The organism is Streptomyces sp. NPDC030165 (assembly GCF_055573595.1).
In genome coordinates, this window is sequence record NZ_JBVIBD010000017.1 from 81,816 (window position 1) to 139,094 (window position 57,279).

The 57,279-nt window shown below is 73.0% G+C and carries 46 protein-coding genes and 1 pseudogene (1 of these 47 cut by a window edge); 22 read left to right on the top strand and 25 right to left on the bottom strand.

The genetic code is table 11. The features are described 5' to 3' along the window. Window positions 1-135 precede the first annotated feature (135 nt). On the bottom strand, window positions 136-1,791 hold the full coding sequence (locus ACZ4Z1_RS28695) for a sigma-70 family RNA polymerase sigma factor (protein ID WP_468489536.1): 1,656 nt from the start codon (window positions 1,789-1,791) through the stop codon (window positions 136-138). Window positions 1,792-2,142: 351 nt separating this feature from the next. Between ACZ4Z1_RS28695 and ACZ4Z1_RS28700 the strand changes: the two genes are divergently transcribed. From ACZ4Z1_RS28700 to ACZ4Z1_RS28735, 8 genes are all read left to right on the top strand, one after another. After that, window positions 2,143-3,078, top strand: coding sequence for a D-alanyl-D-alanine carboxypeptidase family protein (locus ACZ4Z1_RS28700; RefSeq protein WP_468489537.1), 936 nt, complete (start codon window positions 2,143-2,145; stop codon window positions 3,076-3,078). Between the two features lie 187 nt (window positions 3,079-3,265). Continuing rightward, entirely contained in the window at window positions 3,266-4,396 is a 1,131-nt protein-coding gene (locus tag ACZ4Z1_RS28705; protein ID WP_468489538.1) for a CPBP family glutamic-type intramembrane protease, read from the top strand. Beyond that, on the top strand, window positions 4,348-5,262 hold the full coding sequence (locus ACZ4Z1_RS28710) for a LysR family transcriptional regulator (RefSeq protein WP_468489539.1): 915 nt from the start codon (window positions 4,348-4,350) through the stop codon (window positions 5,260-5,262). Before ACZ4Z1_RS28705 ends, ACZ4Z1_RS28710 begins: the two co-directional genes overlap by 49 nt. Before the next feature lie 232 nt (window positions 5,263-5,494). Further along, complete coding sequence (locus ACZ4Z1_RS28715) at window positions 5,495-6,790, top strand: CaiB/BaiF CoA transferase family protein (protein ID WP_468489540.1); 1,296 nt, start codon at window positions 5,495-5,497, stop codon at window positions 6,788-6,790. Next, a complete protein-coding gene (locus ACZ4Z1_RS28720; protein ID WP_468489541.1) occupies window positions 6,787-7,683 on the top strand; it encodes a crotonase/enoyl-CoA hydratase family protein in 897 nt (298 codons plus the stop codon). The genes ACZ4Z1_RS28715 and ACZ4Z1_RS28720 overlap by 4 nt, the downstream gene beginning before the upstream one ends. Further along, entirely contained in the window at window positions 7,680-8,420 is a 741-nt protein-coding gene (locus ACZ4Z1_RS28725; RefSeq protein ID WP_468489542.1) for an acetoacetate decarboxylase, read from the top strand. Before ACZ4Z1_RS28720 ends, ACZ4Z1_RS28725 begins: the two co-directional genes overlap by 4 nt. An 11-nt stretch (window positions 8,421-8,431) precedes the next feature. Then, window positions 8,432-9,397, top strand: a complete 966-nt coding sequence (locus ACZ4Z1_RS28730) for a 3-hydroxyacyl-CoA dehydrogenase NAD-binding domain-containing protein (RefSeq protein ID WP_468489543.1) — start codon at window positions 8,432-8,434, stop codon at window positions 9,395-9,397. Between the two features lie 71 nt (window positions 9,398-9,468). Next, the gene (locus ACZ4Z1_RS28735; RefSeq protein ID WP_468489544.1) at window positions 9,469-10,653 is read left to right on the top strand and encodes an acyl-CoA dehydrogenase family protein; all 1,185 of its coding nucleotides are present in this window, start codon (window positions 9,469-9,471) and stop codon (window positions 10,651-10,653) included. A gap of 79 nt (window positions 10,654-10,732) precedes the next feature. Here the strand turns inward: ACZ4Z1_RS28735 and ACZ4Z1_RS28740 are convergent, their stop codons facing one another. Beyond that, window positions 10,733-11,350: a hypothetical protein gene (locus ACZ4Z1_RS28740; protein ID WP_468489545.1), complete on the bottom strand. Its 618-nt coding sequence runs from the start codon at window positions 11,348-11,350 to the stop codon at window positions 10,733-10,735. 128 nt (window positions 11,351-11,478) lie between these two features. Further along, window positions 11,479-12,414, bottom strand: coding sequence for a hydroxymethylbilane synthase (hemC, locus tag ACZ4Z1_RS28745; protein WP_468489546.1), 936 nt, complete (start codon window positions 12,412-12,414; stop codon window positions 11,479-11,481). A gap of 88 nt (window positions 12,415-12,502) precedes the next feature. Between hemC and ACZ4Z1_RS28750 the strand changes: the two genes are divergently transcribed. The 3 genes from ACZ4Z1_RS28750 (at window position 12,503) to ACZ4Z1_RS28760 (ending at window position 13,421) form a co-directional block, all read left to right on the top strand. Beyond that, complete coding sequence (locus ACZ4Z1_RS28750; protein ID WP_468489547.1) at window positions 12,503-12,793, top strand: hypothetical protein; 291 nt, start codon at window positions 12,503-12,505, stop codon at window positions 12,791-12,793. Beyond that, entirely contained in the window at window positions 12,786-12,935 is a 150-nt protein-coding gene (locus ACZ4Z1_RS28755; RefSeq protein WP_468489548.1) for a hypothetical protein, read from the top strand. The genes ACZ4Z1_RS28750 and ACZ4Z1_RS28755 overlap by 8 nt, the downstream gene beginning before the upstream one ends. 216 nt (window positions 12,936-13,151) lie before the next feature. After that, window positions 13,152-13,421, top strand: coding sequence for a hypothetical protein (locus tag ACZ4Z1_RS28760; RefSeq protein ID WP_468489549.1), 270 nt, complete (start codon window positions 13,152-13,154; stop codon window positions 13,419-13,421). A 362-nt stretch (window positions 13,422-13,783) separates the two neighbouring features. Here the strand turns inward: ACZ4Z1_RS28760 and ACZ4Z1_RS28765 are convergent, their stop codons facing one another. The 6 genes from ACZ4Z1_RS28765 to yczR form a co-directional block, all read right to left on the bottom strand. After that, on the bottom strand, window positions 13,784-14,233 hold the full coding sequence (locus ACZ4Z1_RS28765; protein ID WP_468489550.1) for a nitroreductase family deazaflavin-dependent oxidoreductase: 450 nt from the start codon (window positions 14,231-14,233) through the stop codon (window positions 13,784-13,786). Window positions 14,234-14,486: 253 nt separating this feature from the next. Continuing rightward, entirely contained in the window at window positions 14,487-15,359 is an 873-nt protein-coding gene (locus ACZ4Z1_RS28770) for an ABC transporter permease (RefSeq protein WP_468489551.1), read from the bottom strand. Next, on the bottom strand, window positions 15,356-16,255 hold the full coding sequence (locus ACZ4Z1_RS28775; RefSeq protein ID WP_468489552.1) for an ABC transporter ATP-binding protein: 900 nt from the start codon (window positions 16,253-16,255) through the stop codon (window positions 15,356-15,358). Before ACZ4Z1_RS28775 ends, ACZ4Z1_RS28770 begins: the two co-directional genes overlap by 4 nt. After that, entirely contained in the window at window positions 16,252-16,680 is a 429-nt protein-coding gene (locus ACZ4Z1_RS28780) for a transcriptional regulator (RefSeq protein WP_468489553.1), read from the bottom strand. Before ACZ4Z1_RS28780 ends, ACZ4Z1_RS28775 begins: the two co-directional genes overlap by 4 nt. Next, entirely contained in the window at window positions 16,677-17,165 is a 489-nt protein-coding gene (locus tag ACZ4Z1_RS28785; protein WP_468489554.1) for a hypothetical protein, read from the bottom strand. The genes ACZ4Z1_RS28780 and ACZ4Z1_RS28785 overlap by 4 nt, the downstream gene beginning before the upstream one ends. Before the next feature lie 317 nt (window positions 17,166-17,482). After that, window positions 17,483-18,970 (bottom strand): MocR-like transcription factor YczR, encoded by a 1,488-nt coding sequence (gene yczR, locus ACZ4Z1_RS28790; RefSeq protein ID WP_468489555.1) that lies wholly within the window; start codon window positions 18,968-18,970, stop codon window positions 17,483-17,485. A 324-nt stretch (window positions 18,971-19,294) separates the two neighbouring features. Here yczR and ACZ4Z1_RS28795 point away from each other — a divergent pair, with 324 nt between their 5' ends. Further along, on the top strand, window positions 19,295-20,266 hold the full coding sequence (locus ACZ4Z1_RS28795; RefSeq protein WP_468489556.1) for an NADP-dependent oxidoreductase: 972 nt from the start codon (window positions 19,295-19,297) through the stop codon (window positions 20,264-20,266). A gap of 206 nt (window positions 20,267-20,472) precedes the next feature. Here the strand turns inward: ACZ4Z1_RS28795 and ACZ4Z1_RS28800 are convergent, their stop codons facing one another. From ACZ4Z1_RS28800 to ACZ4Z1_RS28815, 4 genes are all read right to left on the bottom strand, one after another. Next, the gene (locus tag ACZ4Z1_RS28800) at window positions 20,473-20,898 is read right to left on the bottom strand and encodes a cold-shock protein (RefSeq protein ID WP_030021573.1); all 426 of its coding nucleotides are present in this window, start codon (window positions 20,896-20,898) and stop codon (window positions 20,473-20,475) included. Window positions 20,899-21,329: 431 nt separating this feature from the next. Next, window positions 21,330-29,243, bottom strand: coding sequence for a MupA/Atu3671 family FMN-dependent luciferase-like monooxygenase (locus ACZ4Z1_RS28805; protein ID WP_468489557.1), 7,914 nt, complete (start codon window positions 29,241-29,243; stop codon window positions 21,330-21,332). Then, window positions 29,240-32,590 carry a type I polyketide synthase gene (locus ACZ4Z1_RS28810; protein ID WP_468489558.1) on the bottom strand — a complete coding sequence of 1,117 codons (3,351 nt, stop codon included), beginning with the start codon at window positions 32,588-32,590 and terminating at the stop codon, window positions 29,240-29,242. The genes ACZ4Z1_RS28805 and ACZ4Z1_RS28810 overlap by 4 nt, the downstream gene beginning before the upstream one ends. Then, a complete protein-coding gene (locus ACZ4Z1_RS28815; protein ID WP_468489559.1) occupies window positions 32,587-33,873 on the bottom strand; it encodes an MFS transporter in 1,287 nt (428 codons plus the stop codon). Before ACZ4Z1_RS28815 ends, ACZ4Z1_RS28810 begins: the two co-directional genes overlap by 4 nt. 487 nt (window positions 33,874-34,360) lie before the next feature. Between ACZ4Z1_RS28815 and ACZ4Z1_RS28820 the strand changes: the two genes are divergently transcribed. From ACZ4Z1_RS28820 to ACZ4Z1_RS28845, 6 genes and pseudogenes are all read left to right on the top strand, one after another. After that, window positions 34,361-34,549, top strand: a complete 189-nt coding sequence (locus tag ACZ4Z1_RS28820) for a helix-turn-helix domain-containing protein (RefSeq protein WP_468489560.1) — start codon at window positions 34,361-34,363, stop codon at window positions 34,547-34,549. Window positions 34,550-34,996: 447 nt separating this feature from the next. Beyond that, window positions 34,997-36,250 carry a polyprenyl synthetase family protein gene (locus ACZ4Z1_RS28825; RefSeq protein WP_468489561.1) on the top strand — a complete coding sequence of 418 codons (1,254 nt, stop codon included), beginning with the start codon at window positions 34,997-34,999 and terminating at the stop codon, window positions 36,248-36,250. After that, window positions 36,247-37,800, top strand: a complete 1,554-nt coding sequence (gene crtI, locus ACZ4Z1_RS28830; RefSeq protein WP_468489562.1) for a phytoene desaturase family protein — start codon at window positions 36,247-36,249, stop codon at window positions 37,798-37,800. Before ACZ4Z1_RS28825 ends, crtI begins: the two co-directional genes overlap by 4 nt. Further along, a pseudogene (locus ACZ4Z1_RS28835) lies at window positions 37,797-38,786 on the top strand (phytoene/squalene synthase family protein); the annotation flags it as partial. The gene crtI and the pseudogene ACZ4Z1_RS28835, both read left to right, overlap by 4 nt. Next, on the top strand, window positions 38,772-39,779 hold the full coding sequence (locus ACZ4Z1_RS28840; RefSeq protein WP_468489644.1) for a DUF5914 domain-containing protein: 1,008 nt from the start codon (window positions 38,772-38,774) through the stop codon (window positions 39,777-39,779). The pseudogene ACZ4Z1_RS28835 and the gene ACZ4Z1_RS28840, both read left to right, overlap by 15 nt. 72 nt (window positions 39,780-39,851) lie before the next feature. Next, the gene (locus ACZ4Z1_RS28845; protein ID WP_468489563.1) at window positions 39,852-40,238 is read left to right on the top strand and encodes a GNAT family N-acetyltransferase; all 387 of its coding nucleotides are present in this window, start codon (window positions 39,852-39,854) and stop codon (window positions 40,236-40,238) included. Between the two features lie 59 nt (window positions 40,239-40,297). Here the strand turns inward: ACZ4Z1_RS28845 and ACZ4Z1_RS28850 are convergent, their stop codons facing one another. The 6 genes from ACZ4Z1_RS28850 to ligD form a co-directional block, all read right to left on the bottom strand. After that, a complete protein-coding gene (locus ACZ4Z1_RS28850; RefSeq protein ID WP_468489564.1) occupies window positions 40,298-40,777 on the bottom strand; it encodes a MarR family winged helix-turn-helix transcriptional regulator in 480 nt (159 codons plus the stop codon). A gap of 94 nt (window positions 40,778-40,871) precedes the next feature. Next, window positions 40,872-41,105 carry a branched-chain amino acid ABC transporter gene (locus tag ACZ4Z1_RS28855; protein WP_468489565.1) on the bottom strand — a complete coding sequence of 78 codons (234 nt, stop codon included), beginning with the start codon at window positions 41,103-41,105 and terminating at the stop codon, window positions 40,872-40,874. Between the two features lie 89 nt (window positions 41,106-41,194). Next, window positions 41,195-42,787, bottom strand: a complete 1,593-nt coding sequence (locus ACZ4Z1_RS28860; protein WP_468489566.1) for an FAD-dependent oxidoreductase — start codon at window positions 42,785-42,787, stop codon at window positions 41,195-41,197. Beyond that, window positions 42,768-44,054: a lycopene cyclase family protein gene (locus ACZ4Z1_RS28865; RefSeq protein ID WP_468489567.1), complete on the bottom strand. Its 1,287-nt coding sequence runs from the start codon at window positions 44,052-44,054 to the stop codon at window positions 42,768-42,770. Before ACZ4Z1_RS28865 ends, ACZ4Z1_RS28860 begins: the two co-directional genes overlap by 20 nt. 486 nt (window positions 44,055-44,540) lie before the next feature. Further along, window positions 44,541-45,200: a snapalysin gene (gene snpA, locus ACZ4Z1_RS28870; protein WP_468489568.1), complete on the bottom strand. Its 660-nt coding sequence runs from the start codon at window positions 45,198-45,200 to the stop codon at window positions 44,541-44,543. Window positions 45,201-45,541: 341 nt separating this feature from the next. Further along, entirely contained in the window at window positions 45,542-46,429 is an 888-nt protein-coding gene (ligD, locus tag ACZ4Z1_RS28875) for a non-homologous end-joining DNA ligase (RefSeq protein WP_468489569.1), read from the bottom strand. A gap of 41 nt (window positions 46,430-46,470) precedes the next feature. Here ligD and ku point away from each other — a divergent pair, with 41 nt between their 5' ends. Beyond that, a complete protein-coding gene (gene ku, locus ACZ4Z1_RS28880) occupies window positions 46,471-47,586 on the top strand; it encodes a non-homologous end joining protein Ku (RefSeq protein ID WP_468489570.1) in 1,116 nt (371 codons plus the stop codon). Window positions 47,587-47,647: 61 nt separating this feature from the next. Beyond that, window positions 47,648-48,025: an RNA-binding S4 domain-containing protein gene (locus ACZ4Z1_RS28885; protein ID WP_468489571.1), complete on the top strand. Its 378-nt coding sequence runs from the start codon at window positions 47,648-47,650 to the stop codon at window positions 48,023-48,025. Window positions 48,026-48,096: 71 nt separating this feature from the next. On the opposite strand, the gene ACZ4Z1_RS28890 is transcribed toward ACZ4Z1_RS28885, so the two are convergent. The 3 genes from ACZ4Z1_RS28890 to ACZ4Z1_RS28900 form a co-directional block, all read right to left on the bottom strand. Further along, window positions 48,097-48,510, bottom strand: coding sequence for a YchJ family protein (locus ACZ4Z1_RS28890; RefSeq protein WP_468489572.1), 414 nt, complete (start codon window positions 48,508-48,510; stop codon window positions 48,097-48,099). A 70-nt stretch (window positions 48,511-48,580) separates the two neighbouring features. Continuing rightward, window positions 48,581-49,549: an SGNH/GDSL hydrolase family protein gene (locus ACZ4Z1_RS28895; protein ID WP_468489645.1), complete on the bottom strand. Its 969-nt coding sequence runs from the start codon at window positions 49,547-49,549 to the stop codon at window positions 48,581-48,583. A gap of 104 nt (window positions 49,550-49,653) precedes the next feature. Then, entirely contained in the window at window positions 49,654-50,970 is a 1,317-nt protein-coding gene (locus tag ACZ4Z1_RS28900; RefSeq protein WP_468489573.1) for a serine hydrolase domain-containing protein, read from the bottom strand. Between the two features lie 445 nt (window positions 50,971-51,415). Here ACZ4Z1_RS28900 and ACZ4Z1_RS28905 point away from each other — a divergent pair, with 445 nt between their 5' ends. Next, window positions 51,416-51,616: a hypothetical protein gene (locus tag ACZ4Z1_RS28905; RefSeq protein WP_468489574.1), complete on the top strand. Its 201-nt coding sequence runs from the start codon at window positions 51,416-51,418 to the stop codon at window positions 51,614-51,616. A gap of 23 nt (window positions 51,617-51,639) precedes the next feature. Here the strand turns inward: ACZ4Z1_RS28905 and ACZ4Z1_RS28910 are convergent, their stop codons facing one another. Next, window positions 51,640-51,960, bottom strand: a complete 321-nt coding sequence (locus ACZ4Z1_RS28910; RefSeq protein WP_468489575.1) for a hypothetical protein — start codon at window positions 51,958-51,960, stop codon at window positions 51,640-51,642. Window positions 51,961-52,153: 193 nt separating this feature from the next. Here ACZ4Z1_RS28910 and ACZ4Z1_RS28915 point away from each other — a divergent pair, with 193 nt between their 5' ends. Then, window positions 52,154-52,342 (top strand): hypothetical protein, encoded by a 189-nt coding sequence (locus ACZ4Z1_RS28915; RefSeq protein WP_468489576.1) that lies wholly within the window; start codon window positions 52,154-52,156, stop codon window positions 52,340-52,342. Window positions 52,343-52,372: 30 nt separating this feature from the next. Here ACZ4Z1_RS28915 and ACZ4Z1_RS28920 read toward each other — a convergent pair whose 3' ends face one another. After that, entirely contained in the window at window positions 52,373-52,594 is a 222-nt protein-coding gene (locus tag ACZ4Z1_RS28920) for an MbtH family protein (RefSeq protein WP_468489577.1), read from the bottom strand. Continuing rightward, window positions 52,591-57,279 carry the end of a non-ribosomal peptide synthase/polyketide synthase gene (locus ACZ4Z1_RS28925; RefSeq protein WP_468489578.1) on the bottom strand. It continues 17,025 nt past the right edge of the window, so 4,689 of the gene's 21,714 nt are visible here — the last part of the coding sequence; its start codon lies beyond the right edge, outside the window; its stop codon occupies window positions 52,591-52,593. The genes ACZ4Z1_RS28920 and ACZ4Z1_RS28925 overlap by 4 nt, the downstream gene beginning before the upstream one ends.

Consider the following 57,279-nt stretch of genomic DNA (forward strand, 5'->3'; position numbering starts at 1 on the left):
GGGGGGGGGGGGTTCTCTCTTGTGGCGGGGCGGGTGGGGGGGGTTGGGGGGGGGGGGGGGTGTTTGGGTCTGGGGCGGGGTGGGGGGGGCTTCCCCCCCCCCCCCCCCCCACGCCCGTACGCGTTCTTCCGCCGGTCAGTTCCGCGCGCCGAACACCTGCGTCCACGTCGGGCCGCCGGACGTGTCGTGGGTGCCTATGCCTATTTCCTTGAAGTCGCAGTTGAGGATGTTCGCCCGGTGGCCGGGGCTGTTCATCCAGCTCTTCATCACCTCGTCGGCGGACCGCTGTCCCCTGGCGATGTTTTCGCCATAGGTGCTCCACCGGTATCCGGCGGCCGTGATGCGGTCACCCGGGTCCGTACCGTCCGGACTGGTGTGGTCGAAATAGTTCCGGGCGTCCATGTCCTGGGAATGGCGCCGGGCCGCGGTGACGAGCTGGTCGTTGGCGCGGACGGGGGAACAGCCCTGTCTGGCGCGCTCGGCATTGACCAGTGCGGTGACCCGCTGGGCGAAGCCCGACCCGCCGCCCGCGGCCCCGGAGGCCGGTGCGGGGGCGGCGGAGGACGGGCGCGGTGCGGGGGCGGCGGGCTCGGAGGGGGCCCGCTTCTTCCGCGGAATGTGCGGCTCCTTGGAGGGGGACGCGGAGGACGGGGCGGGGCTCGGGCTGTGGCTGGTCCCGGAGGGGGAAGGGGCGGGTTTCGTCGCCGGGGGCGTGGCCAGGGGCGCCGACTCGGGTTCCGTCGCGGCCCGTGAGGCGCCGGGCTCGTCGTCCGGGCCGGAGGTGATCAGCGGCAGCGCGCCGCCGACCGTGGCGAGGGCGGCGGCGGCCACGGCCGCCGCGGTGACGGCGCGACGGCGGCGGACACGGCGGCTCTCGCGCAGCGCGTCGCGGAGCTGGGCGCGTCCGCCTCCCGTGGCCGGACCGGCGGCCGGGGAAGGAGCCGCTCCGCCTGCCGCCGCGGACACGGCGGGCTGCTGGGTGGTGGTGGCGGCCGCGAGGACCGGGTCCTCCATGGTGTCCGGTGCGAGGGCGGCGGCCAGCGGCACCAGCGCCAGGCCGACGAGCAGCCGGTCGGCGGGCACCAGCCCGGACGAGAAGGAGGAGCAGACGGTGCACTCGCGGGCGTGCCGTGCGATGCGCTTGCGCCACAGCGCGGAGGGCGCCCCGTCCCACTGCTCGGTCACCGTGTCCAGCAGGACGCACCGCGGCGTGGCGGACAGCGCGCGCACCACGACGCGGGACGCTTCGAGCTGGGACTTCATCCGCTGGACCCGTACGGCCGTGTGCTGGGGCGTCAGCTCCATCGCGGCGGCGACCTCCGTCCGGGTCAGCTCGCCGGCTGCCTCCAGCCACCACAGGGACAGCAGTGCGCGGTCGCCCTCGTCGAGCCAGCGGGTGGCTTCGGCGACCTCCCGGCGCTGTCCGGACAGGCCGAGGCGGACGATGGTCAGTCCGACGAAGTCGGCACGGGGGTCGGGGACGTCGTACGCGTCGTCCAGGCCGCCGTTCACGGGTGCGGCCTGGTCCTGCCGCCAGTGCGCCCGTATCTGGTTCATCGTGATGGCCACCAGCCAGGGCCGGAAGCTGCCCGGGTCGCGGAGGTCGCCGAGGCTGCCGAGGGCCCGGAGCATGGTCTCCTGCGCCACGTCGTCCACGTCCGCGTGGCCGTGCAGCGCGCGTCCCACGATGTTGTACACCAGGGGCATGGACGCGGCGACGAGCTGGTCCCTGGCCTGCCCGTCCCCCGCCTGCGCGGCCGCAATCACCGCAGGGTCGAGTTCGCTGCTCACGCTCTGTCCACTCTCTTTCGGTTCGGGCTTGTTCCGTCCCACACACAGGAGATGCTGCGGGGGCGGGGCCGATAACAGAAATCGAGCAATTGTCCGCCGGATTCGTACGGACAGCCGACGGTATGCGTACCCACGGGCTCACCGAGGGCCGGTGACGAGGGCGTACACGAGCTGGCGGAAGGCAGGTCACGGAGGGCTGGGGGCGCGGTCCCCGGGTGGGCTCGGCCTGCCCGCACCCGAAATATCGGCGGAAATTTCCCGCTGGGTGCATCCTTCGGCGTGACTTGTGCGTCTCACGAGAAAGCCACCCTCTCATGTGGCCGTACTTCAGCGGCATTTGGAGAAAACACGTTGAAAACTGGCATCAAGGGCGTACGTCGCCTGTCCGCGACGGCCGTCACCGCCGCGGGGGCCGTCCTGCTGACCGGGGCGTTCGCCGCCCCGGCCCAGGCCGCGGCGGCCCCGGCCGCCCCGGCGAAAGCCGCGGCGAAGGCCGCGGCGCCCAAGGCCCCCGCGATCACCGCGGCGGGCGGTTTCGTGATGAACAACGGCAACGGCAGGACCGCCTTCGCCAAGGCGGCGGACAGCCGCCGTTCCATGGGCTCCACCACCAAGATCATGACGGCTCAGGTGGTGCTGTCCCAGAAGAAGCTCAACCTGGACACCAAGGTCACGGTCGACAAGGCGTACAGCGACTACATCGTCGCCAAGACCGCTTCGTCGGCCCGGCTCATCGTCGGGGACAAGGTCACCGTCCGCCAGCTGCTGTACGGGCTGATGCTCCCGTCCGGCTGTGACGCGGCGTACGCGCTGGCCGACAAGTTCGGCAGCGGGTCCACGCGGGCGGCGCGGGTGAAGTCGTTCATCGGCCAGATGAACACCGCGGCCAAGAACCTCGGTCTGAAGAACACGCACTTCGACTCGTTCGACGGCATCGGCAACGGTGCGAACTACTCGACGCCGCGTGATCTGACGAAGCTGGCCTCCAGCGCGATGAAGAACGCCACCTTCCGTGCGGTGGTGGGCACCAAGTCGACCAAGCAGAAGGTCACGACGAAGAGCGGTGGCTACCGCTACATGTCGTGGACCAACACCAACAACCTGCTCGGCAGCTACCAGGGCACCATCGGCGTCAAGACGGGCTCGGGCCCGGAGGCCAAGTACTGCCTGGTCTTCGCCGCCACCCGGAACGGCAAGACGGTCATCGGTACCGTCCTCGCCTCCTCCTCGGCGGCCAACCGCACCGCCGACGCGAAGAAGCTGCTGGACTACGGCTTCAAGGTCTGACGAGCGGAGAGGGCCTGCCCGCGGCATCCGGCCGCCGGCAGGCCCTTTTTCCTTGCCGTCCGCCGGGACGGTACGGAGCCGATACCCCCTGGCCCTCCGGTGTCCTCCCCTGGTGGGGCCAGCCCCATGCGGAGACGGGGGACGGCCGCATTCTGCGCGCCGCGGCGCACTTCTAGCGTCCTTGTCCATGACCAACTCCTCACGGACGCTTTCCCTGCCGCCTCCGGCTCCGCGCCACCGCGGACTCCTGGTCTTCCTCTCGGTGGCATACCTGGGCATGTGGGCGGCCATGACGCCCCTTCTGGTCACCGGGTTCCAGCGGGAGAGTGCCCGGTCGGGGACCAAGACGCTGGAGGAAATCTGCATCTCGGCCGCGATGTTCGCGCCGGCGCTCGCCGCGCTCCTCGTGGTCCGGTACGTGGAACGCACCGGCCGGGTACGGGACGTCCTCGCCCTGCGGTGGCCCCGGCCGCACGGCCGCACCGCCCGCTCCTGTCTCCTGGCCCTCGCGGTCCCGGCGGCGCTGACCGCCGTCGCACTCGGCGTCGGCGCGGCGACCGGCCACTACCCCTTCGGTGTGCGCTGGGACGGCCTCGTGCCCTGGGCGGCCGCCATGCTGCTCCAGATGCTTATCTCCCTGCCGCTGTTCTTCGGCGAGGAGCTCGGCTGGCAGGGCTATCTCTTCCCCCGCCTGGCGCGGAACGGCAAGGGCGCGCGCCTGGTGGGGGCGTACGCGGGCACCGGCGCCGCCTTCGCGCTGTGGCACCTGCCCACGCTGCTGATGGGCGGGCAGTATCCCGGCCGCCCCTGGTACGTGTCCGTACCCGCCATGGTGATCAGCTGCACGCTCATCCTGCCGGTCTTCACCTGGCTGCGGCTGCGCTCCGGATCGGTGGTGCCCGCGGTCCTCGGCCACACCTTCGTGAGTACGGCGGGCGTGGGCACGGTCAAGGCGTTCGCCGCGCCGGACGCTCCCCTGGATCCTCTGTACATGGGGCTGACCGGCTGGCCCGGCTGGATCGTCACGGCCGCCTTCGTCGCCTTCCTGGCGCTGACCGGGCGGCTCCGGCCGTCGGCGTACGGGCGGAGAGCCGGAGAGCCGGAGAGGGACACGGGTGCGGTGGAAGACGTCGGCCCGGGGGAGACGGGGGCCCGGGGAGAGACGGGGGGCCGGAAAGCGACGGGGCCCGGGGAGAGACGGAGCCCGCCACGGCGCCGCCCGTACCCGGGTGCCGGGGCCGCCGTACCCCGGCGAGTAGGCTCCGTGCGATGGAGATCTTCCACCTGCGCTACTTCGTGGCGGTCGCCGAACACCTGAGTTTCTCCCAGGCCGCCCGCCACCTGCACATGGCGACCTCGCCCCTGAGCCAGCGGGTGCGGGATCTCGAACGCGAACTCGGCCAGAAACTCTTCGACCGGGACTCCCACCATGTGGCCCTCTCCCCCGCCGGCCGGACGCTGCTGCCGATCGCGAAGGACGTACTGGGCCGGTTCGACGACATCCCCTGGCGGTTGCGCCGGGAGATAGGGCCCGAGCGGCGTGCCGTCTACGTGGGCGTGCCGCCCGCGCTGCATCCGCGGATGCGGGAGCGTCTGACGCGGCTGGAGGAACGCTGCGCCGAGGAGTTCGACGTCAAGCGCTGGCCCGGCAAGAGCGGCAACCTCCTGAACGCGGTGCAGCGCGGCGACCTGGCCATGGCCCTGGTCCACCTGCCCGTGCACGCCGAGGGCATCGAGGTGGTGGAGCTGCTGCACGAGCCGCTGGGCGCGGTACTGCCGGCCGCCGATTTCCACGGGCGTACCTCGGTGTCCCTGAGCGAACTGACCGATTACACGTATGTGTGTTCCGCGCCCGGCACCCTGCCGACCTATTTCGAGCAGATCAAAGTACGGCTGAAAGCCGCGGGGATTCACAAGGAAATCACCCTCAATATCGGTGACTATGCGAGCGTCGCGGAAATGGTGGCGAACGGCTCGACCTTCGGCATCACCTTGCTGGAACGCGAGAACAACGCGAACACCTACGGAAACGACGCGAATGTCGTGCTGCCGTTCGCGGATTTCTCCCCGTCGCTGGCGACCGGGCTGATCTGGCGGCGCGACCGGGGCGAGCCGGACGGTGACCTGCATGTCCTGGTACGGGAAGCGCGGTGCGCGCTGCCGGATCCGGCCGGTACGGACTGAGCGGGCGGCCGGGACGGCGGCAGCCCCGTAAAACCCCGTGAACAGCGCTCCACCCCCTCAAGAAATGACGCGAAGAACGGCGTGACCGCTGTGGTCACGCCGTTCTTCGCGTATCGGTGTCACCCATGGATTGAGTGCACCCCCGCCACAGGTCTAGCGTTTTCGGTGGACGAAGGAACGCGGCACCGGCCGCATTCCCCTTTCCCGTCCCGGAGCTTTCCCGACTGGAGTGGTGATGGCACCCGCAACACCCACGGAAGAAACCACGGCCGAAGACGGCAGCGACAACGGCAGCGGCGGCCGGTCCGCCGGTCCGCTCGCAGGGGTCCGCGTCATCGACATGGCCACGGTCGTGATGGGCCCGTACGCCGCCCAGATCCTCGGCGACCTCGGCGCCGACGTCATCAAGATCGAGTCGCCGAACGACACCGTACGCGTCGGCGCCCTGCACCGTACGCCCGGTATGACGCCGCTGAACCTCAACGTCAACCGCAACAAGCGCAGCGTCACGCTCAACCTCAAGGACGACGCCGAGCGGGACCGCGCCCTGGAGCTGATCGGCACGGCCGACATCCTCGTCACCAACATGCGCATCGGCGCGCTGCGCCGGCTGGGCATGGACTACGACAGCCTCGCCGCCACCCACCCCCACCTGATCTACGCCCACGCCCAGGGCTTCCGGCCGGACTCCGACCGGGCGCAGCTGGCCGCGTACGACGAGACGGTGCAGGCGGCCTCCGGACTGCTGGACCTGGCGCAGCGCGCGGGTGACGTGGGCGCGCCGGTGGTGCTGCCGAGCATCTTCGCCGACAAGGTCGCCGCGCTGTCCATCGTGTACGCGACGCTGGCCGCCCTCGTCCACCAGCGGGCGACCGGCCAGGGGCAGCACGTCGAGGTGCCGATGGTGGACACACTGCTGGCGTTCAACCTGGTCGAACACTTGCAGGGCGCCATCTACGAACCGCCGATGGGGCCGACCGGCTTCCCGCTGTCCATGAACAAGGGACACCGGGCGCGGCCCACCAAGGACGGCCTCGCGATGATCATCCCGTACGGCCCGCAGAACTTCCGCGACCTGTTCGCGGCCGCCGGACGGGCCGATCTGGCCGAGGACCCGCGCGTCAACGGCGAGTTCATCGACTCCGTACGGGACGGGGAGGCACTGGCCGAACTGCTGGAGACGGTGACGCCGGCGCTGACCACGGCCGAGTGGATGGAGGTGTGCACCAAGCACAGCATCCCCGTCGGGCCGGTGCTGCGGCTCGACGAGGCGCCCGACGACCCGTATGTCCGCGAGGGTCACCTGATGGATGTGGCCGAGCACCCGAGCGAGGGCGCCTACCGCGTGGTCGGCGTGCCGCTGGCCTTCTCCGCCACGCCCGCCTCCGTGCGCCGGCACGCGCCGCTGCCCGGCCAGCACACGGAGGAAGTCCTCGCCGAGCTGGCCGCCCGCGCCGCGGACGCACCGGCCGTGCCGGCGGCCCGGTCGGCGCAGTCCGACGACGCCGAGAAGGAGGAGCAGCGATGAGCACCCCTGATTCCCGGAATTCCCCGGTTACTCCGGACTCCCCGGTTTCCCAGGACACCCCGGTTTCCCAGGACACCCCGGTTTCTCAGGACGCCGCAGCGGGCGACGGGCCGGTGCAGGTCCGGTACGAGCCGCTGGGCGCAGGCGGGGAAGACGCCGGCAGCGCGCTCGTCATCACGATCAACCGGCCCCGGGCCCGTAACGCCGTGGACGCGGCGGTCGCCGAGGGCATCGCGGCCGCCGTGGACACCCTGGAGTCCGATCCCGCCCTCCGGGTGGGCGTGCTCACCGGTGCGGGCAGCACGTTCAGCGCCGGGATGGACCTCAAGGCGGCGGCCCGCGGCGAGCGCGTCAACGTACCCGGCAAGGGTTTCGCCGGGCTCGTCGAAGCCCGTACCACCAAGCCGTTGATCGCGGCGGTCGAAGGCTTCGCCATGGGCGGCGGCTTCGAACTGGCCCTCGCCTGCGATCTGGTGGTCGCGGCGGACGGTGCGCGCTTCGCGCTTCCCGAGGTCAGGCGCGGCCTGATCGCCGGAGGCGGCGGCGTGCTGCGACTGCCCCGGCGCGTCCCGTACCACCTGGCGATGGAGCTGCTGCTGACCGGCCGGACGGTCACCGCCGAACGCGCCCACGCGCTCGGCGTCGTCAACCAGATCACCGACGACGGCCAGGCTCTGGCCACCGCGTTGGAACTCGCCGCGGAGGTGGCGCAGAACGCGCCCTTGGCGCTTGCCGCCGTGAAGGAGGTCGTCCGCCGGGCGGACGGCGTCCCGGAGCCCGAAGCCTTCGCCGCGCAGGCCGAGGCTATGGGCGGGCTGATCCGTTCGGAGGACTTCGCCGAAGGGGTACGGGCCTTCGGCGAGAAGCGGGCGCCCCGCTGGAGCGCGCGATGAACCGCGAACAGCTCCTCGGCAGCCTGAACACACCGCTCACCGCCCCGGCCTACCCGCCCGCCGCTGCCCGCTTCACCGACCGCGAGTACCTCAACATCGTCTACCGCACCGACGCCGAGGCACTGCGTGCGGTGGTGCCGGAGCCCCTGAGCATCGACGAGCCGCTGGTGCGGTTCGAGATCATGAAGATGGGCGACGTGACCGCCTACGGCCCGTACGTCGAGGCCGGTCAGGCCATCCCGGTCCGCCACGGGGACGAGCGCGGCGAATACCTGCACGCGATGTACCTCGACAGCTTCCCCGCCACCGCGGCGGGCCGCGAGGTGAGCGCCTACCCGAAGGTGATGGGCTCCCCCGCGCTGTACGCCGACCACGCGGCGCTGGTGGGGACGCTGGACTACGGGAGCGTACGGGTGGCCACCGCGACGATGGGCTACAAGCACCGTCCGCTGGACCTGGGCGCGGCCCGCGAGCAGATCACCGTGCCCACCTACATGCTGAAGATCGTGCCGGACTACGACGGCGCTCCGCGCGTCTGCGAACTGGTACGCACCGAGATCACCGACCTGGTGGTCAAGGAGGCGTACACCGGCCCCGCCCGGCTCCAGCTGTTCGAACACGTCCTGGCCCCGCTGGCCGACCTGCCCGTACGCGAGGTCGTCTCGGCCAGCCACATCGTCACCGACCTCACGCTGGCCGGCGCCGAACCCGTCCACGACTACCTGGCCCGCGCCTGAGGAGCACCACCATGTCCCCCACCCACCACGACACCACCTCCCCCATCAGCACCGTGGCCATCGTCGGAGCCGGAACCATCGGCCTGTCCTGGGCGGCCCTGTTCGCCGCACACGGCCTGCGCGTGACCGTCACCGACCCGCGCGAGGACCTGGACGAAGCCGTGGCCGAGGCGCTGCCGATGCTCGCCGACGGGCTGCCCGGCACGACGCCCGAAGAGCTGCTCGGCCGGATCCGTACGACGCACGACCTGGCCGAAGCCGTCGCCGACGCGGACCTCGTACAGGAGAACGGCCCGGAGAACCTGGAGTTCAAGCAGCGGCTGTTCGCCGACATCGCACGGCACGCCCCCGCCGCAGCCGTGCTGGCCACGTCCAGCTCCGGCATCGTCGCCAGCGCCATCGCCGCGCCACTGCCCGACGGAACCGCCGCCCGGCTGCTGGTCGCGCACCCCTTCAACCCGCCGCACCTCGTCCCGCTGGTGGAGATCGTGCCCGGCGAACGCACCTCCGAGGAAGCCGTCGGGACCGTCACCGACTTCTACCGGGCACTGGGCAAGACACCGGTGCGGCTGCACAAGGAACTGCCCGGGTTCGCGGCCAACCGGCTGCAGGGCGCCGTCCTCCAGGAGGCGATGCACCTCGTACTCAGCGGCGTGCTCGACGCCGGCGAGGTGGACACCGTGATGAAGGCGTCGCTGGGCGGCCGGTACGCCACCGTCGGGCCGTTCGAGAGCTTCCACCTCGGCGGCGGCCCCGGCGGCATCCGGCACATGATGGAACACCTCGGCCCCGGCCTCGTCGAGGGCTGGCAGCGCCTCGGCCACCCGGAGCTGGACGCCGACGCCACCACCACGGTCGTCTCCCAGACCGAAGCCGCGTACGGGCACGGCCCCGAGGCCTACCGCGAGCGCGCCGCGCTGCGCGACCGCAAGCAGCTCGCCCTCAACGACGTGCTCAGCCGGGCCGACCGCACCTGATCCGGGTGACCAGTCCCGGATCCGTACCCCTCACACCCCACAGCGAAAACCAGCACAGCCAGGAGCACCCCATGCCCAAGCCCGCCAACCCCACCCCCGACTTCTTCGGCTTCGCCGACCTCCTCGACGACGGTGAGCGCGCCGAACTCGCCGCGATACGCGACTACCTGGAGGCCGAGATCAAGCCGCTGGCCAACGACGCCTGGGACCGGGCGGAGTTCCCCTTCGAGGCGGTCGAGAAGTTCGCCAAGCTGGGACTGGCCGGTTACCACTACCCCGAGTACGGTGACGGCCGCCCGCGCAGCGAGCTGTTCGCCGGCTTCCTCAACCTGGAACTCAACCGCATCGACCCGTCCCTGGCAGTGTTCGCCGGTGTACACAACGGCCTGGCGATGGGCAGCATCCACGGCGGCGGCGACCAGGAGCAGCGCGACCGCTGGCTGCCGGACATGGCCGCGATGCGGACCATCGGCGCCTTCGCCCTGACCGAGCCGGAAGGCGGCTCGGACGTCGCCGGCGGGATGCGCACCACGGCCCGGCGCGACGGCGACACGTGGGTCCTCAACGGCGCCAAGCGGTGGATCGGCAACGGCACCTTCGCCGACGTGGTCGTGGTGTGGGCGCGCGACACCGCCGACGGCAACGTCAAGGGATTCGTCGTGGAGAAGGGCACCCCCGGCTTCACCGCCACGAAGATCGAGGGCAAGATCGCGCTGCGGACCGTACAGAACGCGGACATCACGCTGGACGAGGTCCGGGTCCCCGAGGCGAACCGCCTCCAGCGGATCAACAGCTTCCGCGACACCGCCGCCGTCCTGGCGCGCACCCGCGGCGGAGTGGCCTGGCAGGCCCTGGGCGTGGCCGTACGCGCCTATGAACTCGCCCGCCAGTACGCCGTCGACCGCGTGCAGTTCGGCAAGCCCATCGGCGCCTTCCAGATGATCCAGGACCTGCTGGTCAAGATGCTCGGCAACATCACCGCCATGTTCGGCATGGTCGTACGCCTGAACCAGCTCACCGCCGCCGGGCAGGCCGGCGCGGAACAGGCCGCGCTGGCCAAGGCGTTCACCACGACCCGGATGCGTGAGTGCGTCGCCTGGGCGCGTGAGCTGTTCGGCGGCAACGGCATCGTCCTCGACCACGAGATCGCGAAGTTCTTCGCCGACGCGGAGGCGGTCTACTCCTTCGAGGGCTCCCGCGAGATGAACACCCTCATCGTCGGCAAGTCCATCACCGGCCTCAGCGCCTTCGTGTAGCCGCCGGACCGCACACCGCCCCACGCCGCTGTGCGGGGGCGGTGTCGGCGTGTCTGCGGGTGCCCTTTCGGGGCGACCGTCACTGGTCGGTGGCGGCTGTCACAGGGCGGTGCCGGTCGTCGCCAGGCAGGAAGGGCGAGGCTGGGGACGACGCGGGGGCCGGGGGTGAGAGGGAAGGCACGGGGTGGGCGGTGCCGGCCCTTCCGGAGGCGACGGAAGCGGCGGATTTCATGCGTTCCTCGTCGTACTGCTTCCAGTCCGCCGGCGGCCAGGTCGCCTCGGGGGCCGCGAGCGACCGGTCGATGTGCTCCCGCAGCCCTTCCCCGAAGAAGTCGGACACCTGTCGTACAAGCTTCAGCGCCTCGATGGTGCCCGAGCTGAGGGGCCTGGCCATGCGGTCCGTACCGCCCGGCACACTGCGCGGGGCCGCATGCGCATGGTGCGCCGCCCGCAGCGCGTGGCTGTGCAGACCGGCACACGCATAACCGATCGCCAGGGCGATCCGCCGCACCGCGTCGTCGACCCCGTGCGTCAGCTCGCCGGCGCCGAGGAGCGTCTGATGGGGGCTGCCGGGCCCTTCGAGACCGTCCGCCGTGCGCGGCGGGAGCTTCTTCTCCTCGGCGTCGAGCAGCCGGTGCGCCCGTTCCATGACGGACGCGACGAAGGCCAGTTCTTCCAGGTCGATGGAGTGGGTCATGGCGGTCCTCCCGTGCCGAGTACGTACAACGGCACCGTAGGGACGGCCGGTCCCATACATGACCCGATCCGCCGAAAGCAGACCCATTGGAGTTACGGACGGGTCTGCCTCCGGTGCGCCGGGGACTGTCAGTGCGCGATGGAGTCGATGAGGTCGCGCGCGCCCTGGCGCAGCAGCGCGACGGCGACGGACGTGCCCAGGGTGGCCGGGTCGAGCGGCCCGGCCCACTCGTGGGCGTTGAGCACGGTCTTGCCGTCCGGGGTGAAGACGCAGGCCCGCAGCGACAGTTCGCCGTTGCGCTCGGTCCGCGCGTACCCGGCGATCGGTGAATTGCAGTGGCCCTGGAGGACGTGCAGGAACATCCGTTCGGCGGTCGCCTCCCGGAAGGCGTCGCGGTCACCGAGCGCGCTGACCGCGTCAATGGTGCGGGTGTCGTCCTCGCGGCACTGCAGGGCCAGGATCCCGGCGCCGATGGGCGGACACATCGTCTCGGCCGGCAGGATCTCGGTGATGACGTCACGGCGGCCGATGCGGTCCAGCCCGGACACGGCCAGCAGCAGGGCGTCGGCGTCCCCCGCGTGGAGCTTCTCCAGACGGCGGTTGGCGTTGCCGCGCATCGGCACGCACTCCAGGTGCGGGTACGAGGCGGCGAGCTGGGCGATACGGCGTACGGAGGACGTGCCGACGCGCGTCCCGGCGGGCAGCTGGTCGAGGGCGAGCCCGCCGGGATGGATCAGGGCGTCCCGGATGTCGTCACGTTCAAGGAAGGCCGCGAAGGTCGTGCCGGCGGGCAGCGGGCGGTCCGCCGGGACGTCCTTGACGCAGTGCACGGCGAGGTCCGCCTCCCCCGCCAGCAGCGCGGCGTCCACCTCCTTGGTGAAGGCGCCCTTCCCGCCGAGTTCGGACAGATCGCCCATCCAGCGGTCACCGGACGTCGTGACCGGCACGACCTCCGTACGGATCCCGGGGTGCAGGGCGGCCAGCTCGGTCCGTACGCGCTCCACCTGGGCGAGCGCCATGGGAGAGGAACGCGAGACGATACGGATCAGTTCAGGGGCGGACATGGCGTACACCCTAGGCCGTCGGACCTCGGCTCCGGCTCTTCAGGCACTTGGACATGGGTGGGGTTTTCGCGCGCCCAGGGTGACGATCATGGACGCTTTCCCCGATCCGTACATCGATTCCCGCCTCGTTCCGTACGCGGACATCAACGGTCACGGGGCGGGGGGCCGGGACACCGCTGCTGTTCGCGCTGCTCAGCGGGTACGAGCATGCACGACCACGCCGGTCAGGGACGGTCGGGTGCGCGGGCTGGGCTTCCGTCTCGCCCGCTTGGACGCGGCCACCCACGAGTTCTTCGGCGAGCGGCCGGACGGCGAGCTGGTCCGCCGGCGGATCCGGCACGCGCTGGGGCTGGGGAGGGGAGCTGGAGGCCGTGCGTGACGCTTGCGTCCGGGTGTACGTCTACCGCCCGGAGGCGGGCGACGGTCAGGTCACGCTGGTGATCCGTCAGGAGGCGGGTGCCGGTCCGGGCACTCTGGTGACCCGTCAGGAGCTGGAGTCCGCCGGAGTGCCCTGGCACTGACAGCCCGCGTGCCTGGACGACCTGTGACGAGATCTGAGTTCTGACGGCCGGTGAGGCGGGGCTGCGGGGAGAGGCTGTGGAGAGCGGGGAACGGGCCGTGAAGAGCGGACCGCGGGGGCGCCGTCACCCCGTTCGCCCATCCCGGCGTGCGGACCGGCGAGGGCTGGGTCAAGGTCATCTCGTCAGGTCCACCCACCTCACCCTCAGGAGAAACACATGCTTCGTAACGTCGCGATCACCCTCGCCGGTGTCACGGCGGCCGGTTTCCTGGCCGCCGGGCCCGCTGCCGCCGACTCGGGCGGCGGCGCCGCCGCGGGCGGCGCGTACGGCTCCGGCGGCTACTCGTCGGAGAACACGCTCGGCGGATACCGTCACTACAACGTCGGCGGCCCCACGGGCGTGACCTCCACCGGCGCCGCGTACGCCCACAGCAAGGCGAGCGGCGAGTTCGACTACGGCCGCTACTTCAAGGCCGTCTGGCGCTGACCCGACGTCGCGCCGGCACGCCGACGGCCGCGCCCCGCGTCCGTTTCCGCGACGCGGGGGCGCACCGTCCGGGTACACGCCGACGGCTCCGTGGCACCGGCCGCTACCTCCCCTTCACGCACGCGTTCGCATGCCCTGCGCCGGGCATCGCGACGGCGGTCGCTGCCACGCACCAAGCCTGCCCCACGGCCTCAGCACTCCGTGGCGGATGACAGAACGCAGACAGAGCGGCCCCCCGCCGGGAGCTTTCGGCGGGGGGCCGCTCTGTGTGCGCTGGTGCCGGCCGCCACGGTGTCAGCCGGGACTCCGTCGCGCCGGCATCAGCCATGACACTTGTCGTATCGCGTTGCTTCGCGTCGTCGTCAGCTGTGGCTCCGGTCGGGTGTCTCCAGGACGAGGACGGGAATTTCCCGGTCGGTCTTCTGCTGGTAGTCCGCGTAATCGGGGTACGCCTCGACCGCACGCGCCCACCACAGCGCCTTCTCCTCGCCCGTCACCTCACGGGCCACCAGGTCCATGCGTACGGGCCCGTCCTGCAGCTCCACGCGGGGATCCGCCATGACGTTGTGATACCAGACCGGATGCTTGGGAGCACCGCCCAGAGAAGCGACGACGGCGTAGGTGCCCTCGTGCTCCACCCGCATCAGCGGAGACTTGCGGATCTTGCCCGACTTGGCACCCCGGGTCGTCAGGACGATGACGGGCAGGCCCCGGATCGTCGTCCCCTTGGTGCCGCCGCTGCTCTCGTACAGCTCGACCTGATCACGTACCCACTTCTCCGGGCTCGGCTCGTACTCGCCCTCAAGTGGCATGGCATCCGTCCCATCGTCGTATCGTCGTCCGCCCGTGCGGGCGTCATGTCGTACGGCCCCGTCCGCGGCTCTCCGGCCGCCGCAACCGACCTGACCCTTCCTCAACAAGGGGGGCGCACGCAATCATCCCGACAGGTGTCGTGGCTGGTGGCGGACGTACGAACCGGGCGTCGCAGAACATGGCGCGGGCGTAGGGCGGCGGGCGTACGGAAAACTGTCTCCTTGACGGCGCTGTCCCCGCCGCTGCCCCGTGCTACCGCGCCGGTGCTCCCGCTCCGTTCATGGCTGCCTTGTGCTGGCGGCCTGCCAGGCGGGAGCCGGATTCGCGGCGGGTGGTCCTGCGCAGGAGGGGTACGGCGAGGAGGAAGCCGACGACGGCCCAGGCGGTGAGGACCAGGGCGATCGTGGGCAGTTGCCAGGACCCCGACGCCTCGGCGGCGAGTGCGCTGTCCGGCAGCAACGCCGACCGCACGCCCTGGGCCATCCATTTGAGCGGGAAGACCGCGGCTATCTGCTGCACGACCTGGGGCAGCCGGGTGACCGGGAACATCGTCCCGGAGATCACCAGCAGCGCCATGGAGGGCAGCATGATCAGGGCGAGCGCCTCACGCGGGTTGGGCAGGACGGCGCCTATCGCGGCGCCGAGCGGAACGACGGCGAGCAGCCCGAGGCCGGTGACCCAGAGCAGGGTGAACCACTGGGCGGGACTGGCCGGCAGCGGGCCGTCGGCCAGCACCGCGCCCGCCACGAGCAGGAGAACGAGGTTGCCGACGGCCATGCCCAGGATCAGCAGCGCCTTGGCCACGAGGTACGCCGGTATGCCGCCCGGTGTGGCCCGCAGCCGCAGCAACGCCCCCTCTTCGCGTTCGGTGACGAGCATCTGGGGGATGTTCACCACGCCGAGCTGGAAGAGCAGGTAGGCGGAGAACCCGGCCATCATCAGGTGGCCCATCGGCAGCTGCGTGCCGGGCACGGAATCGTTGACGGTCACGGCGAGCACGACGGCCACCACGACGTTCGCCAGGTAGCCGCCCAGCTCCTTCTTGCTGCGCAGGAGCTGGCGCAGCTCGATGCCTCCGCGCCGGATCCCCGCCCGCAGGATGCGCTGCGGTCCCGTCCCCCTCATGCGGCACTGTCCTCTCGGTCCCCGGAGCCGACCGGGTGTCGGTACTCGGTGTTCACCATGTGCAGGTAGGTGTCCTCCAGCGTCGGGCGGCGCACCTCCAGGTCGGCTATCGGTCCCCCGGTGTCACGGTGCAGTTCCCACACCAGCTGGGAGGGGTTCTCGGTCCGTTCCCTGCGCGAGGTCCCGTCCTGGGCCGTCCAGCGCACCTCGGCGCGCGCCGCGGCCTGCCGGGCCAGTTCGGCCGGGGTACCGCAGACGCGTATGCGTCCGTCGACCAGCACGGCGATACGGTCGGCGAGGCGCTCGGCCTCGGTGAGGTCGTGGGTGGTGAGCAGGACCGTGACTCCCTCGTCTGCGGCGAGCTTCTCGACCAGGATGTGGAAGTCGTACCGCGCCTCCGGGTCGAAGCCGGTGGTGGGTTCGTCGAGGAAGAGCAGCTCGGGGCGGCCGACGATGCCGAGGGCGACGTCGAGGCGGCGGCGCTGGCCGCCGGAGAGCCTGCCCACCTGCCGGCCCGCGTGCGCGGTCAGGCCGACGAGTTCGAGCAGCTCCCTCGGGTCGCGCGGGTCGGGGTAGTACTCGGCGAAGTGGCCCAGCAGCTCGCCCACCCGCCACCTGGCGTGGTCGCGCCAGGACTGCAGGACGAGGCCGAGCCGTCCGCGCCAGACGTCGTCGCCGCGCACCGGGTCCGTACCGAGGACGTGGACGTCACCGGACGAGCGTCGGCGGAAGCCTTCGAGTATCTCGACGGTGGTGGTCTTCCCGGCGCCGTTCGGGCCGAGCAGGGCGAAGATCTCGCCGCGGTGGATATCCAGGTCGAAGCCTTGCAGCACTTCTCTGGAGCCGTAGGACATGCGCAGGTCACGGACCCGTACGACGGGCTCGGGCGCGGTCATCGGCGGGCCTCCGCACGCATCGTCCGGGTGCCCGTCGAACCCGTACGGGCCGAGTCCGTACGCGCTGAGCCGGTGCGGGCCGGCTCGGTTTCGGCCGAGGGTGTCGCGGTGCCTCCGGGAGACGGTCCCGTGCCGGCTCCTTCGACGATCTCGCGCAGCGCCGCCACGTGCCCCTCGAACGCGCTCCGGCCCCGGTCGGTGAGCCGCACCTTCGTACGGCGCTTGCGCCCGCCGCCCTCCTTCTGGATCTCCAGATACTGAGCCTCCTCCAGCGTGTGCAGCTGTTTGGAGAGCGCCGAGTCACTGAGCGAGAGACTGTCCCGGATGAAGGGGAAGTCCGCCCATTCGGTGGCGGCGAGCAGGGCGACCACCGAAAGCCGGGTGGAAGGGTGGATCAGTTCGTCGAATCCGCTGGGGGTGCTCATCGGCGGCTCCCGTCGTAGCTGCGCATCGGTGCGAAGGCCCATCGGTTGGCGGGCGCGGTGACGAGCAGGAAGAGGCCGGCACACAGCGTGGCCTCTATCAGGCTTCCGTACGGCAGTTCGGCCCACTCGACCAGCCAGGAACTGAGTCCTATGCTCGCCCCGCCCAGGGCGGCGCCCGCGAAGAACACGACGTACACACGCCAGGTGTAGCGCGAACGGTGCAGCCGCATGCGTGACTTGCGGCTCGCGCGCACTCCCATGGCGGCCAGCACACCCACGTACGCCGCCAGGAACACCCAGAGGCACCATTTGGGGAGGTCGAGCCCGCTGACGGCCAGATAGACCCACATCGCCGCCGCGATCGGCAGATACGCCCGTCGCCCCGTCACGGAGCAGCGCTCCAACTCGTCGTAGACCCGCTCCTGCGGGACGCGGATTCTCTGCAGATCCGCCCATGCCTGCTCGGCGTCCACCGGTGTGCTCATGCACATCGCCCCCTAATACCTTGACGCTCTGAATCTCCGGCGACCGGTCCCCGACCACCAGCTTTCCCACTAGGAAAGTTAGCGCAGACTTTCCCGCCAGGCAAGTCAGAACGGCGATCTCGGCGAAGAGGGCAAGGAAGGGAGGGGGAGAAGGCAGGGAAGGAGCCGCGCGCGTCAAGTTCCACCAGCGGCAACGAAGTTCACGCGGCCCGGCTCGCCGGGAGAGGCGCGCGTACGGTCGGACTACGGACTGACGGGCAGAATCCCCGCCCGCCCCACCCGCCCCGTACGGCGTCCGCCCACCCGAAAGACCGGGCTCAGGCGACCCAATGCGGTCGGCGCGTGGTGGACGAGGGTGTGAGGCCGTCCGCGAGGGCGGCGGCCATGCGGTGGACGGCTTCGCGGAGGATGTCGGGAGGCGCGGTGTAGGGGATGCGGAGGCGTTGTTCGAAGACGCCCGGGTCGGTGGCGAAGCAGGCGCCGCCCTCGATCCGTACGCCGTGGTCCCGTGCCCGGTCGGCCAGCGCAGCGGCGAGGGGTTCGCCCAGGTCGGCCCACAGGGAGAGGCCGCCGGGCGGCAGTTGCCAGGTCCAGTGCGGGAGGTGCTCGGTCAGGGCGGCGGTGAGGGCGGCGCGCTGGGTACGCAGGTGTTCCAGGCGCGCCGGCAGCAGTTGCTCGGACCGTTGCAGCAGGTCAAGGGCGAGGAGTTGGTCCAGTACCGAGCCGCCCATGTCGGTGGCGACCCGTTGCCCGGCGAGTTCGGTGACGAGCCGGGCGGGGGCACGCAGCCAGCCGATGCGCAGGCCCGCCCAGTGGGTCTTGCTCATCGAACCCGTGGTGATGACCTGGCCTGCCCCGCCCGGTGGGGCGAGGGAAGCGAAGGGCGGCGGGGTGGAGACGTCGAGGGCGAGGTCGGTCAGGGTCTCGTCGATGACCAGCCAGGTGTGGGAACGCTGCACGGCGCGCAGGATGCGGGCGCGCGCCCCCGCGGGCATGAGGCGGCCGGTCGGGTTGTGGAAGTCGGGGATCAGGTAGGCCAGTCGGGGCGCGGACTGGCGCAGGGACGATTCGACGGTCCCGGTGTCCCAGCCGGCGTCGGTCACGGGGACCGGCACGGTACGCAGCCGGGCGCGCCGCAGGGCCTCCAGGGCGTTCGGGTAGGACGGGTTCTCGACCAGGACCCGGTCGCCGGGGCGGCACAGCAGGCCGAGGACGAGCGTGAGGGCGTGCTGGGCCCCGGAGGTGACCAGAATCTGTTCAGGCACGGTGGCCAGGCCCCGACGGGTGAAGCGTTCCGCGATGGCGGCGCGCAGTTCCGGCAGGCCGTACGGGTGGTAGCCGGGTGTGTCGACGTGCTCGGCCAACTGCGGTGACACCCGGGCGAGGGCGTCGGCGAGGAGCCGGTGCGGCAGGGCGGGGGCGGCTCTCGCCAGGTCGATCGCGGTACCCCGGGAGCCGAGGAGCCGTGTGACGCTCCGGGGAGTACGGCCTTCGGGCAGGGCCGTCCAGGTGCCGGCGCCCTGGCGGCTGTGCGCGTAACCGCTCTCGCGCAGCAGGTCGTAGACGGCGGTGACGGTGGCCCGGCTGATGCCGAGGGCCGTGGCGAGTTCGCGCTCGGCGGGGAGCCTGACGTGCAGGGCGACGCGGCCGTCCAGGATCAGCTCGCTGATCGCCTGTGCCAGGTGGCGGTAGGCGGGTCCGGCTCCGGACGGATCGGGCAGCAGCGCGGCCAGCTTTCGGCCTCGCAGCGTGCGGTCCGTGGGCCCCGCGCCGTCCACGGGCCGGGGCGGCCTGGTGTCCGCCATGCCACTCCCCCGGTATCGGCCGCACTGGCTCTCTGGGCCGTGCCGGCGGCCACTGACTGTTCTGACCGCAACGGCCGTGTCGTCCGCATTGACGGTCTTGACGGTTTTGACGGGGTTGCCCGTACTGGCTGCATCGGCCACGTCGCGCCGGCCCCTCACTGTACAGAGCCGCCTGGATCACATCCGGGCAGCGGCCTGAGGAGACGGACACGGAGGCGCGGAAGTGTGTCACCGCCCATTGGCGGCTACTCCGGTAGTTTCCGTACGACGATGATCAATGACCCGGCCGTGCCCGCACGGTCCGGCCCCTTCAGGAGACACGGCATGAGCAGCGAACCGACCATGCGCACGATCACCCAGGACTCCGTCGGCGGCCCCGAGGTGCTGTACCTGGCCCGGGCACCCCGGCCCGCGCCGCTGCCCACCGAGGTGCTCGTACGGGTGCACTCCGCCGGGGTGAACCCGATCGACTGGAAGACCCGGCAGGGCGGCGGTATGGCCGGGGTCCTCGGTGACCCGCCGTTCTCGGTGGGCTGGGACGTCAGCGGCGTCGTGGAGGAGGTCGGCTTCGGCGTGCACACGCTCCAGGTGGGCGACGAGGTGTACGGGATGCCGTGGTTCCCGCGGCAGGCCGGCGCGTACGGCGAGTACGTGACCGCGCCCTCGCGGCACTTCGCCCGCAAGCCGGCCACGCTCGACCACGACCACGCGGCCGCCGTGCCGCTGGCCGCGCTCACCGCATGGCAGTGCCTGGTGGACGCGGCGCACGTCGAGGCGGGCCGGCGGGTGCTGATCCACGCGGCGGCGGGTGGCGTCGGCCACTTCGCGGTGCAGTTCGCCAAGCATCTGGGCGCGCACGTCATCGGTACGGCCCGGGCGGCCAAGCACGACTGGCTGCGCTCGCTCGGGGCGGATGAGCTGGTCGACTACACGCGGGAGCGCTTCGAGGAGGTGGTGCGCGACGTGGACGTCGTCATCGATCTCGTGGGCGACGAGCACGACGCGACCAGTACCCGTTCGCTGCGTACGCTGCGGTCCGGCGGCATGCTGATCGCGGTCCCCTCCGGGGCCGCACCCGAGCTGGTGGAGGCCGCCCGCGCCCAGGGAGTGCGGGCGAGCGGTTTCCTGGTGGAGCCGGACGGCGCGGCGCTCACCCGTATCGGGGGCCTCATCGACGCGGGGGTGGTCTCGGTGGAGGTCGAGGACGTACTGCCGCTGGCCGAGGCCGCCGAGGCGCACCGCCGGGGCGAGGAGGGCCGCACACGCGGGAAGCTGGTGCTGCGCGTGGCGTCCTGAGGCCGCTCGTTACCAGGTCCCTTGTTGCCGCGGCCGCCGAACGGGCGACCGGCATTCCGAGACCGGGATTTGCCGGAAACTCCGGCGCCGGAACTCGGGGCCGGGCCTCCGGCGCCGTCAACTCCGTTCGCAGCAATGCCGGTAATCGCGGCTGCGGGGAGTCAGCGGGCAAAGCCCGGCGGCCCGGAGCCGACGCCGGGAAAGCCCTACGCGTCGACCCATTCGTGGGACTGGGCCTGCTTCAGAAGGCGCTGACGGGCCTGGAGGATCTGCTCGCCGGTCATGCTCGGCACACCGGTCACCAGCAGTTCGGTCACCTCGTCGAGGAACTCCTGGGCGGAGAGGGTGTCGCACAGGACACCGTCCTCGAAATTGCCGTCGTGCGCCGCGCTCTGGGCACGGTGCGCGCCGCCGGAGCGGCCGGGAGCGCCTTCCAGGAAACGTACTTCGGACGCCTTGGGTCCCCGGTCGCCCTCGTCCACCAGGAATTCGACCTTGACGCCGGGCGCCATCAGGCCCTTGTCGAATTCCAGGTCGTTCACATGCACGAAGACGTCTTCTCCGCCGTCGTCCGGGACGACGAATCCGTAGCCGCGCACCTCGTCGAACCGAATGACCTTACCCGAAACCATCACTGTGCCCCAGACCCCAATTCCACAACTGCCCGCAAATTCCGCATCCCGTCACCGTTGTCCCGACGGCGCCGTTCCCGCCGGCTGCGCCGGCAGAGGCTATCGCCGAAGGCGGAGACGATTCGGTGGATGTCCCGCCCATACTATTGCCGAGCGGCGGCGGAACGTCCAGCCCGGTACCCGCCCCCGCGTGGCACCGGCGTACGCGGGCGGTCGACGGAGCGGCGCCGGCCCGTCGATACGGTGCAGACCCGTCGATACAGTGCTGGCTCGTCGGTACGTACCGGTCCGTCGATACGGCGCCGGCCCGTCGGTACGGCGCTGGCTCGTCGCTACGGCGCTGGCTCGTCGCTACATACCGGTCCGCCGCTACGGCACCGCCCCGACGGAACGGCGCCGTAGCGGCGTGACGGATCAACCGGCGTGACGGATCAACCGGCCAGGGCGGTCCGCACCTCCTCGGCGAGCAGGTCCACGTAGTCGCCGGTCCAGCCTTCGATCGTGGTGTGTTCCCACAGGTCGGTGGAGTACTCGACGTACCCGGTCAGCGTGTCGCCCGCCGGGACCAGCCCGAAGTTGAAGTCCGTACGGGAGGCCGGAACGGCCAGGTCGTCGACCGCGGCGGTCACGCCGGGCAGCTCGATGTCCGTCCGCAGCGAGTTCTGGAACTGGAACCCGAACGGGACGTGGTCCGGCACCTCGACCCCCATCTCCGTCCGCAGCGGCCCGGCGAGCCTGCGCAGCGGCATGATGTGGTCGATGCCCTCGGTCGAGGTGTGCGCGACCTGGCGGACGAGGGCGGTGAAGCTCCCGGCCTCGTCGAGTCGGATACGCAGCGGCAGCCCCACGGCCGTGCAGGCCACCAGCGCCTCGAAGGCGCGGCGCTCACGGTTGGCGTAGGAGACGTTGACGACGACTTCGGACCGCCCGGAGAGCTTGCCGGCGAGCCGGCCCAGCGCGGCGACGGTGACCGCGTACGGCGTCGTGCCGCACTTCCTGGCCAGCCGTTCCACGTCGGCGCGTAGGTCGGCGTCCACGGAGAAGAGCGCGACGCGGCCCTGTCCGCTCAGGGTTTCCGGGCGCGGCCGGTCCAGGGGCAGCGCGTGCTGGAAGGGCGCTCCTTCGAGCTCCCTGGCCCAGTACTTCAGAATCCGCTGGTCGGTACGGTCCGTGGCGGTCTCCTGCTGCCAGCGCGCGTACTCGGTCGGCTGCGGCACCGTCTGGCCCAAGGTGTGCGGCCTCCCGGTCACCGCGGCCCTGTAGAGGGCGGCGAAGTCGCTCAGCAGGATGCTGACGGCCCAGCCGTCGCAGGTGGAGTGGTGCACCAGGAGGAACAGCACCCAGGCCGACGGACCGGTGCGCACCAGGCGGAATTTGGGCGCCACTCCTTCGGTGAGGTCGAACCGGGTGGCGGCGACCTGTGCGCTGATCCGCTCGATCTCGTCGCCGCCCGTGTCGCCGTCCACGTCGGCCGCGCCCGCCGTTCCGGCGGGCCCCGGCGTGGCGCCCTTCCGGGTGGTCAGATCCTCCACCCGGAGGTCGACCGGTCGCGGCCGGAGGATCTCCTGCCACCACTGCTCGCCCTCCTTGACGAACCGGGTCCGCAGCGACTCGTGGCGGGCGGTGAGCTGCGTCAGCGCGGTACGCAGTGCCGCCAGGTCCAGGTCGCCGGTGAGCGTGATGCGCAGGGCGACGTTGTAGACCTGCGGCAGAGTGTGGCGGTGGTGCCAGTTGATGAAGCCTTGCTGCTGGTAGGTGGCCGGGGCACGGTCGACCACGTCGGCGGCGCCGTCCGTCCGGGCGCCCGCCCCGGGTTCGGCATGGGCCTCGGCCCCAGTCGAGGCCTTGGCTCCAGTCTCGTCCTCGGCCCCAGTCTCCCCCTCGCCATCGCTCTCGGTCTCGGTACCGGTCTTCGCGCGGGCCTCGGTGCCCTCGGGTTGTCCGGCGGTTCCGCTGTCGCCGGCCAGGTACGCCGCCATGGCCCGTACCGTCGGCTCCTGGTAGAAGCGCACCATCGGGTACTCCTGGCCGAACACTTCCCGGGCGCGGTTGACCAGCCGGATCGCGGCGATCGAATGACCGCCTAGGTCGAAGAAGGAGGTGTCGGGGCCGATGGCGTCGGCTGTGAGGTCGAAGGCGTCGGCCCAGAGGGCACGGAGGCGGTGTTCGAGCCGGTCCCGGAGGCCGGCTGCACCGACGGTTCCCTCGGCCGGAGCTGCGACGGGTGCCGCCTGCCGTGTCGTCTGCCGGACCTGTCCGTCGGGCTTCTCCGGAACGGGCGCGATCGGCGCAGCCGTGACGATCTCCGGGTCCGGCAGCGCGGCGCGGTCCAGCTTCCCGTTGACCGCGAGCGGGAGTGCGGTGAGGACGGACCAGGAGCGCGGTACGAGGTACTCCGGCAGCCGGGACGCGAGGTCGCGGGCCAGCCGACCGGCGTACGTCCGGCGGCCGGCCGCGGTGGTGGCGTGCTCCGCGTCCTGGTCCACCGGTACCGCATAGGCGGTCAGGTAAGCCTCGCCCCGCTTGTCACGGCGGGCCACTACGGCAGCCTCGCGCACGCCGTCCAGGCCGTTGAGCGCGCGTGCCGTCTCCTCCGGCTCGACGCGGTATCCGCGAACCTTCACCTGGTCGTCGACGCGCCCGCGGAACTCCAGCGCCCCGTCCTCGGTCCACCGCACCAGGTCCCCGGTGCGGTAGAAGCCGGGCCCGCCCAACGACGCCTGCGCGCCGGCCCCGGCACCAGCACCAGCACCAGCACCAGCACCGAGCGGATCCGGCCCGAACCGTTCGTCGGCCGACGCGGGCGCCCCCAGGTAGCCCCGGGCCACGCCCGGCCCGCCGACGTACAACTCCCCCACCGCGCCGAGCGGCACCGGCGCTCCGGACGTGTCGAGGACCCGCACGCTGACGTTGTCGACGGGACGGCCGATCGGGATCGGCCGCGATCCGGTGGTCTCGGGCGTGCGCGGGCCGACGGTCTCGGTGGTGCACAGCACGGTCGTCTCGGTCGGCCCGTACACGTTGACCGTTTCGTACGACACGTCCGGGTGCGGCCGGGTACGCATCACGTCACCGCCCAGCAGCAGGTGGCGCAGCGGCGGCTGTTCGGCGGGCGGCAGGGTGAGCAGCGCTTCGCCCAGGGCGGTGGGCAGGATCGAGAAGGTCACGTGCTGCTGCGTGTACCAGCGGGCCAGCGCCGACGTGTCCGCCCGGACCGTGTCGTCGGCGATGACGACAGAGGCTCCCGCGGTCAGCGCGGGCCAGATCTCCAGGACCGAAGCGTCGAAGCTCTGGCTGCACACCAGCGCGCTGCGGTCGGCCGAGGTGAAGGCGAAGCGCTTGTGGTGCCACTGGCAGAGGTCGACGACCGCTCGGTGAGGCACCGCGACGCCCTTGGGCGTGCCCGTGCTGCCGGAGGTGTAGATGACGTAGCACAGGGACTCGGGCCCGGCGACGTCCGACGGCGCCTTCTTCTTCGTACGGCCGGTGGCACGGTTCTCATCGGCGGCTACGTCGATGACGGCCAGGCCGTCGGGCAGGTCGAGCGCGTCTGGCACGCCGAATGCGTCGGGCAGGCCGAGCTCGTCCGCCTGCGAACCGGTGCTCAGCAGGAGGCGGGCGCCGCATTCCGCGATCACCGTGGCGGCCCGGGCCCGTCCCAGCGACGGATCCAGGGGGACGTACGCCCGGCCGGTCTTGAGCACCGCGAGCATGGCGACGATGAGGTCGGCGGAGCGGGGCAGCCACAGGGCCACCACGTCGTCCGAACGGCCCTCGGTCGCTGCCGCCGCGGTCCCGGACCGCTCGCGGATGACGGCCGCCAGCCGTTCGGCCCGGGTCTCCAGTTCGCGGTAGCTGAGACGGTCGTCACCGTGGTGGACGGCGGTCCGGTACGGGGCGACCGCCGCGCGCCGGGCGACGAGTTCGTGGACGGTGGCCCGCGCCACCGGACGGACCGGGCCCTGCTGCCATGCGGCGGGCACCGGCTCCGCGGCCGGCTCCACCGGCGCGACGGCGACCATGCCCGGCTGCCGTGTCGCGGCCACCGTCCGCCGTGCCTCGGGCGCCGTCCGCCCGGGCGCGGGCGTCACGGCGTGGTCCGTTTCCGGCCGCGTCCGCGCGGTACCGAGGCGGGACAGCGGTGTGCCCGGCTCCCGTACGGCCGCTTCGAGCAGGTCACGGAAGGTACGGAAGAAGCCGTCCACGGTGCCCGCGTCGAACAGGTCGGAGTTGTACTCCAGGTGGCAACGGATGCCTTCGGGCTGGTCGGTGAAGTACACGGCGAGGTCCGTGAGGGCCTTGTCGGGGCCCGCGTCGATCACGGTGGCCCGGACGCCGGGCAGGTCGAAGCGGAACGGGTCGCTGCTCTCGAACTCCGCGAGCACCTGGAAGACCGGCGTGCGGTCGGTCGTACGCGCCGGCGCGAGCTCCCGCACCACCGCTTCGAAGGGCACGTCCGCGTGGTCGTAGGCGTCCAGGGCGACGCCCCGTACCCGGTCGAGCAATGTACCGAACTCCGGGTCGCCGGACAGGTCGAAGCGGAGCGCGAGGGTGTTGACGAAGAAGCCGAGCAGGTCCTCGGTGCCCTGGGGGCGGTCCGAGATCGGGGTGCCGACGACGATGTCCCGCTGTCCCGTGACGCGGTGGAGCATCGCGGTGAAGCCGGCGAGCAGCGTCATGAAGAGGGTGCCGCGCCGCTGCCTGCTCAGCTCCCGCAGCCGTACGGACAGCTCCGGGCCGAGCCGGTGGAAGACGGCCCGCCCGTTGGAGGTCATGGTCGCGGGGCGGGGACGGTCGCGGGGCAGCTCCAGTACGGGGAGTTCGCCGCCGAGTGTGTCGAGCCAGTACGTCAGGTCCGCGGCGCTCGCCGGGTCGTCCAGCGTACGGAGCTGGGTGCGGGCGTGATCGGCGTACGTGCCGGTCAGCGCGGGGAGTGCGGGATCGGAGCCGTCGTGGGCCGCCCGGTAGAGGGCGGACAGGTCGCGGGCCAGGACGGCGGCGGAGGCGGCGTCCACGACGATGTGGTGCAGGGAGAAGACCAGGACGTGCCGCTCCTCCCCCAGCTTGACCAGCCGGGTGACGAACAGCGGGCCGTTGACGAGGTCGAAGCGCCGCGCGCTCTCCTCCGCCAGGACGGCGCGGACCGCGGTGTCCTCGTCGGCCGCGCCCGCGTCCGTGCGGTCGAGCACCGCGAAGTCCGGTGCGGACGGCGGCCGGACGAGCTGACGGGGCTCGTCGTCGATCTCGCGGAAGACGGTCCGCAGCCCCTCGTGCCGCGTCACCAGTCCACCCAGCGCCGTGCGCAGCGCGGGTACGTCGAGCGGGCCGTCGAGGCGGATGGCCTTGGTCTCGTTGTAGGCGGTGCGGCCCGGCAGCATCCGTTCGAGGAACCAGATGCGCTGCTGACCCGGTGACAGCGGGGCGCCGCTCTCGTGTGCGGGCTCCCGGGCCTCCAGGGCCGGGGCCGGGACGGTCGGCGCGGATGCCCGCGCACCCGCGTTCGCTCCCGTACCCGCGCCGGCGTCCGCGCCCGCGCCCGCGCCCGGCGCATGGTACCGGCGGCGCAGCGCGTCGATGTGGGTGAGGCCGGTGCGCAGCGACTCCGGCTCGATGCCGAAGTCGACGAGCGAGACGATCTCGTCGGCGCCCGCCGCGCGTACCGCGTCCACCACGGAGGCGACGGTCTCGGGCGTGCCGATGAGCGCCCGCTGGTCGCAGTAACGGTCGTAGGCCCGGCGGAAGAGCACGTCGAGGTCGTCCTCGCTGAGCGCGGACAGGTCGACGTTGTGGCCGAGGCTGTTGGCGACGTTGCCGAACAGGGAGAGCGAGGCGCGCATGTAACGCGCCAGGGGCTCGTACGCCTCGGTGCGCGCCGTGCGGTGGTCGGCCGCGAGGTAGGTGTGCAGCAGTACGGCCACCCGCCCCGCGTCCGGGTCGAGGCCGTGCTCGGCGCGGGTGCGGCGGTACAGCGCGACGTTCTCGGCGAGCTGCTCGATGCTCTGGGTCATCAGGTTGGTGACCACGCCCACGTCGTGCCGGGCGGCGGCCGCGTACGAGGCGGGGTTGCCGACCACCGCCGTGTACATGGGCGGCGCCTCCTGGACGGGGCGCGGGAACAGGCGCACCTCGGTCTCGCCGTCGCCGCCGGTGCGCCGTACGGCCTCGCCGCGCCAGAGCCGGCGGACCTGCTCCACCTGCTCGTACATCAGCTCTTTGTGGCGGCCGAAGCGGTCGGGGAAGAAGACGAAGTCGTTGGCGTGCCAGCCGCTGGCGCAGCCGATGCCGACCCGGCCGCCGGAGAGGTTGTCGGCCATCGACCACTCCTCCGCGACGCGGACCGGGTCGTGCAGGGGCAGGACGACGGAGCCCGCGTTGAGGCGGACGTGCCGGGTCTCGCGGGCGAGGGCGGCGGCGAGCACGACGGGGTTGGGGAAGAGACCGCCGAAGGAGTGGAAGTGCCGTTCCGGCATCCACAGCGCGTGGAATCCGTGCTGGTCGGCGAAGCGCGCGGTCTCCAGGATGTGGTCGTACTTGCCCTGTGCGGCGGCCTGGGAATGGCCGTCGGCCGGTTCCTGGGGGTAATCGCCGAAGAAGTAGATGCTGAAGTCGGGGGCGCGGCGTGCGGCCACGGCCGCGCGGCTACCGGGTTCGGTTCTCGGCGCCGCAGCCTGCGCCGTTGCCGGAGCCTGCGGGGCTGTCGAAGCCTGCACCGTGGCTGAGGCCTGCGCGACCGCCGGTGCCGCCGAAGGCAGCCGTTTCGGTCCTCCCGGGAAGAATCCTGCCGCGCGCAGCTCTCGCAGCGAGCCGCGGACCGCGTCGGCGATGAATTCGATGTCGCCATCCGAGTGGGCGGTCGACAGGAAGAAGTTGCGCCATTCCCAGACGTGCACCCCGCGCAGCATGAGGTGGTGGTACAGCAGCTCCATGTCCGCGCGGTGCTCGAAGCGGAACTGGGAGCCGAAGTGGCTCACCCGCAGCGGGAAGTCCTCGTCTTCGAGGAAACGGTTCAGCGAGCCCGCCAGCTCACCGGTGCGGGCGTTCAGCCGCTCCTGGAGCCGCGGGCTGTGCTCCTTCAGGTGCGTCAGCACCGCGCGGGCGGCGACCATCGAGACCGGGTGCTGGATGTACGTACCGCCGAAGAAGGTGGTGTCGGCGGGCGGGTAGCTGGCGTCCCCGTACTGCCAGAAGCCGCCGTCCACACCGTCCATGATGTCCGCGCGGCCCGCGATGGCGCCGATCGGGAAACCGCCGCCGAGCAGCTTTCCGTACGTCGCGAGGTCGGGGGTGACGCCGTACAGCTCCTGGGCGCCGCGCGGCGCCGGGCGGAAGCCCGTCAGCATCTCGTCGAACATCAGCACGATGCCGTGGCGCCGGGTCAGCTCGCGCAGCTGCCGTACGAATTCGACGGGGCGCAGCGACGGGTGACGGCTCTGTACGGGTTCGATGATGACCGCGGCGATGTCGTCCGCGTGCTCGGCGATGGCCTCCAGGCTCGCGTCGCTGCCGTAGTCCAGGACCAGCAGGTCGGCGACGCTGGCGGCCGGGATGCCGGTGGAGACGGGGACGGTGATCCGGTCGGCGCCGGTGCCGGTGGAGCGGCCCAGGACGTTGTCGGCGTGGCCGTGGTAGGCGCCGTGGAAGGTGACGATGCGGCGGCGGCCGGTGGCGGCGCGGGCCAGCCGGATCGCGGCGGAGTTCGCCTCCGTACCGGAGTTGGCGAACGCCACGCGCTCCATGCCCGTCAGTTCCGCCAGCAGCTCGGCGGCCTCGCCGGTCTCGACGTTGCGTGGGCCGAGCTGGATGCCCCGGGAGAGGTGTTCGCGGACGGCCTCGCTGACGAACTCCGGTTCGTGGCCGAAGAGGAGCACGCCGAAGCCCATGGTGATGTCGACATAGCGATTGCCGTCGACGTCCTCCAGCCAGGAGCCGCGCGCCCGGCGTCCGGCGATCGGGTACAGCATCTCCTTCGTCTTGCTGCGGAACCCGACGACGGCCCGGCTGTCGGCCAGTACGCGGCGGTACCGCTGGGCGATCTCCTTGGACGTGGCGGTCCTGGCCGTGTAGCGGCGAACCAGGTCGTCGAGGTGCGCCTGCTGGGAAGCGGAGGCGGAGCCGCCGACCATGCCGGAGGCGCGGGAGACGGTCACCCGGGGGCCGTGCACCCGCTGCCGCCAGTCGGCATCCGGCTCCTGCGCCACGTCCCCGGCCGTGGCACCGTCCGCGGCCCCATCCGCACCCCCGGCCCCGCCCGCAGCCTCGATCCGCTCCGCGATACGCCGGGAGAGGTCGGCCATCGCGGCCAGGTCCTGGTCCACCGCAGCGGCGGCGGCGCTCAGCCCGGTCATTTCCCGCCCGCCTTCCCGTTGGTCACCGCGCCGCCGGTCAGGGCGCTCGTCGCCTGTGCGGTCAGCAGCTGGGAGAGCTGGTGTATCTGGGACATCATCTGGAGCTGGATCTGGGACAGCTGGTTCACCTGGCGGACGAGGTCGGTCAGCTCCGCGCGCGTCACGGGCTGCGATGGGCCGGCCGGCTCGGCGGGCGCGGGCTCCGGGGCACGTACGGGCTCCGCAGCGCGCACCGGTTCCGGGGGCTCCGCGGCAGCCGGTTCGTACCGTACGGGCTCGTCAGCGACCGGCTCGGCCCGTACGGCGGCCCCGCCCGCACCACCGGGGCCGCCCGGAGCGCCCGCACCCCCTGCCATCCGTCCCACGATCAACTCCGCCAGCTGTCCGGGAGTGCTCGCCTCCTCGAACAGCTCCCGCATCGCGACCTTGACCTGGTGGTCCTGCTCCAGCTCGCGCAGCACGCTGATCATCTGCAGGGAGTCCGCCCCGAGGTCGAAGAAGGATGTGCCGCCGGTGATCGCGTCCGCGTCGTGCCCGAGGTGCTTGGCGACCGACTCGATGACGTGCCCGAGCACCCTCTCGAACACTGCCTCGTCCTGTGCCACGTCTTCCTCTTCTCTCGCTGGTTCTCGCGCTGGTTCTCGCACTGGTCCGCCGGTCCGGACGATGGTCGGCTCCGGCCCCGTCCAGAAGGTCTTGTGCTGGAAGCGGTAGCCGGGCAGCCAGGTCCTGCGGCCTCCGCTGCCGGCAGTCAGCGCCGGCCAGTCGAGGTCCGCGCCCGCGCAGTGGAGCTGGGCCACCGCGCCCCAGAACGGGGCGGCCCCGGCGCCGCGGCGCAGCGTCGGCAGCGCCCGTACACCGGGGAGGGCGGCGCGGGCGAGGCCGCTGAGCGTGGTGTGCGGGCCGATCTCGACCAGCGTGGCGGAGCCGGTCCCGCCGAGTGCGCGCAGTACGGCGTCGTAGCGGACCGGCTCGCGTGTCTGCCGAACGAAGTAATCGGCGTCCGGCACCCAGCCCGGCTCGTACAGGTGTCCGTCGAGGCAGCTGACGAAGCCGGTCGTGACGGGGCGGAAGGTGACGCCGTCGAGCAGTTCCCGGAACTTGTCCAGGACCGGGTCCATCAGCGCGGTGTGGAAGGCGCGGGTCACCGGCAGCCGTTCCGCGGTGCCGCCGCGTTCCTCCAGCAGGGTCAGCAGCCGGTCGACGGCGGTGACGGGTCCGGCGAGCACATGCCGCCGCACTCCGTTGACGACGGCGAGTTCGAGGCCGGTGATCTCGGCGGTCAGGTCCCGGACGGCGTCCAGGTCCGCCGGGACGGCGGCCATGGCACCGGGCGGGCAGTGGTCCTGCATCAGGCGGCCGCGCTCCGCGGTGATGCGCAGGCCGTCCTCGACCGACAGGGCGCCCGCCGCGCACAAAGCGGCGTACTCGCCGACGCTGTGCCCGGCGACGGTGTCCGGTGCGAGGCCGGCGTGGCGCCACAGCCCGGTGAGGGCGTACTGAAGGGCGAAGAGGGCCGGTTGGGCGGTTCGGGTGTCCTCCGTGAGGGCGCGGTCCGCGTTCGGGTCGAGCAGGACGTCGAGCAGGGAGCTGCCGTACAGCTCCTGGTGGTGGCGTTCGCAGGTGTGGAGCAGGTCGCGTACGGCGGTGAAGCGTTCGTACAGGGGGCGTGCCATGCCGGGGTACGGGCTGCCCTGGCCCGTGAACTGGAAGGCGATGCCCGGGCGACCGTCGCGGGGTGCCTCGCCGGTCGTCACGGCGGCGGCCGCGGCGGGGCCGCCGGTGCCCGCGAGCCAGCCGTCCAGGGCGGCGGCGAGGTCCGCCGGGCTGGTGCCGCGGGCCGCCAGGCGGTGCTGGTGGTGGACCCGGCCCGCCGCGGTGGTCACCAGGTCGGCGAGGTCCGCTTCCGGGTGCCGGGTCAGGTGGTCGCGTACGGCGTGGGCGTTGGCCGTGAGGGCCGCTTCGGACCGGCCGGACAGGACCAGGACGTCCGGCGGGGGCACGGTGGCGGTGCGGGGTGCGGGTTCGGGGGCCTGCTCCACGATGATGTGGACGTTGGTGCCGCCGACGCCCAGCGACGAGACGCCCGCGCGGCGCGGTGTGTCCCCCTGGGGCCACGGGCGGGCGGCCTCGGGGATGTAGAAGGGGCTGCGGTCGAGGTCGAGGGCGGGGTTCGGCTCGCGGAAGTTGGCCATCGGCGGGATGACGCCGTGCTTGAGGACGAGCAGCGCCTTGATGAAGCCGGCCAGGCCCGAGGCCACGTCCAGGTGGCCGATGTTGGCCTTGGTCGAGCCGAGCGCGCAGTAGCCGGTGCGGTCGGTGTCGGCGCGGTACGCGGAGACGGCGCCGTCGAACTCGATCGGGTCGCCCTTGAGCGTGCCCGTACCGTGGGTCTCCAGATAGCCGACGGTGTCCGCGCTGATGCCGGCGTGGTCCAGCGCGCGGCGGATGGCGCCGCGCTGGCCGGCCGCGCTGGGCGCGGTGTACGTCTGCTTGTCCGCGCCGTCGTTGTTGACGCCCCAGCCGCGGATGACGCCGTGGACGGTGTCGCCGTCGGCGAGCGCCCGGTCCAGGCGTTTGAGGACGACGGCGGCGACGCCGGTGCCGCCCACCGTGCCGTCCGCCCCGGCGTCGAAGGCGCGCAGGCGGCCGCTCTTGGAGAGGATGGAGCCCTTGACGTACTGGTAGCCCAGCACCTGCGGTACGTGCACGGCCGTGGCTCCGGCCAGCGCGACGTCGCTGTCACCGACCAGTACCGACTGCGCGGCGAGCTGCAGGGCGACCAGGGAGCTGGAGCATGCGGTCTGGATGCTGACGGCCGGGCCGGTCAGGTTGAGGCGGAAGGCCACCCGGGTGGCGGTGAAGTCGGTGTAGTTGCCGACCATGACCTGCATCCTGGAGAGCCAGTCGTCGCCGACGGGGCCCTTCAGGACGTTGTTCAGCAGGTAGTTCTCCATGGTGTACAGGTGATAGCCGGTGCTGGCGAAGACGCCGGTGCGCTGACCGTTCCGTTCCCGGGGGTATCCGGAGTCCTCCAGGGCCTGGTAGGCGCATTCCAGGAACATCCGGTGCTGCGGGTCGGTGAGCTGCGCCTCCCGCACACTCATGCCGAAGAACGCGGCGTCGAACCCGTCGATGCCGTCCAGGATGCCGCTCGCGCCGACGAAGTCGTCCGCCCGGTACTTCGCGGCGGGGACGCCGGCCGCGGCCAGTTCCTCGTCGGTGAAGCGCCGTACGCAGTCCCGGCCGTCCCGGATGACGCTCCAGAACTCCTCGGGGGTGTCCGCTCCGGGGAAGCGGAAGGCCATGCCGATGACCGCGACGCGCGAGTCGGCGGGTGGGTTCATGAGGTGCCGCCCTCCGCGGCGGAGACCTCCCGGCCGGGCGCCGGGCCGCCGCTCTCCCGGGCCGGTGGTTCGTGCGGGAACAGGGAGCGTCCCCTGGACAGCACGACGAGCAGGGCGACGCACAGCACGATGGCCAGGCCCTGGAACGCGCCGACCACCTGAAGGGGCGAGTAGCGCTCCAGCAGCGCGGCGCTGACGATCATGCCGAGGCCGAAGCCGCTGTTCTCGGCCGAGGCGGAGATGCCGAAGAGCCGTCCGCGCTGGTGGTCGGGGGCGGTCTGGAGCCGGGAGACGTACGCGATCTCCGTGAACCCGTCGGCCATGCCGGCGACGAGCGCGGCGACGGCGGCGGGTACGGCCGGCAGGCCGCTGAAGACCACGATGAACGCCGCCGACATCACGCAGGAGCCGATCGCGAAGGCGCGCTCCCCGGGTGACCACCCGGTCTTGCGGGTACGGCGCGAGCACACCTGCTGCGCCACGATGTTGCCGATCGCCCAGGTCGCCCAGAACTGGCTGACGAAGGTGGCCGGGTGGGACGGGTCCAGGGCGCTGGAGTAGATGGGCAGGGCGACGTTGTGCGACGAGGAGCCGAGGCCGTCGGCGGCGCGGACCGCGACCATGACGGCCAGCAGCGGCGCCGCCTTCAGGAGTGCGAGGGAGGCCCAGCGGCCGGTGCCCGCCGCCGCGTCCGCGGCCGTGCCGTCGGCCGCGCCCCGGCCGGCGTCGGCCCGGGTGCGGATGGGCAGCAGGAAGAGGACCGTCGCGGAGACCGCGAAGGTCGCGGCGTCCAGCGCGAAGGCGGTGGTGTAGCCGAACTCCGCGACGACCACGCCCGCCGAGGCGAAGCCCGCGATCATGGCGAGCGAACGGCCGGTGACGAGCAGGCCGTTGGCCCGCGTCCGCAGGTCGGCGCCGACGATCTCCGGGACGCTGCTGCGCAGCGCCACCTGGGAGAGCGTCGAGCAGGCACCGGTGCCCACGGCGAGCGCGAAGAGCAGGGCGACGCGTGCGCCGTCGGGCGCGAGGAGCAGCACCACCAGGGCGGCCGCCTGGGTCAGGTCCGCGCACACCATCAGCCGCTTGCGGTCGTACCGCGAGACCAGCCGGCCGCTGACGAAGCCGGACAGTACGCTGGTGATCAGGCGTACGGCCATGAACAGGCCCGCGGTCAGCGCGCTGCCGGTCACCTGGTAGACGAAGACGTTCAGCGCCACCATGTTCAGGTAACTGCCGTACGCGGAGACGGCGTTGCCGACGACGAGCAGCCGGAAGTGCCCCACCCTCTTGATCCCCCTTAGCGCCCCGTGCCGGCCTGGTCCACCACGCGGACGGCGGGAGGACGTACTTACCGTCACCCGGTTCGCGGGACGCCTGGAGACGCAACATCCGGTGACTTGACCGCCGCTTCGCCTCGCGTGTAGGGGCAGGGCGGGAACGGCCGCGGCCTTCTTGCGTTTTGCCGCGTCCGTGGTTAGATCAAGCCGCATGTCACGGGGGACGTGCTGCCCCCGCGGCACCGCCGGCAGTTCCGCTCCGTACCCGCGGGAGGGCGCACCATGTCCGGTCCCGCACGGGCCGTCTCCCCGGCGCCGCGCCGATGAGCCCGCGAGCGCCCCACAGCGTGGCGGCCGTACCACGGCCCCGCCCCGCTCCGCCCGCGCCGTCGGACCGACCGTCCTGACGCCGCGGGCCGCCGGACCTTCCCTGCTCCTCCGTCACCCCCTTGGAGAAGAGATGTCGGACCCCTGCGCGTCCACCCTGTCGCCGATGCTGTCCCCCCGGGAGCGGGAGGTACTGTCGCACATCGCCGACGGTCTGACGTACGACCAGACGGCCAGGCGTCTGGGCATCAGCGTCCACACGGTCAGCACCTACCTGCGCCGTATACGGGCCAAGCACCCGGCTCCGACCCTCGCTCATCTCGTACGGCTCCAGCTGGCGCAGAACAGCGGCTGACGGGTCGGCGGTCCGGGGCGCGTCCGCGGCGGCGCGCCCATGTTGGCCGGTTTCCGCCCGGTCAATGGCCGATATCCGGACAACATCACGGGGGCACGCCTGCGGCCTCGGGGTCCGCCGGCCGTGCGAGCCGGTGTGCGAACGATTGGCGCCACCGGGTTTCGCGGGACGGCGGCGGGTACCCGCTGCCGGACGTTGCACCCGATGCGAGGGGCGTCCGGTGGCCATGCGTAGCTCGGAGCCGGTGTCCGGACTCCGGCCGGGCGTCCCCCGAAGGGACCAGACCCGGACGTGGCGTCCCGGCGGCGCGCGGGTCCCGTGGTGAACTGCGGGCACGGGCGCCGGCGGCACGGGACACGCGCCCGGCCCGTCCGGCGGCGCGTCCGACGGGCGGCCGCGCTCCACGTGAGTCAGCGCCCACCGGCCGGTTCGACGGAAGGACGTGTGATGCGCCGTATCCGTGCGGAGGATGACCGCAACGCGGCCGGGGTCCGGACGATGGACGCCCGGGAAGCGGACACGGCTCGAACGGTTCACGGCCGGGACGCGGACCGGGTGCGAACGGTGGACGCGGACGTCGCCGGTGCCATCGGGCAGGCGCTGGACGAGGTGCTCGGTGCGCGGCTCGCCGCGGCCGCGGCGGCCGACGCCCTGTTCACGCGCGACATCGCCGAACGCGTCGCCCGCTTCACGCTGGGCGGCGGCAAACGGCTGCGCGGCCGGTTCGTGTGGTGGGGGCTGCGGGTGTGCGGGGGCGGCGGTGAGGCGGCGGACGCGGCGCTGCGTCTGGCGGCCGCGCTCGAACTCCTGCAAACCTGTGCGCTGGTGCACGACGACGTGATGGACGGGTCCGAGCTGCGCAGGGGGCGGCCCGCCCTGCACGCCGAGGTGCGGGGGCAGTACGGCCGCCAGGCCGGGACCGGCCGGTCCACCCGCTCGGCGGAAACGTTCGGCCGGTCCGCGGCGATCCTGGCCGGCGACCTCGCACTCGCCTGGGCCGACGACACCGTCCTGGACACCCGCTTCCCCGCCCACGCACGGTCCGCGGTGCACGCCCAATGGCGGACCATGCGGACCGAGATGGTCGCCGGTCAGTACCTGGACCTGCACGGCCAGGTCACCGCGTCCCGCTCCCCCGCTCACGCGCTCCGCACGGCCCGCCTCAAGAGCGCCCGCTACTCGGTCGAACGGCCACTGCTGCTGGGCGCCGCCCTGGCCGGTGCCGACGACCGGGCGGCCGGTGCGCTGCGCTCGGCGGGCCGCTGCGCCGGGCTCGCCTTCCAGCTCCACGACGATCTGCTGGGGGTGTTCGGTGACCCGGAGGAGACCGGCAAGCCGTCGGGGGACGACATCCGCGAGGGCAAGCTGACCTACCTCACCGCCGTCGCCCGCGCCCGCGCGAAAGCCACCGGCGACGACGAGGCCCTCGGCGTCCTCGACGCGGCCCTGGGCGACCCGGGCCTCTCCGCCGCCGCGGTGGACCGCGTACGGGACGTGTTCGTCTCGACCGGGGCCCGCGCCGCGCTGGAGGACAAGGCCGAACTCCTCGCCGACCGGAGCGTGGCGCACCTGGCCGACGTGCGCACCGCCGACCCGGCCGCCCTCCGCCACCTGCACGAGCTGCTGCGGGCCACGGCCGGCGCCCCTCCGCGCGGCTTCCCCATGACGGTGCCCGCCGCGGCCCGCGGAGGTGAGCGGTGAAGTCCGTACCCGGCCGTACCGACCACGTCGTCGTCATCGGCGCCGGCCTGTCCGGGCTGTCCGCCGCACTGCACCTGCTCGGTGCCGGGCGGCGGGTGACCGTGGTCGAGCGCGCGCTCCAGCCCGGCGGCCGGTGCGGCCGCCTCGCACGCAACGGCTATCTGATCGACACCGGGCCGACCGTGCTGACCATGCCGGACCTCGCCGAGGAGGCGTTCGCCGCGGCCGGCGCCTCGATGGCGGAATGGCTGGACCTCGTGCCCCTGCACCCCGCATACCGCGCCCGGTTCGCCGACGGCAGCTCGCTGGACGTGCACACCGGCGCGGACGCGATGGAGGCCGAGATCGAACGGTTCGCGGGGGCCCGGGAGGCCGTGGGCTACCGGCGGCTGCGCTCCTGGCTGGAGCGCCTGTACGCGGTCCAGATGCGGCGCTTCATCGACGCCAACTTCGACTCGCCGCTGCAACTGCTCCACCCCGACCTCGCCCGGCTCGCGGCGCTCGGCGGCTTCGGCCGGCTGGACGCCCGGATCGGCCGGTTCCTGAGCGACGAGCGGGTGCGCCGCGTCTTCTCGTTCCAGTCCCTGTACGCGGGCGTGCCGCCGGCCCGTGCCCTCGCCGCGTACGCCGTCATCGCCTACATGGACACGGTGGCCGGCGTGTACTTCCCGCGCGGCGGCATGCACGCGCTGCCCCGCGCCATGGCGGACGCCGCGGCCGAGGCGGGCGCGGAGTTCCGGTACGGGTACGGGGTACGCGCGCTGGAACGTTCCGGTGACCGGGTCACCGCCGTCGTCACCGACGCCGGACGCGTCCCGTGCGACGCGGTGGTGCTCACCGCCGACCTGCCCGAGGCGTACCGCCTGCTGGGCCGCAGCCCACGCCGCCCGCTGCCGCTGCGCCGCTCCCCCTCGGCCGTCGTGCTGCACGCGGGCACCGCCGCGACCTGGCCGGAACCGGGCCACCACACCATCTCGTTCGGCGCCGCCTGGCACCGTACGTTCCGCGAACTCACCCGCACCGGCACCCTGATGAGCGACCCCTCGCTGCTGCTGACCCGGCCGACCGCCACCGACCCGTCGCTGGCCCCGCCGGGCCGCCACCTGCACTACGTCCTGGCGCCCTGCCCCAACACCGACATCGGTCCCGGCGTGCACGCCTGGCGCGACCTGGGCCCCCGCTACCGGGCCGCGCTCCTCGCCGAACTGGAACGGCGCGGCTTCACCGGCCTGGACACGGCGGCCGAGGAGGAGTGCCTGGTCACCCCGGCGGACTGGAGCCGTCAGGGGCACGGCGCCGGCACGCCGTTCTCCGCCGCCCACACCTTCGCGCAGACCGGGCCGTTCCGGCCCCGCAACCTCGTGCGCGGCACCGAGAACGCCGTACTGGCCGGGTGCGGCACGACGCCGGGCGTCGGGGTGCCGACCGTCCTGGTCTCGGGGAAGCTGGCCGCCGCGCGGGTGACCGGCGGCGGTTACGCACGGTCCGTCAAGGTGACCGGCCTCGGCGCGCGCCGCCGCCCCGCCCGCACGCCGGAGGGCACCTCGTGACCGCCCGGGAACTCGACGCCGCGGGCATCACCGAACCCACGCTGCGCGCCGCCTACACCCACTGCCGCCGGCTCAACGCCCGGCACGGCAAGACGTACTTCCTGGCCACCAGACTGCTGCCGGTCGCCCGCCGGCCCGCCGTGCACGCCCTGTACGGGTTCGCCCGCTGGGCGGACGACATCGTCGACAGTCTCGACGACGACGCCACACCTCAGGAACGTGCCACAGCGCTGCGCGCCCTGGAAGCGCAGCTCCACGCGGGCCTCGCCCGGGGCGGCGGCGACGAGCCGGTCGTACGGGCACTGGCGCACACCAGCGCCGTGTACGGCATCGACCCGGCGTACTTCACCGCCTTCATGGCCTCCATGCGCGCCGACCTGGAGGTGACCGACTACCCGACCTACGACGACCTGAGCCGCTACATGTACGGCTCGGCCGAGGTGATCGGCCTCCAGATGCTGCCGGTCCTCGGCACGGTCACGCCGCGCGAGGAGGCCGCCCCGCACGCCGCCGCACTCGGAGCGGCCTTCCAGCTCACCAACTTCCTGCGGGACGTGGGCGAGGACCTGGACCGGGGGCGGGTCTACCTGCCCGCCGACCTACTGGGCGCGCACGGCGTGGACCGGGAACTGTTGCGGTGGAGCCGGCTGACCGGCACCGAGGACCCCCGGATCACCGCCGCGCTGCGGGCCGCGGCCGACCTCACCCGTGGCGTCTACCGCCGCGCCGCGCCCGGCGTCGCCATGCTCGACCCGGCGTCCCGGCCCTGCATCCGTACCGCGTTCATCCTCTACCGCGGCATCCTGGACGCCGTGGAAGCCGACGGCTACACGGTCCTGCACCGCCGCGCCGTCGTGTCCCGCCCGGTCCGCGCGACCGTGGCCCTGGACGGACTGGTACGGGTGACCGCGGCCCGCAGCCGGTCCGGCCCCGGCACCCCGGCCACGGCAGAACGCCCCGGAGGAAGCACCGTGAACGCTCCCCACCGCCCCTCCGGACGCCGCCGGTACCCGCTGAGCCTGCGCCGGCGGCCCGTCGCGTGGGAACGCCAGCGGCCCACCTGGCGGGACGCCGCGCCCGACGTGATCGCGGGAGCGCTGGAACGGGCCAAGGCCCGGCCGTCCGGCAACTGGTACGCCGTGGGCGCCTCGCGCGACGTCGGCCGGGACCGCCCCCTGGGACGGACCGCCGCCGGGACGGAAATCGTCCTGTGGCGCGCCACCGACGGGCGCCTGCACGGCGGCCCCGGGGCCTGCCCGCATCTGGGCGCGCCCCTGAAGGACAGCCGTGTGCGGTGCGGCACCCTCGTCTGCCACTGGCACGGGCTCGCCCTGGACGGCGGCCCGTTCGCCGGGTGGGAGCCGTACCCGGTGTACGACGACGGGGTGCTGGTCTGGGTACGCCTTGACCGGGCGGGCGGCGAGGAGCCGCTGGCCCGGCCGCGCGTCCCCGAGCGTCCGGAGGCGGCCGCCGCCGTCGCGGCCGTGTACACCGGCGTCGGGCGCTGCGAGCCGGACGACGTGGTCGCCAACCGGCTCGACCCGTGGCACGGCGCCTGGTTCCACCCGTACTCCTTCGCCGACCTGACCGTGACGGACGGCCCGGCGGGTCCGGAGGACGCGCTGACGGTGGAGGTCTCCTTCAAGGTCGCCGGGCGTCTGGTCGTCCCGGTCCGCGCGGAGTTCACCGCGCCCGGGCCGCGCACCGTGGTCATGCGGATCACCGAGGGCGAGGGTGTGGGGTCCGTCGTGGAGACCCACGCCACTCCCCTGGGCACCGACGCCGCCGGCCGCCCGCGCACCGCCGTCGTGGAAGCGGTCGTCGCCGCCTCCGCCCGGCCGGGGTTCGCGGTGGCCCGCGCGGCCGCTCCCTTGCTGCGCCCCCTGATGAGGGCGACGGTGGGACGGCTGTGGCGCGACGACATGGCGTATGCGGAGCGGCGGTGGGAGCTGCGCAGTGCGGGGCGCTTTCCGGGTTGAGGCGCGCTCGGACATCCGGGTGCGGCCGGTGGCGGAAGACGACAGGCTGAGCGGCTGGAGCAAGCCCTTGACGTGCCCGAACTCATCGCTGACGGCGGCTTCACGCTGCGGCCGTGGCGCCTCGGCGACCTGCCCCCCGTCCAGGAGGCGGCGGAGGATTCCTACATCCCGCTGATCACGACGGTGCCCTCCCCATGCTCCGAGCCGGCCGCTGTCGCGTTCGTCGAGCGGCAGTGGGGCCGGGCGACGACGGGGGCCGGCTACCCGTTCGTCGTCGTCACCCCTGACGGGCGGCCGGCCGGCATGGTGGGACTGTGGCTCAACGACCTGGGCCAGGGCCGTGCGTCACTCGGTTACTGGGTCGTCCCGTGCGGGCGGGGTTCCGGCGCGAGGGACTGCTGCGGGGGTGGCAGCAGGTGGGGGCCGAGCGCCGGGACATGTTCATGTACGCGCTGCTGAACGGCGATCGGTGACGCCGCCCCTGTTCCGCCTGAGGGAAAGGCGCGAGGACGCAGGGGTTACGCGTTGCCGAACCACCCGGGCACGTCGAGCAGGAACGCCTCCTCAGGGGTCACCTTGCGCAGGTCGGCCTCCAGCGCGCGCAGCCGTTCCTCACCGAGGGTGTCGGCCCAGTCGGCCCGGAGGCGGTCGAGGATGCGCGCCGACCGGGCCAGGCAGTCCCGGCCGCGCTCGGTGAGGCGTACGGTCTTGCGTCGCGCGTCGCGCGGATCCGCGCCGCGCTCCACGTACCCGAGGCGTTCCAGCGTGTCGACCGTCTTGCCCGCGGCCTGCTTGGAGACCCCGATCCGGCGGCCCAGTTCGGCGGCGGTGGTGCCGTCCGGGCCGATCGCCTGGAAGACGTAGCCGTGCATCGGCCGGACGTCGGGATGTCCTTGGCGCGCCAGTTCGTCGTGGAGCTCGTCGATGAGGACGCGGAAGGCGAGGAACAGCCGCAGCGGCAGCTCGAATCCAGGGGGGTCGTTCGGCTCGTTCGGCACGTTCGGGAACCAGGCTCACTACTCGTCACTGCTTCGACAATGGCGTTGTCGAGCTTACGGGCTCCGGCCGGGAACCGTCACCCGCCGGGCCAGGTCAGCCCGCGAGGAGCGTACCGGTCAGGACGACGTGCACGGCGGTGCCGCCGACGATGCTCAGCAGGGCGTCGCGGCGCCCCAGGTGCAGTCCGACGGTGACGGCGAGCGCTGCCAGAGGGGCGATGGCGCGCGCCTGGGACAGTGGCAGGTCACGCAGGCGCGGCACGCAGGGCCCCCGATTGACGGCGGCCGAGACCGTGGCGGCCAGCAGCAGGTAGCGGGTGTCAGGCATGGGACGGTCTCTTGCGGGCGGAGCGGTACCGGACCAGAAGGGCGGCGGCGAACAGGGTGAATGCCCCACCGGTCCGTGCCCCGGCGGACTCAGGTGCCCAGCGCCCGCGCCAGGCCCCGCAGCACCGCCGACCGGCCGCGGTCCGGGACCGTCCACAGGGTCTGGCCGCGTACGCCCCACCGCTCCAGCAGGGTGTTCGCGGCGAGGAAGCCGGTGGTGGCCGCGCGTTCCATCAGGGCCACGGGGAGGCCGGTGCGTACGAGGTCGCCGGCGACCGTCACGGCCGGGTCGGGGGTGCGCACGGTGGGGCGGTCGTGGTAGCCGCCCACCGGGAACAGGGGGCAGTCCGCGTGCCACTCGTGCCGGGCGTCGATGACCTTCGCCTCGCGGGTCTCGGGGTAGACGCGCTGCAGCCGGCCGGTCAGCCGGTCCTGTTGTACCGGCCGCGCGGTGTCCGTACCGAGCGCGTACGCGTGCAGCTCGACCACCGAGCCCCCGCTGCGGGCGGCCCACCGTGCCGCCTCCCCCTCCCAGCGTTCCAGCACGCTGACGTTGTCGAGCGGGCCGAAACCGCTGGTGCCGAGGAAGCCCGGCCGGTCCGGGGCCACCGGCCGGTCGAGCCAGAGCCGGGAGACGAGGAACGGCGGCGCGGTGCGCAGCCGCAGCATCCGCTCGCGCCAGTGCGGGTCGCCCAGCCCGGGTGAGGCGGCGACGAGGTGGCGCAGCCCGGCCACGTCGAGGGCGAGCACCACCGCGTCGTGGCGCGCCGCGCCGTGGCCGCCCCGTACGGTCACGCCTGCGCCGCCGGGTACGGATTCCACGGTCTCCACCGCGCAGCCGGTCCGCAGGGTGACGCCGTGGCCGGTCAGGTAACGGCCGAGCGGCTCCCACAAGGCCTGCGGGAACGGTTCGCCGGGGACGTCGAACAGCAGCCCCTCGCTGGAGCCGAGGAAGTAGATGTGGAACATCAGCGCCATCTCGGCGGCCGACAGTTCCTCCGGGTCGGCGAAGAAGCTGCGGGAAAACACCTCGAACGCCAGGTGGTGCGCGGCCTCGGGGAAACGGATGCGCTCCAGCAGCCGGCGCGCGCTGACGCCATCCAGACGCTCGTACACGTCCGGCGTCCGCACGTCGAGCAGCGGCAGGGCGGCGCGCGGGTTCATCCGGGCCATCTCGCGCAGGGTGAAGGTCGGGCTGAGCGCGGCGAACCCGAGGGCGCTCCACGGCGGGGTGCGCGGGACGTGGGCGAAGCTGTCCTGGAGGCCGCTGCTGTGGCGCAGCGGGTAGTCGGGCAGCCCGGTGAGCGCGGCCAGCGCCGGGTCGGCCCGCCGCAGGAGTCCCCGCAGGTTGTAGTACTGACGGAAGAAGGCGTGGAAGCCGCGGGTCATGGTCGCCCGGGAGCCGTCGGCGAGCCGGATCCGCCGTCCGGCGAGCCGGCCGCCGAGCCCCGGCTCCCGCTCGTACAGCGTGACCCGGGCGCCCCGTTCGGCGAGTCCGGTGGCCGCGGCCAGTCCGGCGATACCGCCGCCGATCACCGCGACGTGCGGCGCCTCGCCGGTGATCCTCGACCGGCCCGGCGCCGGCCGCACGATGCGGGCGCGCCGGTCCCGGCCCCGGCGTGGCGCGGCGGTGGCGCGCCGGGCGGTGGCCGGGGGGCCGGCGTCACTCGGGAGGGTCGTCATCGGGCGGTCCGTTCCTGTGCGGGGCCGGGGCGGCGTGCGGTGCGGGCGTCGGCGTGGTGGCTGCGGTTCGGGCCGGTCGTACGGGTGGCCTGCGGCGCAGCCTCGGCAGCTCGGCCACGGTGCGCAGCATGGGCAGTACGGGGGTGTGCAGGCCGATCGACAGGTCTTCGCGCAACCGGGTGCCGCCGTCCAGGAAGCGCAGCAGCCGTTCCATCGGTACGCCGTGGAACAGCCCGGTGAAGAAGCCGGCGCCGTCGACGCGTCCGGTGTCCAGGGCGCGCAGCAGGACGGCGTCCATCAGCCGGGAGCGCGCGGGGTGCGGGGGCGGCGGGGCCGGGGTGCGGCCCTGGTGGAAGGCGGCGGCGACAGCCCGGGTCTGGCGCTGGACAGCGGCGAAGGTGTAGCCGGTCGACGGCCGGGTGGCGCCGCCCGCAGCGCCGATCCGGAAGACGCCGGGCCCGGCGCGGCGGGGGAAGCGCGCGTCGGTCATCGGGATGACGCCCTGCTCGGAGGCGGTGACCCGGTACGGGCCCAGTGGGCGGACCTCGGTGAGGTAGTGGCGCAGCGCGCGGTGGTAGGCGGCCTCGTCGAGCGGGACGGCGGAGAACTCGGTGTACTCGACCAGCGCTTCGTACGGGCCGAGCGGGAGGACGTAGCCGAAGGAGAGGCCGTGGTCCGGCTGCGGGGTGCGGAAGTCCATCAGGTCGGCGGTCGCCGGGTCGAACTCGGGCCGCTCGGTACGGACGAACCAGCCGTGGAAGTGCTGGAGCAGGGTGGTGCGCGCGGGCGGCAGGGCGGGCAGCGGCCGGGAGTCGAAGGCCCAGCGGGCCCGTAGCCGTACGGGGTCGCCCGCCGCCGTCGTAGCGCGGACCTCGGCGCCGCCGCCGGGAAGTGCGCGCACGTCGTCGACGACGGCCGCCACCCGGCGCGCGGACGGCGTGGCCGCGAGCCGTTCACCGACCAGCTTCTCGAATGCGGCCGAGCGCATCATCTTGTACCGCAGTGGTGCCGGGCGTCCGGTCAGCACGGACCCGTCGGCCCCGTGGACGCGCAGCCGGTCCCAGGAGGCCGCCAGGACACCGTCGTACTCGCCGTCCGGCCCCTCCCAGTAGCACCAGGTGCGCTCGGGGGGCCGCAGGGGACCCGGCGGCGCGTCCACGACGGTCACCTCGGGGCAGCGGACACCGGCGGGCGGGTCGCAGAGCCGGTGGGCGAGGGAGAGCCCTGCGGCGCCGCCGCCCACGACGGCCACTTCTGTGTCGTACACGCCGTCTCCCTCCCGTACCGCCGGGCTCCACGCCGACGGACGCGCCACGTCTCCGTGTGCCCGCCCGGCCGGGATTCACCGGCCACGGTCATTACAGCGCCGGACAGCCGGCCATCCACGGGTGACACGCGCCACGGCAGCGGGAGAGGCGGCGCATCGGGTCCGGCGCAACCGCCTGGAACGGAGAAAGCCCCGGCCAGACGGGGGAGCTGGCCGGGGCGGTCCCGGGCACGGGCGGGGACGCCGCTCATCTTCGATGAGGGTCCACACAACCCGTGATCAATTGAACGATAAACCACCGTGGACCCATCCGCCAAACCGGATCGATGTGACGCATATCGCTCCCGGCGACCGCACCCGGCCCGTACGCGTCAGCGGCCCCGGTGCCGCGCCGCGGAGCCGACGGGAGTCGCCACGCGGACGCACGACTGCCGCGCAGCAGGGCGCCCGTCCCCGCTGCGCGGCAGTCGTCGGAAGGTCAGGAGGTCAGGAGACCGGGGCGAGCTGCGCCACCAGCCCGTTGCGCCACAGGGCGTCCACCCGGGCGCGCTCCTGCGCGTTCGGGTTGGTGTTCTGGCAGGAGGGGCCGGGGCCGCCACCCGACATCAGCTCGCTGCAGGGGCCCGAGTAGTGGTCGGGCAGGCCGAGGACGTGGCCCGTCTCGTGGGCCGTCACGCGGGTGGAGTTGTACTGCTGGTTCTGCCGGTAGTCGAGGAAGATGTAGCCCCGCCCGTGGCCGTCGGTGCTCGCGTAGGAGCCGCGGGAGTCGTTGCCCTCGTAGTACCGGAAGTCGGCGTTGGAGCCTTCCTGGAGCTTCACGTTGCGCACGGAGCTGTTCCAGATCTGCGTGCTGCGCGCTATCTGGCTGCGGAAGGTGGGAGCGCTGCTCGCGTTGTACGTGACGGTGACCGCCTGGACGCCGGGCGTGGCCGCGCGCTTGGCGGCGGCCGACTTCATGACGGCCTGGAAGAACGCCTTGTTGGCCGCGGCCTCCTCGGCCGAGCCGGCGTACTTGGCCACCGAGGCCGGAGAAGAGACGCCCGAGGGGGCGGCCGGGGCGGAGGCGGCGGTCGCGGGGACGGTACCGAGGGAGGCGGCCAGACCGAGGCCGAGCACGGCGGTGAGGACCGTACGGGTGGGTCTCATGGGGGAACCTCGTCATCCGTGGGAGGGATTTGGTACCGGGATTGTGAAGGAATCAAGGTCCCCTGCGGATGACAGCTTTTGGTGATAGGGCCGTGACATCGCCCCGCCGGCCCGGCCGTCCGGACAGCCGCAACCCGCTTGTCACGGAAGGTTCATGGGGCGGGGAGGGTGCCGTTCACACCGCCGGCACGGGAACGTGGCACGTGCCCGTGTCATCACCGCCTCCGTCGAATGACGTATTCCGTATGCGGTGGACGCAGGTGTGGACATCGGCCCGGGCGGCGGCGCGGAGGGAGCGGGCGCGTCCCAGCCGTACGGGCGGGCCGGCACCGGCCAGGGCGTCAGCCGGGCAGCGGGTGCGCCCGGTTGAGGTTGAGCAGGGGCGCGAGCAGGTCGCCGTGGCGTTCACGGCGCTCGGCGACGGCGTCGAAGAGGAACGTGAGCTGCTCCGGGTCCGTGCAGGCCTCGATCTCGCCCCAGGTCACGGGGGCGGATACGGTCGGCAGCTCGCGGGCGCGCACCGTGTAGGGGGCGGCGGTGGTCTTCGAGGCGGAGTTCTGCGAGAAGTCGATGAAGACCTTCCCGGGCCGCAGGGCCTTGGTCATCCGGTGCACGACGTGGTCGGGCAGGGTCCGCTCCGCCTCGACGGCGATGGACTTGGCATACGCGGTGACACCGTCCGAGGGGGTCGGCTCGATCGGTACGAGGATGTGCAGGCCTTTCGAGCCGCTGGTCTTCGCGTACACGTTCAGGCCGTCGGCCATCAGGCGCTCGCGCAGCCACCGGGCCACCCCGCAGCACTCCACGATCGTGGCCGGCGCCCCCGGGTCGAGGTCGAACACGAGGCGGTCGGCGACGCGCGGCGCGGCGGCGGTCCACTGGGGGGTGTGCAGCTCGACGACGAGATTGGCGGCCCACATCAGGGTCGGCACGTCGCGGACCAGCACCTGCTGCCGGGACTTCGCCGTGCTGCCGGGGACCTCGGTGGTCTTCACCCATGCGGGCGTCCCGGGCGGCACGTTCTTGGTGAAGAACCGCTGGCCGTCGGGCCCGTCGGGATACCGCAGGAAGGAGACGGGCCGGTCGTGGACGTGGGCGAGAAGGGCGCCCGCGGTGGTGGCGTAGTAGTGCAGCAGCTCGCCCTTGGTGGTGCCGGTCCGCGGATACAGGACCTTGTCGAGGTTGGTGAGCGACAGCCGCCGCCCCTCCACGACGGTGATTGGCGACATACGATGACAATCCCATAAAAATGCCACATGAGGGATGAGACATGCGATCTGTTTGGAACGGGTCTATCTCCTTCGGGCTGGTCAGCATCCCCGTGAAGACCTACAGCGCGACCGAGCGCACCGCCTCCGTCTCGTTCGTCCGCATCCACGAGAAGGACGGCGGGCGCATCCACTACCGCAAGGTCTGCGAGCTGGACGGCGAAGAGGTCCCCAACGAGGAGGTCGGCAAGGGCTACCAGGCCGCGGACGACACGATCGTGCCGATCACCGACGAGGACCTGGCGAAACTGCCGCTGCCGACGACCAAGACCCTGACCATCCTGGCCTTCGTCGGCGCGGACGAGATCGACCCGCTCCAGCTGGACAAGTCCTACTTCCTGGGGCCCAACGGCGTCGCCGCCGCCAAACCGTACGCCCTGCTGCGGGACGCGCTGGAGCACCAGGAGAAGGTCGCGATCGGCAAGGTGGCCATGCACGGGCGGGAGACGCTGGCCATGCTCCGCTCGCACGACGGGGCGATCGCCATGCACACCCTGCTCTGGCCGGACCAGGTCCGCTCGGCGCGCACCGTCGCCCCGCGCGACGACGTCGAGATCCGGGAGAACGAGCTGACCCTCGCCGAGACCCTGATGGACTCGCTCGGCGACCTGGACGAGTCCGAGCTGCACGACGACTACCGGGAGGCCGTCGAGGAGCTGGTCGCCGCGAAGCTGGAGGGCGGCGAGCCGGCCGCGCCCCGCGCCGCGCCCGGCGCCGGCGGCAAGGTCATCGACCTCATGGCCGCGCTGGAGAACAGCGTCCGCGCGGCGCGCGAGTCACGCGGGGAGGGCGGCGGGGGCGCCGAGGAGGAGCCGGAGGAGGAGCCGGAGGAGGAGCCGGCGTCGGTCACACCGATCAGGGGCCGCAAGGCGACGGCGAGGAAGACCACGGCGAAGACCGCGTCCGGAAGCGGCGCCAAGAAGACGACCGCGGCCCGTAAGACGTCCGGGTCAGCGGCGAAGAAGTCCTCCTCCGGCAAGGCGTCGGGCGGATCCGGTACCAAGAAGACGGCGGCCGGCGGGAGCTCGGGCGGCAAGAAGACCGCGGCCAAGAAGACGGCGGCGAAATCGGCGGCCAAGTCCACCGCGAAGAAGGGCGGCAAGAAGGCGTCGGCCTGACGAGGGGGCGTGGGTGTGCGGGCGGGCCCACGGCGGCGCCCGGCGGCCTTAGAGTCGGTGCATGGCTTCAGACGAGGGAACGGTGCGCGTCGACAGCTGGATCTGGTCCGTCCGGCTGACCAAGACGCGTTCGATGGCCGCGACGGCCTGCCGCGGCGGGCACGTACGGATCAACGGTGAGCGGGTGAAGGCCGCCCACGCGGTGCGCGAGGGCGACGAGGTCCGGCTGCGGCACGGCGGGCGGGAGCGGATCGTGGTGGTCTCGCGCCTGGTACGCAAGCGGGTGGGCGCCGCGGTCGCCGCGGAGTGCTTCGTCGACAACAGTCCCCCGCCGCCGCCCCGTGAGGAGATCGCCGCGGTCGGCCACCGCGACCGCGGCGCCGGGCGGCCCACCAAGCGCGACCGGCGCGAGCTGGAACAGCTGCGCGGCGGCCGCTGAGGCGGCGCGGGCGTTCCCGTACGGGCGTACGAACGGAAGAGTACCCGCCCGTACGGGAACGCCCGGCGCGCTCACAGCTCGCTCAGGTACACCCAGGCGCCTGCGTCCCGTACGAAGCGGCTGTTCTCCTCCTGTACGCCGGGCTCGCCGTTCAGCGTGTAGTGCGCCCGGAACTGGACGGTGCCCTCACTGTGGAAGGCGCTGCCGCCCGTCGTGCTGACGATCTCCAGGCGCGTCCACCGCTGCCCCGGCTCGAAGTCCAGGCCCGCCGGGCGGGTCGCGGGGTGCCAGGTGCGCAGCAGGTACGCCGCGTCACCGGCCGCGAAGGCGCTGTAGCGGGAGCGCATCAGCCGCTCGGCCGTGGGTGCCGCCGTCCGTCCCTGGTGGAAGAGGGCGCAGCACTCCGCGTAGGACGCCTGCAGTCCGCAGGGGCAGGGGGCGGAAGGGTCGATCGCCGTTCGCCGGCGCGCGTGAGATCTGGACACCCCTGAATTGTGACCGTTACGAAAACCCGCCGGCCGCTGGCCCCCAGGAGTCGCCGAGGCGACGCCCCCGTCAGCCGGCCGCGCTCCGCAGCCACCCGTCGACCGTCGCCGTCACGGCGCGGGCGAAACGGTCGATGCCCGGCGACCGTACGGGGCACGGGCGGGGCGTGGTGGTCGTCGGGGCCAGGCAGAAGTGCAGGGCGTCGTCGGCGCGGTGCAGGTCGGTGGTGCCGCCGCCGGGGGCCGGGTGGGTGCAGTACGCGGGGTGCGCGCGTTCGTAGGCGTCGCAGGGCAGCTGGCGGACCCACCGGTAGCGGTCACCGGCGGGGCTGAGCGTGCGGCCCGCGTCCGCGTACAGGTCGCCGGAGGCGGCGGCCTGGGCCGCGTAGACGGCGTTTACTCTGCGGGTCCGGTCCGGGTGGAAGGCGTCGGGTGCCTGGGAGGCCCACACGATCTTGGGGCGGGCGAGGCCTGCGGCCCGTGCCGCGGCGGCGATCTCCTCGGTCAGCGCCCGCGCGTCCGCGGCGTACCGGTCGTAGTAGCCCGCCGTACCGTACGTGGCGCCCGCCATGCAGGGCGTGTAGCCCCAGGCGTTGCCCCAGAACTGGAGGATCACGACGCGCGGGCGCACCGTCCGTACCAGCGCGGCCGCCTTGTCCCGGGCGGGGACCAGCGACTTGCCGCGCCAGGCCGTCAGGTAGTCGCACAGCGTCGTGCCGGAGTGCGGCGCGCTGTGCAGCGTCGTGCGCCCGGTCTCGCTGAGCCGTTCGGCGAGCGCCTTCTGGCTCTCCATGGCCAGCGAGTCGCCGAGGTAGAGGGCGGGGACGGCACGGGCGGGCGGCCCGGGTGTCGTGCTCCCGGTCGGCGCGTCCGGCGGCGGGGCGGAGGCACTGCCGCCGGACGCCGGGGCGGTCGCGGTCGGGCGTGGGCCGGGCGGTGTGTCCGTGGGGTCGGAGGCGAAGACGACGCTCCAGCCGAGGGAGCCGACCAGGGCCAGGGCCAGCACACCGAGCAGTGGTACCACCCAGCGCTGGGTCATCGGGCCGCCCCTGGTCGCGTACGGCCGGTGGCTCATGTCAGGTGCACTTCACACCGGCCCGGGCAGACCAGCCAAGCACACCGCGGGGCCGCCGGAAAAGACCGCTACCCGACGCATGCGGCGGTCGGCGGACGAAGGCCCGGCCACCCGGCCGGCGCCGGCTCCTGAGCCTGAGCCCGGTTCTGGTCCCGGTCCTGGATCCGAGCCCGGTTCCGGGCCTGGTCCTGAGTCTGAGCCCGGTTCCGGCCCGGGGCCGGCGCCTTCCCGCAGAACTCCGCCTCGATCACGTTCACGTACAGCGCCTGGTCCGTCAGCCAGTCACCGTTGATGTTGAACGTCAGCTGGTGCCCGCCGTCCCCCGTACCGAACGAGGCGGACATCGAGCCGTTGGCCCCGCCGGTCTTGCCGACCACCCGCACACCGCAGGACAGGACGGCGGTCTCCACGCCGAGCCCGAACCCGAACCCCTCCCCCGCCGGCACCACGGTGAGCAGTTCCCTCATCTGCGCCCGGGGCAGCAACGCGCCGCGCAGCAGGGCCCGGTGGAAGCGGTTGAGGTCGCCGAGGGTGGAGATCATGTCGCCCGCCGCGCCCAGCCAGGTCATGTTCTGCTCGGTGGCGTCGTGAACCGGTGCGTCGGGGGCCGGGTCGTGCAGCCGGGAGTACGCGACAGGGTGCGGGTCCGGCATCGTCGCGCGGCTCCCCGGGAACGACGTTCCGCGCAGCTTCAGCGGCCCGATGACGCGGCGCGTCACCTCCCGGGCGTACGAACGGCCCGTCGCCTTCTCGATGACCAGGCCGGCGAGGACGAAGTTGGTGTTCGAGTACCGGGCCTGCGTCCCCGGCGCGGACGTCGGCGGGTACTTCAGCGCGATGGACACCAGCTCTTGGGGGGTGTGGTCGTCGTAGCGGTGCTCGGGGAAGCGGCTGCCGGAGGAGTTGGCCTGGAAGTCCGGGTCCTCGGTGTAGTCGGGCAGGCCGCTGGTGTGGTGGAGCAACTGGCGCAAGGTGATCGCGCGGCCGTCGTTCCCGTGTCCCCGCACCAGGCCCGGCAGCCACCGCTCCACGGTGTCGTCCAGGCTCAGTCTCCCCTCCGCCTCCAGTTGGAGCAGGACGGTGGCGATGAACGGTTTGGTGATGCTCGCCGCCCGGAAACGGTCGTCGGCCGAGCGTGCGCGCCCCGTGCCGGTGTCCGCGAGGCCCGCCGAGCCGAACCACCTCCTCCCACCGTCCCGGGCCTCGGCCGCCACGCCGGGCAGCCCGGCCACCTCCACCAGTTGGCGCAGCGCCTCCTGGGTCGCCTCGTGCCCGTGCCCCGGTGCGGCGGGCGCCGCCGCGTACGCGGGGGCGAGGGTCGCGGCCCCCACCGCGACGGTGGTGGTGAGGGCGAGTATGGCGGTACGTACGGTCCGCGGTGTCACGAGTCGGCCTCCGGAAGCAGGCAGGGGGCTGCTTGTCCCCCTGTGGCGGGAGGGACGCCGGAGAGGAAGCCGGAGGTTGACCGTACGGGGCGACGTCCGCCGCGATGTCCGGAAACGTGCGGAAGCTGTCCCGGACAAGCCCGGACAGCCCATCGGTGGGCGGCGCGGGTACGGGGTCGGCAGTGTCGTCAGGGAGCCCGGGAACGCGGAGCGGAGCGCCCGTGCACGGGGGTGCGGACAGTGCGGGCCGGCAGCCTGCCGGCGAGCGCGGGTACGGCGATCCGGCGCTCACTGCCCGCCGGACGCCCCTCCGCGTCCGCGGTCCCGGGCCGGTCGTACCCCGCACGCCGTGCGGTGGTCCCGGGCCGGCCCCATGATGGAAGCAGCGGAGGCACTGCCGGCCCGGCGGGACTCTCCGGACCCGAGCGATCTTTCGGGAGGCGCCATGGGCAAGGACAGCACTTCGGGTTCCGACGGGGCCCGCGCCGCACGGCAGCGGGAGTTCTACACGGGCGGCGAGCGCCCGTTCGATCCGGAGGACCTGGTCATGGCCAGGGGCCTGGAGCCCACGCCGGAGCGGGTCGAGGAGGCCCGCAAGCTCATCGAGGAGAAGGGGGCGGCGGCGATCGAACGCTATCTGCCGTAGCGGGCCGCCGGCGGGCGTACCGCTCAGTTCGAGGACACCAGGGCGGCGATGCGTTCGCGGTAGGCGGCGCTGTCCTCCTGGCTCAGCGGCAGCCGGCCGTCGCCCGCGAGGTGCGACGGAAGGTACGTGGCCTGCTTGACGGCCTGGGACAGCGGACCGGGCAGGTTCAGCAGGAGCTGCCCCTGTTCGGCGGTCTCGATGACCATCCACGCGTCGGAGCCGCGGTCGTCGGGGGTGGTCGGCTCGATGGTGCTCACGGCCGTCACGGTCAGGGTGGGCGGTAGGTCGGTGGTCGTCGGAATGGCGGTTCCCGTCGCGTCCGTGTTCTCGTTCTCCGTATTCATGTTCCCTCCCTAGCAACCGGGTACGGGTCCGGGCCAGCGCTCGGGCCGAGTCGTGTCTCACAGTGGCCGGGGGAATGCGGGCCGGGACCGCGGAAAGGAGAGGTGACCGACGGACATGGGCCGCAGAAGAGACCTGGCCAGAGTGACCCGTCCGACACGCGCCGACGGGACCCGATCGCCGATCATGGCCCGCATGGACGAGGACACCCACACCACCGGGCCGGCGCCGGACGCGGCACGGCGTACGCACGACCGGGAGCGCCGGCAGGCCCGCCTGGTACTCGCGGGGCGCGCCGAGAGCGCGGAGGACCTGGCGATGCTGATCGACGCCCTGGGGCTCGACCCCGGGGAGGACCACGATCCGCCGGGGCGGCGGGAGTGAGACGAGGTCCGCGGTCGGCGGCAGTGGCTCTCAGTCCGGGACGGGCGTGTCCATCGTGTCGGTGAGGGATTTCGGGCGCATGTCAGTCCAGTTCTCCGTGACGTGGTCCAGGCAGCCCTGCCGCGTGTCCTCGCCGTGTACGACGGTCCAGCCACCGGGCAGCTCGGCCGCGGCGGGCCACAGGGAGAACTGGTTCTCACCGTTGACGAGGACGAGGTAGGCGGCGTCCGGGTTCTCGAACGGGTTGGTCATGGCGTACGGCTCCTTGCGGGGGATGTCGGGGTGCGGGGCTCGTCGGTCTTCGGGTTACGGGACGTGTCGGGCGCCGGGCCGCGGGACGCGTGGCCGGGCGCCGGGGCACCGGGGTCCAGTGCGGCGGCGATCAGGGGCCCGATCCGGTCGAGGGCGTGCGGCCGCATCATGTGTCCGTGCTCGCAGCGCGCGTCGTGGGTGCGTACGGCGCCGGAGACGTACGGCTGCCACGCCTCGGCCGGCCAGTGCGGTTCGCCGCGTTCGGGCTCTGCCTTGAACAGCAGCAGGTCGCCCTCGAAGACGGCGGGCCGGAAGGTGTACCAGCGCAGGCGGGTGTTGTCGGTCAGGGTCTCCGCCAGGGCTGTCACGAGGGGTTCTTCCAGGAGGGCGGCCAGCGCGCTGCCTTGCTCGCGCAGGATGTCCGCCGCCCGGGCAGGGTCGAGGCCGTCCCCGGCGCCGGGGACGGGGTGGCCGACGGAGTCGACGAACAGTGCGGCCACGTCCTGCGCGGTGTGGCGCGGCAGCACCCGGTCGGGACCGGCCGGGAGGGGCGCGGAGTCCAGCAGGGCCAGGAAGGCGACGGTCCCGCCCTGTTCCTGGAGACGGGTGGCCATCGCGTGGGCGACGGCGCCGCCGAAGGACCAGCCGAGCAGGTGGTAGGGGCCGGTGGGCTGGACGGTGCGGATCTGCTCCAGGTAATCGGCGGCCATGTCCGCGACGGTCGCCGGGCGGGCGCCGGGCTCGGTCAGGCCGCGTGCCTGGAGTCCGTACACGGGACGGTCATCGAGGTGGCGCATGAGCCCGGCGTACGGCCAGCTGATGCCCGACGCGGGATGGACGCAGAACAGGGGCGGGCGGCTGCCGCGCGGGCGCAGCGGCAGCAGGACGCGCAGCGCGTCGGCGGTCGCGGTGGCTTCGTCGGCCACGGTGTCCAGGGCCCGTACGAGCCCGGCGGGCGACTGGGCCTCGAACAGGGCACGGATGCCCGGGTCCGCGCCGAAGACCGCGTGGACACGGCTGGTGAGGCGGGCGGCCAGCAGCGAGTCGCCGCCCAGGTCGAAGAAGCCGTCGTCGGGGCCCACGGAAGGCAGGCCGAGCACTTCGGCGAAGAGCGCGCTCATCATCTCCTCGGGCGGGGTGCCCGGCGCCCGGCCGCCCTCCGCCGCAGTGAAGACGGGAGCGGGCAGCGCGCGCCGGTCGAGTTTGCCGTTGGCCGTCAGCGGCAGGGCGTCCAGGAGGACGACGGCGGCCGGGACCATGAACCGGGGCAGCCGCTCGCGCAGGAACCGCCGTACGCGCGCGGGGTCCGGCTGCGTGCCGGGAGTGGGGACGGCGTACGCGACGAGTTGCCTGCGCCCTGGGGAGTCCTCGCGGACGGCCACGGCGGCGCGGTCCACGTCCGGGTGGGCGAGCACCGCGGCCTGCACCTCGCCCAGCTCGATCCGTACGCCGTTGATCTTCACCTGGTCGTCCAGCCGTCCGAGGTACTCCACGACGCCGTCCGGGCGGTGCCGCCCCAGGTCGCCGGTGCGGTACATGCGTTCGCCCGGCGCGCCGTACGGGTCGGCGACGAAGCGTTCGGCGGTGAGCGCGGGGCGGTGCAGGTAGCCGCGGGCCAGGCCGGTGCCGGTCAAGTAGATCTCGCCCGGGACGCCCGGCGGCACCGGGCGCAGGGTGGCGTCCAGGACATACACGTGGGTGTTCCAGACGGGCCGTCCAGCGGCCACGTCGGGGCCGTGCGTGACGGCGTGCAGACTGTCGCCGCCGGCCTCGGACGCGCCGTAGAAGTTGACCAGGCGGGCGTCCGGGAGGGCTTCGGCGAACCGCTGGGAGAGGGCCGGCGGCAGGGCCTCGCCGCTGGTCACCCACAGGCGGCAGGTCGCCAGCAGCCCGGTGCCGGCGTCCAGGAGGGCGGCCAGCAGGCTGGGCACGACGGTGATGCGGGTGGCGCGGTGCCGGGCGACGAGGGCGGCCAGGTCCGCCGGGCTGCGGGCGGTGAGGGAGTCCGCGAGGACGACCGGTGCGCCGTGCAGCAGGGCGCCGAGCAGTTCGGTGGTGCCGTCGATGAAGCTGAGGGTGGTCTTGGCGAGCACCGGCTGTCCGGCGTGCCAGGGGTAGGTGCGGGCGCACCACAGCAGGCGGTTGACGCAGCCCCGGTGCAGGCCGACGACTCCCTTGGGGGTGCCCGTGGAGCCGGAGGTGTAGATGACGTAGGCGGGGTGCAGGGGTGAGAGCGGGGCGCGCCGGTCGGCGTCGGTGAGGTTGGCGGCGGTACGGGTGCGGTCGCGGCCTGCGGCCGTTCCGTCGGCGCGGTCGCTGTCCTTCCCGTCCGTACCTTCCGTTCTGTCCGTCCGTCCCGCCCCTCCCGTTCCCTCCAGAACGAGGCGCGGCACCTCCGTTCCCGGGAGCGTCGGCACGGTGGCGCGGTCCGTGACCAGCAGGACGGGCCGGGTGTCGCCGAGCATGAAGGCGAGGCGTTCGGCGGGGTAACCGGGGTCCAGGAAGAGATACGCGGCGCCTGCCTTGAGGACGGCGAGGACGGCGGTGACCATGGCGGGGGTGCGGGGCAGCGCCAGTGCGACGACGTCTTCGGGCCCGGCTCCGCGGGTGACGAGCAGCCGGGCCAGGCGGTTCGCCGAGGCGTTCAGTTCCGCGTAGGTGAAGCTGTGGCCGTCGGAGATCAGGGCGGGCGCGTCGGGCGTGGTGGCTGCCTGGTCCTCGAAGAGGCGCGGCAGGACCAGGTCGGGGACGCCGTGCGCGGTGTGGTTCAGGGCGCGCAGGGTGTGCCGTTCGCGAGCGGTGAGGAGGTCCGCCTGGCTGATCCGCCTGTCGGGGCCGGCCGTCGCGGCCTCGGTGATCCGGCGCAGCCGGGCCACGAAGGCTTCGACGGTGGGGCGGTCGAAGAGGTCGGTGCTGAACTCGACCATCACCTCGACACCGGCGGGGGTGCCGTCCGGCGCGCGGTGTTCGGTGGCGTTGAGTTCCATGTCGAGCCGGGCGGTCCCGGTCCCGGCGGGCAGCGGCGTGCTGGTGACACCGGGCAGTTCCAGCTCGCGGCCGGCGGCGGACTGCCAGGTCAGCAGCGTCTGGAAGAGCGGGTGGCGGGCGGCGGCGCGGGGCGGGTTGAGGGCTTCCACGAGGCGTTCGAAGGGCAGGTCCTGGCGGGCGTACGCGGCGAGGTCGACGTCCCGTACGCGGGCGGTCAGTTCACGGAAGGTGGGGTCGCCGGAGGTGTCGGTCCGCAGGACGAGGGTGTTGACGAAGAAGCCCACGACGTCGTCGAGCGCTTCGTCGGTGCGTCCGGCGGCCGGGGTGCCGAGGGGAATGTCGGTACCGGCGCCCAGCCGGGTCAGCAGCGCCGCCAACGCGGCCTGCACGACCATGAACACGCTCGCCCCGCAGTCCCGGGCGAGCGCGGCGAGCCGCTGATGTGCGGCAGCGTCCCAGGAGAAGGCCAGGACGTCGCCGCGTCCCGACGGCACGGACGGGCGCGGCCGGTCGGTGGGCAGGGTCAGCTGGTCGGGCAGACCGCGCAGGTGCCGGGTCCAGTAGGTGAGCTGGTCGGCGAGGAGACTGTCCGGGTCGTCGGGGTCGCCGAGGAGTTCGTGCTGCCAGAGGGTGTAATCGGCGTACTGGACGGGCGGGGGCGGCAGATCCGGCCGGCGGCCCGCGCGGCGGGCGGCGTAGGCGCGGGCCAGGTCGCGCCACAGGGGGCCGAGGGACCAGCCGTCGGCGGCGATGTGGTGGACGACGAGGAGCAGGACGTGTTCCTCGGGGCCGAGGACGAGCAGGTCGGCACGGAGCGGGAGTTCGCGGGTCAGGTCGACGGGGCGGCGGGCCGCCGCGCGGATCCGCCCGGTCACCTCGTCCTCGTCCGCGCCGGTCGCGTCCGTGACGGTCACGACGGCGAGCGCGGCGTCCCGGCCGAGCACCGTCTGCCGGGGTACGCCGTCGGTCTCGGGCAGTACCGTACGCAGCACCTCGTGCCGTTCCATCACGTCCACCAGCGCCGTGCGCAGCGCGGGGGCGTCCAGGGCGCCGGTGAGCCGCATGGCCAGCGGAATGTTGTACGTGGCGCTCGGCCCCTCCATGCGGTGCAGGAACCACAGGCGGCGCTGTGCGTGGGACAGCGGTACGGCTTCCGGCCGGACGGCGGGGCGCAGCGCGGGCCGGGCCCGCCGGGCCGTACGCAGCCGCCCGGCCGTACCGGCGACGGTCGGTGCGGCGAAGAGGGCCCGGAGGTCGAGTTCGGTGCCGAGGACGGAACGGATGCGCCCGGCCAGCCGGGTGGCGAGCAGGGAGTCGCCGCCGAGGTCGAAGAAATTGTCGTCCATGCCGACCGTGGGCAGCCGCAGCACCTCGGCGAACAGGCCGCACAGCACCTCTTCCTCGGGCGTGCGCGGCGCGCGTCCGTCCGGTGCCGGGGCGAAGCCGGGGTCGGGGAGGGCGTTGCGGTCGAGCTTGCCGCCGGCCGTCAGCGGGAGCGCGTCCAGCGCGACGACGACGCCCGGGACCATGGGCCCGGGCAGCCGGGCGCGCAGGAATTCCCGTACACCGCCCGGTTCGGGAGCCGGGCTCTCCGGTGCGGCGACCACGTAGCCGACAAGTCGCGCGGTGCCCGACGCGTCCGTGCGGACGGTGACGGCGGCGCGGGCGACGGCGGGGTGGGCCGTGAGGGCCGCCTC

Coding starts and splice junctions, on each gene's coding strand:
- ACZ4Z1_RS28705 (WP_468489538.1), top strand. CDS start 3,266: ATGACCAACTCCTCACGGACGCTTTCCCTGCCGCCTCCGGCTCCGCGC.
- ACZ4Z1_RS28710 (WP_468489539.1), top strand. CDS start 4,348: ATGGAGATCTTCCACCTGCGCTACTTCGTGGCGGTCGCCGAACACCTG.
- ACZ4Z1_RS28720 (WP_468489541.1), top strand. CDS start 6,787: ATGAGCACCCCTGATTCCCGGAATTCCCCGGTTACTCCGGACTCCCCG.
- ACZ4Z1_RS28725 (WP_468489542.1), top strand. CDS start 7,680: ATGAACCGCGAACAGCTCCTCGGCAGCCTGAACACACCGCTCACCGCC.
- ACZ4Z1_RS28730 (WP_468489543.1), top strand. CDS start 8,432: ATGTCCCCCACCCACCACGACACCACCTCCCCCATCAGCACCGTGGCC.
- ACZ4Z1_RS28735 (WP_468489544.1), top strand. CDS start 9,469: ATGCCCAAGCCCGCCAACCCCACCCCCGACTTCTTCGGCTTCGCCGAC.
- ACZ4Z1_RS28740 (WP_468489545.1), bottom strand. CDS start 11,350: ATGACCCACTCCATCGACCTGGAAGAACTGGCCTTCGTCGCGTCCGTC.
- hemC (WP_468489546.1), bottom strand. CDS start 12,414: ATGTCCGCCCCTGAACTGATCCGTATCGTCTCGCGTTCCTCTCCCATG.
- ACZ4Z1_RS28750 (WP_468489547.1), top strand. CDS start 12,503: ATGGACGCTTTCCCCGATCCGTACATCGATTCCCGCCTCGTTCCGTAC.
- ACZ4Z1_RS28760 (WP_468489549.1), top strand. CDS start 13,152: ATGCTTCGTAACGTCGCGATCACCCTCGCCGGTGTCACGGCGGCCGGT.
- ACZ4Z1_RS28765 (WP_468489550.1), bottom strand. CDS start 14,233: ATGCCACTTGAGGGCGAGTACGAGCCGAGCCCGGAGAAGTGGGTACGT.
- ACZ4Z1_RS28770 (WP_468489551.1), bottom strand. CDS start 15,359: ATGAGGGGGACGGGACCGCAGCGCATCCTGCGGGCGGGGATCCGGCGC.
- ACZ4Z1_RS28775 (WP_468489552.1), bottom strand. CDS start 16,255: ATGACCGCGCCCGAGCCCGTCGTACGGGTCCGTGACCTGCGCATGTCC.
- ACZ4Z1_RS28780 (WP_468489553.1), bottom strand. CDS start 16,680: ATGAGCACCCCCAGCGGATTCGACGAACTGATCCACCCTTCCACCCGG.
- ACZ4Z1_RS28785 (WP_468489554.1), bottom strand. CDS start 17,165: ATGAGCACACCGGTGGACGCCGAGCAGGCATGGGCGGATCTGCAGAGA.
- yczR (WP_468489555.1), bottom strand. CDS start 18,970: ATGGCGGACACCAGGCCGCCCCGGCCCGTGGACGGCGCGGGGCCCACG.
- ACZ4Z1_RS28795 (WP_468489556.1), top strand. CDS start 19,295: ATGAGCAGCGAACCGACCATGCGCACGATCACCCAGGACTCCGTCGGC.
- ACZ4Z1_RS28800 (WP_030021573.1), bottom strand. CDS start 20,898: ATGGTTTCGGGTAAGGTCATTCGGTTCGACGAGGTGCGCGGCTACGGA.
- ACZ4Z1_RS28805 (WP_468489557.1), bottom strand. CDS start 29,243: ATGACCGGGCTGAGCGCCGCCGCCGCTGCGGTGGACCAGGACCTGGCC.
- ACZ4Z1_RS28810 (WP_468489558.1), bottom strand. CDS start 32,590: ATGAACCCACCCGCCGACTCGCGCGTCGCGGTCATCGGCATGGCCTTC.
- ACZ4Z1_RS28820 (WP_468489560.1), top strand. CDS start 34,361: ATGCTGTCCCCCCGGGAGCGGGAGGTACTGTCGCACATCGCCGACGGT.
- ACZ4Z1_RS28825 (WP_468489561.1), top strand. CDS start 34,997: ATGCGCCGTATCCGTGCGGAGGATGACCGCAACGCGGCCGGGGTCCGG.
- ACZ4Z1_RS28855 (WP_468489565.1), bottom strand. CDS start 41,105: ATGCCTGACACCCGCTACCTGCTGCTGGCCGCCACGGTCTCGGCCGCC.
- ACZ4Z1_RS28860 (WP_468489566.1), bottom strand. CDS start 42,787: ATGACGACCCTCCCGAGTGACGCCGGCCCCCCGGCCACCGCCCGGCGC.
- snpA (WP_468489568.1), bottom strand. CDS start 45,200: ATGAGACCCACCCGTACGGTCCTCACCGCCGTGCTCGGCCTCGGTCTG.
- ligD (WP_468489569.1), bottom strand. CDS start 46,429: ATGTCGCCAATCACCGTCGTGGAGGGGCGGCGGCTGTCGCTCACCAAC.
- ku (WP_468489570.1), top strand. CDS start 46,471: ATGCGATCTGTTTGGAACGGGTCTATCTCCTTCGGGCTGGTCAGCATC.
- ACZ4Z1_RS28885 (WP_468489571.1), top strand. CDS start 47,648: ATGGCTTCAGACGAGGGAACGGTGCGCGTCGACAGCTGGATCTGGTCC.
- ACZ4Z1_RS28895 (WP_468489645.1), bottom strand. CDS start 49,549: ATGACCCAGCGCTGGGTGGTACCACTGCTCGGTGTGCTGGCCCTGGCC.
- ACZ4Z1_RS28905 (WP_468489574.1), top strand. CDS start 51,416: ATGGGCAAGGACAGCACTTCGGGTTCCGACGGGGCCCGCGCCGCACGG.
- ACZ4Z1_RS28910 (WP_468489575.1), bottom strand. CDS start 51,960: ATGAATACGGAGAACGAGAACACGGACGCGACGGGAACCGCCATTCCG.
- ACZ4Z1_RS28915 (WP_468489576.1), top strand. CDS start 52,154: ATGGACGAGGACACCCACACCACCGGGCCGGCGCCGGACGCGGCACGG.
- ACZ4Z1_RS28920 (WP_468489577.1), bottom strand. CDS start 52,594: ATGACCAACCCGTTCGAGAACCCGGACGCCGCCTACCTCGTCCTCGTC.